Here is a 56374-nt window from a genome sequence, read left to right as displayed (position 1 = left end):
GTCTCGGCCAAACGGTTCGCACTGCGTGGGCGAGAGCGATTCAAGGCTGTTAAAACCATTGACCGGCATACGGCTTAAGCTGTCTGCCCCGCCTACAAGGGCGACGTCCACCAGTCCGGCCTCAATCAGACGCTGTCCGCTGATGATCGCCCGGGCGCTGGAGGAGCAGGCGGTCGAAATGGTATACGCCGGGCCATCCAGCTGCAGCCAGTTGGCGAGGAAGCGGGAGGGGTCGCCCAGCTCCTGCTGCGGGTACTGCCATTGCGGGCTGCGTTCGCCGTTCAGGGAGAGGCGCACGTACTCATCGCCTTCATCCAGCCCTGAGGTGCTGGTGCCCAGCACCACCGCCACGCGGTCGCGGCCCACGCGGGCGATGGCTGCCTCAACGGCAGGCTGAATCTGTGCCAGCGCCGCCAGCAACAGCTGATTGTTACGGCTGCGGTGTGCTGCCAGGCTATCCGGTATCGGCGGCAGTTCACCCTCAACGCCGCCCAGCATGGCATCAGGTAATCCTTGCAGCCATCCGGCGCGATGACGCATACCCGGCGCAATCCCGGCGTTCAGGTTGGCCGCGATCTCATCGGCCGAGTTGCCCAGCGCGTTGACCATGCCAACAGCGGAAATGTAAATCATCTCAGTCACCCAGATATTGAATGGTGATGTGGTATTTAAAGACGTGCTGCGCAATGCTGATCGGCTCGCGCTTACCGTTGCGTTGCAGGTAGACAATCTCGGTGACCAGCTTGCCGTCAGGGTTACGCAGTTCGCGTCGGGTGCCAGTATCCTTTAGCGTCCATCCCTTCGGCAACTGCGGCTGCCAGGCGCTGAGCGGCCAGTGGCTGAGCATCACATCCGCCAGCACCTGGCTGGCGGGCGGTAGCTGGGGCATAACGACCGACTGCTCGGTATGGATCCCGGTGTTGTCATAGGTCGCGAGAAACAGGCGGATCCCCACCGACGAGAGCCCGGCAAGCGTCACTTTTTGCCCGTCAGCGTTCAGCAGAACCAGCAGCGACTGGGTCTGACCGTTAAACCGGCCGGTCAGCAGTTGCTGAGAACGGATGGCTGGCGTAATGCCCGGCGGTGGCAGCGTCACCTGCGTGCCCGGCTGAAGCCAGGCCAGCGGGCGAGTTTCTTCAGTATCGGTCGAATGGCTGCAGCCTGCCAGCAGCAGCGTCGCAGCCAGCGCGGCGGCGCGGTAAAAAGCGTTCATCATGGTTTTCTCTCGTTCCTGGCCGGCATCGCCAGCGGGGCCAGCAGGAAGGCGGTGAAAATACCGCTTACCAGCACAATTCCAAAGCTGCTGATGGCCTGCGTCGCGCTGAACACCAGCATGCCCAGCGTCAGCAGCGTGGTCATCATCGCCAGGGTGATAGCCAGCATCGACGTCAGCGGCGTGCCGCGCGGGTTGCTGAAAAACAGCGTGTAGTTGATGCCAATGCCGAGCACCAGCACCAGCGCCAGCAGTGAAAACAGATTGACGGAATGCCCGGCGACGGCCAGCGCCGCCAGCCCGCAGCTGAGCGACAGTACCGACGGCACCAGGCTGATAAGCCCCTGACGCCAGCCAAGTCGGATTATGGCGCCGCAGGCAATCGCCGCCAGCGCTACGCACAGTAGCCCCGTCAGCAGGGTGCGGTAGAGGGCAAACAGGCTGTCAAAACTGGCCTTACGATCGATCCAGACGACCCCTTCATGCTGTGCCGCCCGTTCACTTAGCGCCGTACTGTTTTTGACGCCGTCCACCGGGACGAGCACGCCGCTTTCGCCGCCCGGCAGGGTCAGCCAGAGCAGACGCCAGCCTTCGCTGGCCGGGCTGGCAAGCCAGGCGTCCACGCTGACAGGCATTGGCGTCAGATCCGGTGAGACGGTGTTCAGTCCGGCGCTGTGCAGCACATTCATTACCGCAGGCGCAGCGTGGTGCAGCAGCGCCAGATCGCTTTTTTGACGCTTCATGGAGTTCAGCGGCAGGGTTCGCCAGCTTGCCAGCTCACCCGCTTTTTGCGCCTGCGCCAGCGCAGGGGTAAAGGCCTCCAGCCGCTCCAGCGTCTGCTGGGCTGACGTGCCGTAAACCACAAACCATTTCTGATCGACGCGCTGGCCGGTCAGGGCGGTAATGGTCTTCTCCTGCGCCAGAATCGTTTTCGGCAGCGCCTGCAACTGGGCGATATCGTCGTCCACCTTCAGGGTGGCAATACCTGCGGCGGAAAGGAGCGCCAGCGTGACGGGCAGGCCAACCGCGAGTGTTTTATTACGTCGCCAGGCGGTCAGCCAGCGCGACATCGCTCTGCTGGCCGGAACCGGGCGTACCGGCATTCCACGGCACAGCCAGGGGTGCCAGAAAATTACCGTCAGACAGGAGGCGCTCAGCCCCACGGCGGCAAATAGCGCCATCTGGCGGATCCCCGGGAAGGGGGCCAGCATCATAATCAGGTACGCCACGACGGTCGTCAGAAGCGCCAGCAGCAGGGCATGACGCACTTTGTCCAGACTTTGCCACGGTGAATTTTCGCCACCGTGCACCAGCCGTTCGGTCAGGTAATAGAGGGTGTAATCGGCCGAAATCCCGATGATGCTCATGCTCATCACCAGCGTCATCAGGTGCGGTTCGCCAAAGAACAGAAGGGTGGCGACCGTGCCCGCCAGCGCGCCGATGGCAATGGAGATCGCGCACAGCAGCAGCGGACGCAGGGAGCGGAATGTCGCCACAATCAGCAGGAGTACGCCCAGAAGGGTGGCGACACCCAGCGTGGAGATATCCCGTTTGGCCTGCTGGCTGGCGTAATCGCTGTAAAACACCGTGCCGCGAGACAGCAGTTGCGCCTGTGGGTAATGCGTTTTCAGCGTCGCCTGCAGCGCGTTCAGGGTGGTCACCAGCCGGTGGGTTTGCTGCATATCAAAAGAGGAACCGGCCAGCTCGCCGTGCAGCAGATACCAGTAGTTTCCGGCGTCATCCTGCGTCACCAGCCAGCCGTCCATCAGCCGCAGCTTCTGGCCGTTTTGCGCCAGCGCGAGCTGCGCGCCGCGCATCAGCATCAGCGGATCGTTTTGCAGCTCCTTGCCGCTCACGCCGGAAAAGGCCGAGTAAAGCTGAGATAAAACCCACTGCGCCTGCGCTTCACCGCCGTTTTGCAGGCGGGCGCGGGTGGCGGGGTCAATCATCCCGTTGCGGTGCTGCCAGAAAAACTCGCCCCAGGCTTGTTGCCCGGTGGCGTCCATGGGCCCTTTGACCTCGCTCAGCGCTCCGCTGCGTTGCAGCAGCGTCAGCCACTGCTGCGCCACGCGCGGATCGGGTTTTTTGCCGGGGCTGACCAGCCAGACCAGCTGACGGTCGAGCCGCTGCATAAAGCCGTCGTTGAGCGCCGGAGGGATCGTCCCCAGCGTCTGTGTCGGCAACATGGCCAGCACGCTGCTGTTCAGGCGCGCGCCGGGCAGCAGCGATACCAGCAGGCCCAGCATAATCAGACATCCCGCGGCCCACAGCAGCGCCGGGCGCAACGATTTACGGTGTGGCAAAGCGTTGGCGTTCGTCATCGGTCAGGCTGGCGGGTGTCAGTCGGTGACTGGAGAGGGTGATATCCGTACGGTCGCCCTGTTTGTCGTTAAGACGAATAGACTCCAGAAAGGCCGCACCGCCCAAATCGAGGGTGGCGAAAATGGTGTTCAGCGGCGTCGTGGTGGGCGTGAGCACCAGCGACCAGCGGCCTTCCCCCAGGTCTTGAAAATCGATGCGGAAATTCTCTTCCAGCACCTTGCGGTCGGCCTGGAACAACGCCCGCAGCAGGTGGTTGAACTGGAACATCTGCGGATTATTGTCGGCGGTAATGGTCTGCGGCGGCTGGCCGTTGATGGTCTGCACCATCCGTTTGTCATCCAGCAGCAGCGTCATGGGGAACGGGGCTTTTTGATCCCACAGCAGGCCGCTGTCACGGGCGATCACCATCTCGCCCTGCGAACGCAGCGGCTGCGGCATATCTTTAATCGTACGAACCTGCTCGAAGTGGGCGCGCACCACGGGCTGTTGCGTAAACCGCTGCTGCAGTTCATCCAGCGTCACGGCACTGACCAGCGGGCTAAACATCAGCGCCAGCAAAGGCAACCATTTCATGGCGTGACTCCCATACGTTCAAACAAGATCCCTGGGCTGACAAAGCACATTTCGCGGGTGGCTTCGTCGACCGCCACCTGGATGGTGTAACCGGTGGTGGTGCGTTTACCAGTCTGCGCGTCGAAGATTTGATAGGCAATGCGCAGACGGTTTTCATACTCTTCGATCTGCGCCCGGACCCGGATGCGTTGTTCAAAGGTCACCGCATCGCGGTATTTCACCCGCGTATCGACCACCGGCCAGACATAGCCGGAGGCTTTCATCTGGCGATAGCCGTAGTCGAACTGATTGAGCAGCGCTTCGCGGGCTATTTCAAAGTAGCGGAAATAGTTGCCGTGCCAGACCACGCCCATCATGTCGACGTCGTAGAACGGGACGGTGATTTCAACTTCCGTCGTAAAGCGGGGATCGGTCAGCACCCTTTACTCCTTCTCGCTGATTTCGGGCAACTGCCAGAAATCGAAAAAATTAAACCAGTCGAGCGGCGACAGTAAGGCGTAATGCTCCAGCCGCTGCGCGTAGCGATCGACGGTGTGTTGCAGCGCCTGCTGGCGTTCACCGCGTGGCAGCAGCAGCGGGTCGGCAAACGGTTCGCAGTGCAGGGTCAGCCTCCCCTGGTGGCTGAGGGCAAAAATCAGCACCACCGGACAGCGCAGAATGGAGGCCAGGATAAACGGCCCCTGCGGGAATGGCGCGGGCTGGCCCATAAACGCGCTCCAGATCACGCGCCAGCTGCCGCCGCGCTGTGGCGTGACGGCGATACGATCGCCCACGATGGCCACCCATTCGCCGCGATCCAGCTTTTCTTTGATCAGGATAGCGGTCTCCGGGCCGATGTCAGTGACGGGCATCAGGTGAATGCCCGCCTGCGGCGCCATCTCTTCCATGATCTGCTTAAAGCGTTGGGCGTTATCGCTAAAGACCAGGGCGTTGATGGTTTTCCCCCCTTCACGCTGCGCCAGCGCCCGGCAGGCTTCCACGTCGCCAAGATGCGAGGCCAGCAGCAGTTTACCCTGTGGATCGTCCAGCCCCAGCGCCTCGCGGGCACCCGGTGCAAATACCAGATCGCGATGCAGCTTCATCTCGCCGCGCCAGCTGGCCACCTTGTTCAGCATGGCATGACCAAAACGCAGGAAGTGAAAAAAGCTGTGCAGGCGGGGAGGCTGAGGGATCTGTCGCTGTGCCATGACCTCTTTAACCCGCCTCAGCCATTGCCGCGACGCCTGACGCGCCGAACGGGCGGTAAGCCAGTAAACGGCGGTGACCGGCCACAGCAGGAGGGTGAAGGCCTTGCGCCCAAGCAGTTGCCAGACGCGTAACATCAGGCGCATTCCCCATAGTCCTTTGACCTCCTGCTGTTGCGCCCAGTGCTGCGGCCGACGGCGCATCAGCAGGGAAGGGATGCGCGGCAGCATCCCCAGAAACAGACGGGTATGCATCAGCGAGATGCGCACGTTGTCTTTTAGCGCATCGAAGTGGGATACACCGTCTGCCGGGTAGGTGACGCGGGTGGGCAGAAAATAGCTGGGCGTGCCCTGCCAGTAGAGGCGGACCATCACTTCAGTATCAAAGTCCATACGCTTGCCGAGCGGGGTACGTGCGGCAAGCTGCATCACCGGCGTGATCGGATAGACCCGAAAGCCGCACATGCTGTCTTTAAGCTGCAGGGACAACGTTTCAATCCAGACCCAGACGTGCGTTATCCAGCGTCCGTAAAGGCGCGAACGGGGTATGGAGTCATCGTAAACGGGTTGACCGGAAATCAGCGCCTCGGGGTGACGTTGCGCCAGCGCCAGAAAGCGGGGGAGATCTTCAATGGCGTGCTGGCCGTCGGCGTCCACCTGGATTGCATGAGTGAAGCCGCGCTCTGCGCAGGCTTTCAGCCCCGCCATCACTGCCGCGCCTTTGCCGCTGTTTTTCGCCAGACGCAGCAGTGTAACCTGCGGATGCTGCTCTGCTAAGTGCGCCAGGGTGTGGCGCGTGCTCTCTTCGCTGCCATCGTCAACCACCAGGCACGGGAGGTCAAACGGTGCCAGACGTACGAGCACCGCGGCCATCATCGCACCGTGGTTGTAGCAGGGGATCAACACGCAGGGGCGGAACGTTACTGACATAGGCGAATCTTCCCGCTGCTGGCGGTATGGCGTTCACTGCCCGCATGGCGCTGGTAGCTGAAGCTGAGCATCTGACGGGCAGGGTGCCAGTCAAGGATCAGCGTCACCGTGTTGTCCGGCAACAGCGGGGCCGCAAACTTCACATTCTGAATGCTGTGAAAACGGTAGCCCGGTGCCATCAGGGTGGTGGCGTAATGCATCACCCAGTCGAGTTGTGCAACGCCAGGGAGCAGGGGCTGGACAGCAAAATGCCCCTTAAACCAGAGCAGGACAGGGTCAAGGTAAAGCGTGATCTCAAGATGCTCCGGATGAGTCTGGTGGCGTTCGATTTCATGAATCTTCATGAAATAACTCCTGTAGCTGTGCAGTCACACGCTTGTTCATGCTGTTGACCGGGATTTCATCGACAATGCGCCAGTAGCGGGGCACGGCAACCGGTTCAAGGCAGGGGCGAAGGGCGCGACGCCACGCGGATTCCTGGGCATTTTTACCCCCGTTGTCTCTGTGCAAGCGCGCCGCGTCACTGAGTACCAGCAGCACGCCAATGGCCTGACGACCACGGCGAGTGACCGCCAGCGCGGCGGCGTCGCAGATGCCGTCCAGCGCCAGTAACCGCTGCTCAATCTCATCAAGCGAAATGCGTTTGTCTTCAATTTTGACCACCCGGCCACGGCGTCCGATGATGTTGAACTGCCCGTCAGCCGCGAAATGCAGGATATCATCCAGCACGACTCCTTCAGCCTCGCGGATCAGTGGCGACGTCACCCGATCGCCGTGGAACGTCACGCCGGGAAACGGCTGCCAAAGTGTTGTCTCATCCAGACGGTGACGCCAGGCCATAACGCCCGTTTCGGTGCTGCCGTAAATTTCATCAGGCCAGACGTTCAGCCAGTCATGACAAGGGATGATGTCGCGCCAGGGCAGTTCGCCCCCGGCTGAGAGCAGCAGGGCAACCGGAGGCGGCACAAGCGAGGTGTCGAGCCGCTTGAGGAATGCCGGGCTGCTGATAAAGAGGTACCGTTTGTCCTGCGGCAGCGCTGGCAGCTGTTCTGCGTACTGCAGCAGGGAGGCATGCAGCGGCAGGCCAAGCGCCATGGGTAAGACAACACGAAACGTCAGGCCATACAGATGATGCAACACCACGGAGGCCACGACGTGACAGCCTGTCAGCCGTTCGCCAAACCGATCGGCAAGCAGACGGGCTTCCCGATCCAGGCCGATCACCGGCTTAATCACCCGCTGCGGCGTGCCGGTGGAGCCAGAGGTAAAGAGCTCGATAACGCGCGTCTCGTCAATGGCAGGCAAGGGGGAAAAGGGGATGTTTGTCGGCGCAGTGGCGGTGACCAACCGCAGTCGCCCTGAAAACTCGAGCGTGGTGTCGCTCAGGACGCCGCTGAACATGGCCCGCTGTTCGTTAAGCTGCGCCCCCCGGCTGTGCCCGGGGAGCACGGGGGTTTTCCCCGCATGAAGCGCCGCCAGCAGGGCGACGATAAAAAGATAGCCGTTTTCAAAACAGAGCGCCCAGCGCTCGCCCTCTTCCTGACGCAGCGCGTCGACCAGTTGCGTAACATCGTGGCGCAGATCGCCCAGCGTCCAGATACGATCGTCAAGCCAGGCGACAGGCGTCTCATCAGGACGCGGGGCGTTTAGCCACTGGCTCAGAGGAAGCGGTTTATCCATCGTTTTTTATTACCCGTTGTCGCACCAGCCATTCACCCGCCATTAACGTTCCCATCAGGATGTAGGAAAGCATCCCGTTCCACAGCGTCCACAGGCGCAGGTCGGCGTACAGCACGGTAAACAGCGCGACTGCGCCGTTGCCGATAAAAAAGCCGCACCAGACTTTCGTCACTTTACGCGTGTAACGAACCCCGGCAGGAGACAACTGGGGCTCCCGTATCCGCGCCAGCCGTTCCACCATCGGCATGGATGTCCACAGCGAGCCCCCAAAGACCACCAGCATCACCAGATTAACGACCACCGGATAAAACAGCACCCACAGGTGAGCGTGAAAAAGGCTCGCCACGCACAGCACTGCCCCGGCCAGCGTCACGCTCAGGAAAACGTAGCGCAAGGGGCCGCGCTGCTGGCGCGTCTGCCAGACACGCAGCAGCAACACCAGCGCCATCAGGGGCAATATCCATTGCAAATGGTGGCTTGCAAGGCCATAGCCAATCAAAAACGGCCAAGCCAGCAGCATCAGGCCCGTCAGTATCGGGATGAGCGGAATGGCAGGCACGTCAGGCGTCGCGCTGGAGTTGTTCCACAACGTCGACGATGTCCTGAACGGTACGCACCGCTTTGAAGGTTTCAGGCTTAATTTTATGCCCCGTCTTCTTCTGCAGGTTAACCACCATATCTACGGCATCAATGCTGTCGAGATCCAGGTCTTCGTAAAGCCGGGCCTGCGGCGTAATGAGCTCAGGGTCGAGTTCAAAAAGTTTAATAAGAAGCGCAGAGACTTCCTGATAAAGGGTTTCTTGTTCTGTCATAGCGGGTCATTCTCAGGCGCGTTGTTGATGAATAAAAGCGGCGAGCGTGGCAACGGAATAGAAGTGCTGACGCATCTCGTCGCTCTCGGCAGAAAGCACTACGCCGTACTGATTTTTCACAGCCAGCCCCAGCTCCAGGGCATCAATAGAGTCCAGACCCAGTCCGTCACCAAACAGCGGAGCGTCGGTGTCGATATCCTCTGGGGTAAGTTCTTCCAGATTCAGCGTAGAGATAATGAGATTCTTAATTTCAAGATAGAGCGCTTGCATCTTTCATTCCTGACAAAGATTGAAGACCGGATGTTAATTGCTGCTGCATATGCCGGTTTAACTGCCTTGCCGCCAGCGCAGGTTCGTGCTGGCTCGCATCGTAAAAATCATGAATGTTGATGCGTTCGCGAACATCCACGGTAAAAATGGGTTTTTTGGGCGGCACATTGTACCAGCGACTCTGTTTATCCAGCATGCGTTCGCTACAGTGGATCACCACCACGCGCAGAGAGCTGTTGCACCGCACGGCAATATTCGCCGCTCCCCGCTGCAGGGTAATGGCTTCGCCCACGCGGGTGCGGGTGCCTTCCGGGAAAATCAGCAGGGTGTCGCCCTGCGCCAGACGCTGCTGGCTGGCACGAAGCAGCGTTTCTGCTTCGCTGTTGATCAGGTAATCGGCTGCACGGATCACGCCGCTGACAAAGGGGTTACGCAGCAACGCGCTTTTCACCAGACAGTCGGTTTCGTTCATCACCGAGGCGAGGATCACATAGTCCAGCAGCGAAGGATGGTTGGCTATCACCAGGCAGCCGCGCTCGGCGCGCAGAACGTCCAGATTGTTAAAGCGGTAATCCAGCACGCCGGTTCCGCGAACGACCGCCAGGAACAGCCGAAAACTGGCGGAGATGCTGCGTCGCGCCAGTCGGCGGCGTGCCGTGCGATCGCGCTGAAAAATCAGCAGCAGGTTAAACCAGACCAGCGACAGCAGCAGCCCGCCAAGGCCAAACAGGGCGAAGCAAAACCCGGTCATCAGCATGCGCCATAACCGATCGAGGCGGGAGAGGATCCGGCTCATTGGCGCGCCCACTGCCACTGCAAACGCTCGCCTGCCAGGGCAAATTGCCGCGCGTCGCTCAGGTAATGTCGCAGGAACTGAAGGCTTTGCGGCAGCGCGGGCTCTTCCCCTGTGCTTTCGCGATGGGTTTCACAGCAGAGCGCGTCCCCGGCTTCAATCACCAGCGCAAGGGCGTAAGGCCAGACGGGCATCTGCGGCGGGAGCCCGGCGTGATAAAACGCGGGCAGGACGCCGTCAAAATCCACCAGCAAAACGCGGGAGTAGCCCGCGTGAAGCAGACTCAACACTTCGCACAAACTTTGCTGGAAGGTGTCCATCCCGGCGGAGACCGAGGATGAGACAATCGGCTGACCTGCGGTGATGGTAAGATTGCCGACCGCGGCGTTATGAACAGACATTGCAAAATCGGTGGGGGAGACGGGTTGCTCCGTCGCCAGCGCTTGCAGAATACGGTAGTTGCGTTCCAGCTCGCCATGGCGGCTGCTGTAGACCACGGCATCGATACGATGTTTGCGCAGCATCGCAAGACCAATATCCACGGCCAGCTTACTGCCCGAATTGAGGCGGCGGGCGGTCATCATCGGCAGATCGGTCAGTTTTGCAAGCGGCGCGGCGGGATCGATGGCGTCAGACTGGCGCGACCATGCCTGCCATGCGCCGGCATCGCTGAGTCCTGGCGCTCTGGCCTGCCAGTCGATAATGGTGAGGGTAAATTTCATCTACGCGCGTCCGCGATAAACCTGTTTCTGTGATTTTTACTTCGCAAGCGCGATGTTACAGCGTACATCGTACAGTGTTGTCGCAGGCTTGCGAATAACGTTTCTCCTAAAAATTTCCCGTAGCGTCATGTTCCGTCTCACCCCAGACGATTAACCGGGAAGCCGACTCTTGGGTCGGCCCGGCCCCAGCAGTATCGCCAGTTTGCTGCCGCCTTTGGTGGTCTCCATCCAGATTTTACAGACGCTGGTGAGCGGTACCGACAGCAGCATCCCAACCGGGCCCAGCAGCCATCCCCAAATCAGTAAGGATAAGAACACCACCAGCGTCGACATGCCCAGCCGGTGGCCCATCATCCGTGGTTCAAGAATATTCCCCAGCACCATATGCACCACGAGGAACAGCGCCCCCACCAGCATGCACTCATAGAAGCCATTAAACAGAAACGCCTGAATCATGGGCGGCACGGCGGAGAGTACCGCGCCAATGTTGGGCACGTAGTTCAGCAAAAACGCCAGCACTCCCCACATCAGCGCGAACTGCACGCCCATCAGCATCAGCCCCAGCCAGACAATCACGCCGGTCCAGACGCTTAACAGGGTTTTTAAGGCCAGATATTTGGAGACGCCCTTTAACGCGCGGTGTAAACCGGCGATGTGAATTTGCGGATTATTCAGCGCGAAACGCAGCTTATAGGGCACGTGGCGCACTTCGAACAGCATAAACACCACCGTCATGACCAACAGCAAAATGCTGGCCATAGCGCCGGACAGGCCGGTCATCAGCGTGGTGGCGTAGGTCATGATTTTTTCGGAATCCATCCGGCGCAACATCCGTTCCGGCGAAATATGCAGGTTCAGAAACGGCATCATCTCCTGAAGCGCCACGATCTTGCGCGTCAGCTCTTTGTTGTATTGCGGCAGCATCGTGGAGAATTCGCTCAGCGAGGCGGCCAGCACGCCGAAAAGGGCGGTGAGTGCAATCAGCATCACGATAACCACAATGGTTATGGCCACCGGGCGGCTGATACCCCGGCGCAAAAACCAGGTCACCAGCGGGTTAAGCACAATGGCAAAAAAGAGCGCCAGCAGAAGCTGGACAATAATATCGGCGGCAGCATGGATACCGGCGAGGATCACCACCAGAGAGGCGAGTTTTAACAGGATGTGGAGTCCTGCTTTGTCGGGCGGGTTAGGGGTCATTCGTGTTCCTTAATGTGATTGCCCGTTAAGTGTAGTGCGCGGGTTTCGCTTCGTCTGGCACCGTTAATCTGAAAGTCGCTGCTGATTTTCTGCTGGCGTCGTGGTAATAGTGAAACACTGTTGCAAAAATCCAGGTAAAACCTCATGCCCGAACCCGCCGCCGAACCGGCATTAAGCGGATTACGCCTTAATCTGCGCATTGTCTCCGTTGTGATTTTTAACTTTGCCAGTTATCTGACGATTGGCCTGCCGCTGGCGGTGTTGCCGGGCTACGTTCATGACGTGATGGGGTTTAGCGCATTCTGGGCGGGGCTGGTGATTAGCCTGCAGTACTTCGCCACGCTGTTGAGCCGCCCGCATGCGGGTCGCTACGCGGATCTGTTCGGGCCGAAGAGCATTGTGATCACAGGATTATGCGGCTGTTTTCTCAGTGGCCTGAGTTACCTGCTGGCGGCAACGACCAGCCACTGGCCGTTGGTCAGCCTGGTGCTGCTGTGCCTGGGCCGGGTGATCCTCGGTATTGGGCAAAGCCTGGCAGGAACCGGCTCGACGCTGTGGGGCGTAGGCGTGGTCGGGGCACCGCACATTGGCCGGGTCATCTCCTGGAACGGCATTGTCACCTACGGGGCAATGGCGCTTGGCGCCCCGCTTGGGGTGATGTGCTATGCGTATGGCGGACTGTACGGCCTGGCGGGCACCATTATGGTGGTCGCGCTGGTGGCGATCCTGTTTGCCCTGCCGCGTCCGAAAGTGAAGGCCAGCAAAGGCAAACCGCTGCCGTTCCGGGCAGTGCTGGGGCGCGTCTGGCCGTATGGTATGGCACTGGCGCTGGCAACCACCGGCTTTGGGGTGATCGCCACCTTTATCACCCTGTTTTATGACGCCAAAGGCTGGGACGGGGCGGCCTTTGCGTTAACCCTGTTCAGCTGTGCGTTTGTGGGTGCCCGTTTGCTCTTCCCGAACGGTATTAACCGCCTGGGCGGGCTGAATGTAGCGATGATCTGCTTTGCGGTTGAGATTGTCGGGCTGCTGCTGACCGGTATAGCGACCGCGCCGTGGATGGCAAAAATTGGCGTGTTCTTCGCCGGAGCCGGTTTTTCGCTGGTCTTCCCGGCGCTGGGCGTGGTGGCGGTGAAAGCCGTGCCGCCGCAGAATCAGGGGGCGGCGCTGGCAACCTACACGGTGTTTATGGATATGTCGTTGGGCATTACCGGGCCGCTGGCAGGGCTGGTCATGGCCTGGGCAGGCGTGCCGGTAATCTATCTTGCGGCTGCGGGTCTGGTGGTGATGGCCCTGATGCTCACGTGGCGGCTAAAAAAATGGCCCCCGGTGCAGGCACCGGAGGCCACGTCATCATCCTGACGCGTTACTGAATCACGATGGTGTTGATGATGTTTTCAGCGGCAGTCTGCGCTTTCTGCTGATCTTCCGCTGGCAGGGTGATCTGCAGGGTCAGCAGTTTGTTATCCACCTTACCCAGCACCACGGAAGAGTAGGCCGTCTGACCTTTTGCAGAGATAATGCTGTCCAGCTGCTGCAGCGTGTGGCCTTTCAGTTCGATGGACTTGTTGGTCACCACCTGCAGCTGCGGGTCGCGGCTGCGCTGCTGATCTTCCAGACGTTTGGACAGCACGGCCAGGTCTTCGCTGGTATCGTCGCCCACAATCACAATCACCGCTTTCTGCCCGGTTGCATCGGAATAGACGTGCATGTTGTTCGCCTGGGTACCCAGCTTGCCGCTCTGGTCAGTCATATCCGCTGGCAGAGAGAAGCTGAGTTTACCGTCCAGCAGGTTCACCGGCTGACCGGTTGCGTTGCTCTCTGCAGACGCGCCCTGAGCAGGCGTTTTCGTGTCGCTGTTATCACAGGCTGCAAGGCCGACAACCAGCAGGCCAATCCCGACATATTTAACCAGATTGCGCATTGACTTCTTCCTTTCGATAAACGGCCATAACGGCTCATTTGTCCATCTTATCACAACTGATAAATCGAACCCTTAACCAGCCTGCAATGCTGTGATTTCAGATTTATCTGCCAGTCTTTTCAGCAGCATATTCAGCAGCACGCCGTACATCGGCAGGAAGAAGACAATGCTGATAAGCACCTTGAAGCAGTAGTCCACCAGCGCAATTTCCATCCAGTGTTCGGCCATAAACGCATCCGGGCTGTGCCAGAAGGCAATGAAGAAGAAGGCCAGCGTATCGCTGACGTTGCCGAACAGCGTCGAGGCGGTGGGGGCCATCCACCAGCGGTGATTCTGACGCAGGCGGTTAAATACGTGCACGTCGAGGATCTGCCCCAGCGCATAGGCCATAAAGCTTGCAGTAGCGATTCGGGCAACAAACAGGTTGAAGTGGGTTAACGCCTCAAAGCCCTGCCAGCTCCCCATGTAAAACAGGGAGGAAATAACGTACGACACGAACAGCGCCGGCAGCATGACCGCAAAAATAATGCGGCGAGCCAGCGGTGCGCCAAAAATACGCACGGTCAGATCGGTGGCGAGAAAAATAAACGGGAAGCTGAACGCGCCCCAGGTGGTATGGAAACCAAAGATGGCTATCGGCAGCTGCACCAGATAGTTACTGGAGGTGATCACCAGCAGATGAAAAAGCGAAAGCCAGAACAACGCTTTTACGCGCTGCGATTCAGAAAACGGCGTCATATTGTGACCTTTTTATACGTTGGGGTGAGGGAACCCAATAAAAACCGCAGCATGATACTGCTTTGACGGGACTTTGCAATGGTTAGTTTTTACGCAACCGTTAACCTGGTTTGCATTGCTGGCTACGGGGCGTAAACTACAGCCGTTTTTATCTGACCGAGAACACCATGACCGATCTGTTTTCCACTCCAGACCACACCCTTGATGCGCAGGGCCTCCGCTGCCCTGAGCCGGTAATGATGGTGCGCAAAACCGTGCGCAATATGCAAACCGGCGAAACGCTGCTGATCATCGCTGACGATCCGGCAACCACCCGCGATATCCCCGGTTTTTGTACCTTTATGGAGCATGAACTGGTGGCACAGCAGACCGAAGCGCTGCCGTACCGGTATTTGATCCGCAAGGGGTAACCCCCTTACTGCATGCCTAACAATCCCGGCAGCCACAGCGAAATCGCCGGGATGTACGTTATCATTCCCAGCACCAGCAGCAGCATGCCGTAAAACGGTAGCATCGCGCGCACCACATGCTCGATTTTCTGCTTGCTTACCGCACTGGCCACAAACAGCACCGAACCCACTGGCGGCGTGATAAGCCCGATCCCCAGATTCACCATCATGATCATCCCGAAATGGACCGGGTCGATCCCAAGCGACTGGGTCACCGGCAACAGCACCGGCGTCAGGATCAGAATGATCGGCGCCATATCCATCAGGGTGCCAATCAGCAGCAGCATGATGTTGAGGTACATCAGGATCACGTACTTGTTATCCGAGAGCGAGGTGAAGAACGCCGTGATGCGCACAGGTAACTGCATGTAGGTCATCACCGCGCCAAACGCCGCCGCAAAGCCAATCAAGATCATCACGATAGTGACCGTTTTCACCGTCCGGCACATCAGCTTCGGCAGTTCGCTCCACGTATAGTCCCGATAGATAAACATGGTGACAAAGAATGCCCACAGACAGGCGACCGCCGCGGATTCGGTGGCGGTGAATATCCCGGACATGATCCCGCCGAGGATAATTACCACCGTCATCAGCCCCCACAGAGCGTCCAGCAAAATCTTCAGTGCCTGTTTGAAGGGGATTTTTTCGCCTTTTGGATAGCCGCGCTTATGGGCAAAGCACAGACACAGCGTCATCAGGCACAGTCCCAGCAGCAGCCCCGGCAGCACGCCTGCGATAAACAGCGTGGCAATGGAGACCGTACCGCCTGCGGCCAGCGAGTAGATCACCGAGTTGTGGCTGGGCGGGATTAAAATCGCCTGCACCGACCCGCTGGCGGTGACCGCCGCCGCATACTCGCGGGGATACCCCTTTCTCTCCATCTCAGGGATCATCACGCTGCCGATGGAGGCCGTATCCGCCACCGATGAACCGGAAATCGCGCCGAAAAAGGTGGAGGCCACGATATTCACCAGCGACAGTCCGCCGCGAATAAAACCAACAAAGACATACGCGAAATTCACCAGCCGTCGGGCGATGCCGCCTTCCGCCATGATCGCCCCCGCCAGGATGAAAAACGGGATCGCCAGCAGGGTAAATTTGTTAACCCCGCTGGTGATCTGGATCATCAGCGCTTCGAGCGGTAACTCGATCCACAACGCGCCCGCGACGGCGCTTAAGCCGACGGCAAACGCCACCGGCATACCCAGCGCCAGCAAAATGGCGAGGGTGAATAACAAAACGAATGCATCCATTGTTCACCCCTTAACTGTGGTTGCCGATCAGCACCACAGGACGGTTTTCCTGTGAGCCAAACAGCAGACGTTCAATGACAAACAGGATCAGCACCGCAGAACCAATCGGCAGCGGCAGATAACTCTCCCCTGACGTCAGGATCGGAAACTCGGCGACCGGCTGCTCCCAGAGCTCGACACACAGCCAGTAGCTGTACCAGAACATAATCAGCGAGGTCAGCAGCATCAGCAGATCCACCACGCGCGCACACGCTGTTTTCAGCATGTCTGGCAGTCGGTCGGTCAGCATGTTCACCGCGATGTGTGACCCGGCACGGTAGCTCACCGCCGCGCCGATAAACGTAAAGGTCACCATGCAGATGATGGCAATCGGCTCCGGCCAGGATTCACCGCGATTCAGCACATAGCGCGAGAAGATGCCAATCGGGATCACCACCGTCATGACCAGCAGCGCGCATCCCGCTACGCCCATGGCGAGCAGATACAGCCGGTCCATCCACTTCAGGTAGAGTTCGGACATACGTTCTCCGTTTACTGAACGTCAGCAATGGCTTTCATCAGGTCCTGATGCTTTTCGCCATACTGCGCGCGCACCGGCTCTGTGGCTTTGATAAATACCGATTTGTCGATCTCGTGGAACTGCACGCCACCGGCTTTCATCTTCGCCAGCGCCTCGGCGTTATAGGCCTGCCACAGCTTGCGCTGTTCGAACTGCGCTTCGCGCGCCAGGGTCAGGATTTTCTGCTGTTCGTCTGCGCTGAGCTTGTCCCATTTCACTTTTGAGTAGAGCAGCATTTCCGGGGTAATGAAGTGGCCGCTGAGGGTATAGTTTTTGGCGATCGGCATATAGTTATGGGCGATGAAGGTCGGCGGATTATTCTCAGCGCCGTCGATTACGCCGGTCTGCATGCCGCTGTAAACCTCACTGACCCCCATCGCCACCGAGTTAGCCCCCATGTCTTTCAGTGTCGCCAGCGCCACCGGGCTTCCCTGAACGCGGATTTTTTTGCCTTTCAGATCCTCCGGTTTGACGATCGGCGTTTTGGTGATCAGGTTACGGGTGCCGGAATCCATCCAGCCGAGAAACACCAGCCGCGATTTGGGGCTGGCGGTCAGTTTTTCGCCAATCTGCTTGCCGATATCGCCGTCGATGACGTTGTGCATGTGGTCTTCATCGCGGAACACATAGGGCAGGGTAAAGACTTCAATATCGGGCAGGATCGCCGCCACCGGAGCCATGGAGACACGGATCATGTCGATCGCCCCCATCTGCGCCTGTTCAATCATCTGCTTTTCATCCCCGAGCACGCCGCCGGGAAAGACCTTGATCTCCAGCTTGCCGTCGGTTTGTTGTTTGAGTTTCTCCCCCATGTGCTGTACGGCTACCACGTTCGGGTAGCCTTCAGGATGCACATCGGCGGCTTTAATGGTTTGCGCAGAAACGGAGCAGGCAAAAGCAGACAGACACAGAGCGGCCAGTAACGGCTTGAGGGTCGTTTTCATCAAGTCAACTCCAGGGTAGTGAGGTAAGTGTTAAAACGGTGTTTTAGTTTTGTACGTTTAAAAATTACACTATGGCCTGGAAAACGGAGGTGAAGCGCCTCACAAAAGCGTGAATTTCTGAAACGCTGGTTTAGATTTTTGAGAAGGGAAGGCCGGGTTGCCGTTACGCTTTACCCGGCCAGGCGTGCATTGCGTGTTATTTGCGTCGCAGTAAGCGGAGCGCGTTGGCCGTCACCAGCACCGTCGCGCCGGTATCCGCCAGCACCGCCAGCCACAGCCCGGTGATGCCGAGCAGGGTGGTGACGAGGAAAATCCCTTTCAGCCCCAGGGCGATGCTGATGTTCTGGCGAATATTGGCGCGCGTGGCGCGTGCCAGGGAAATCATCTGCGCCAGCCCGGTCAGGCGGTTATGGGTGAGCGCGGCATCGGCGGTTTCCAGCGCCACGTCGGTACCACTGCCCATGGCAATCCCGATGGTGGATGCTTTCATCGCTGGCGCATCGTTGATTCCGTCGCCGATCATCGCCAGCGGAGCATGGCTGTTCAGCTCCGTCACGGCACTGACCTTGTCCGCAGGGAGTAATCCGGCCTTAAAGTCCAGCCCCAGCTCTCCGGCAATCGCGGCGGCGGCACGCGGGTTATCGCCGGTGAGGATCACACCCTGTACGCCCAGCTGATGGAGCGCCGCGACGGCCTCTTTCGCATCATCACGCAGGGTATCGCGCAGTGCCAGCATGCCTTTGGCGACGCCGTCCTGCATGACGGTTACGACAGTTTGTCCGGTCTGTTCTAACGCCTCAACCTCTGGGTTAGAAGACTTACCCGCCGCGACAATCAGCATCTTTTTACCGTCGATGTCGGCCTCAATCCCGGACCCAACCAGCGCCCGCTGTGCCGTTGCCGTCGGAATTGCCAGCCCGCGCGACTGTGCTTCACGCACAATCGCCTGCGCCAGCGGGTGAGTGGAACCCTGCTCTACGGCGGCGGCCAGCGTAAGCAGTTCATCTTCACCGATATCCTGCGGATACACGCCGGTGACCTGCGGTTTCCCCACGGTCAGCGTGCCGGTTTTATCGAACGCCACCTGCTGCACCTGGCTTAACTGTTCCAGCGCCGCGCCGCCTTTTATCAGGGCACCGCGACGTGCCGCTGCCGCCAGACCGGAGGTAATGGCCGCCGGGGTGGAGATCACCAGCGCACACGGACAGCCAATCAGCAGCAGGGTCAGACCTTTGTAAATCCAGCCTTCCCACGGCGCACCAAAGAACAGCGGCGGAACGATAGTGACCAGCAGGGCAACCAGCATGATGGCGGGGGTGTAAATCCGGCTGAAGCGGTCAATAAATCGCTCGACGGGGGCGCGACGCTCCTCGGCCTCTTCGATCAGCTTCAGGATACGGTCGATGGCGCTGTCACCGGGTTCGGAAAGTACCGTGAACTGGACCAGACGGTCGACACTGGTGGCGCCCGCAGGTACTTTTTCACCGGCAGTGCGTTCAACCGGAATCGACTCCCCGGTGAGGGCGCTTTCGTCGAAGCTCGCGGTGGCGGTGAGCAGGGTACCGTCCGCAGGCAGGCGCCCTCCGGCAGCGACTTCAATCACATCGCCCGGACGCAGTGCGTTAATGGCCACCGTCTGGCGTTCGTTTCCGGCTACTCGTGTGGCGGTTTCGGGCTTAAGCGCCATCAGGGCGCTGACCCCTTTACGCGCCCGGCTTGCCGCCCAGCCTTCAAGACGTTCGCCAATTAAGAACAGCAGCAGCACCATGGCCGCTTCCGCTGTGGCACCAATGAACAGCGCGCCGATAGCCGCCACGCTCATCAGCGTTTCGATAGCGAACCAGCTGCCGCTTTTCATCAGCCGCAGCGCCTGGCGGGCAATGGGATACAGCCCGACAAGCGTGGTGGCGATAAACGCCAGATTGCCAAACGGGTGGTTGATCTGCTCCAGACCCCAGCTCAGGGCCATCATAATCACGAGCGCGATAAGGGGCAGATTTTCACGCAGCGGAGCGGTTTTTTCGGCGGGGGCCGTTTCGCTACGCAGGGAGTAACCGGCCTTGCTGACGGCGGACACCACCTGCTGGCTGACGTCATTATCGGCGCTGACCAGCAGTTTTTCGGTGGCAAAGAGCACCTGAACGTGGCTGACGCCCGGGATCTGTTTTACCGCGTTTTCGACTTTGCGGGCGCAGGCCGCGCAGTCCATGCCGTTAACCACCCAGCTGTAGCGGTTTCCACTTTCAGGCAGCGGCTGTGCGTTTTGTGTTTCGCACGTCCCTTCACAGCAGCAGTCGTCCTTCGCCGGAACCGGACTGAGCTTAAGTGCGGAAAATTGAGGGGCTTTTTTAGGTGTTTCTGGAGTCGACATGGCACTCTCCGGTAATGATAATTTTCTCATTAACCGCAGCATACACTCTGGAGTCGACTCCAGAGTCAAGGCTTATTTAGATATACAGCGAACGCACAATCAGGAAGTGCCCGGCAAAGTAGCAGGCGGCGGCAATCGCGTTATCAGCCCGGAAACGACGGCGATAGTGGCTGCCCAGCCAGACGATATTCCCGATTAACAGCAGGGCCGCGCCGAAGAAGGCGGACATCGCCGGGGCCGTTGGACGGAAGAACCACAGTTCACCGGCCAGCCACACCATCACCAGCGTCATGGCGATAAACGTGCAGACAGGCAGACGCATCTCTTCCAGCCGCGACCAGATCACCGCAATCAGCAGGGCGCCAATCACCAGCAGCACCAGCGGGAGCGGCCAGAAGAAGGATAGCGTCATCTGGCTGGCGAAGTAGATGGTGTAGAGCAGATGCGACAGGAAGAACGCCCCCACGGCATACAGCAGACGCTGACGCGGCAGCAGGGTTAAGGCATCGCCAATCAGGGAAGCACACAGCCCGGCGAGGACCAGATAGCTGACGGCGTTAAACATCGGCGCTTGCCAGGCAAGCAGCAGGAGCAGCAACAGCGTGACGGGTTTAAACAACCAGCGCTGCCAGGCCGGACCGCGGTACGACGCATCGACATAAAGCCATGCGGAAAAACAGACAGCGATAAATGACCAAAGCATATTAACTCCCTGTATCTGTTAAGGCTGAATAATCAGTTTCATCTTCAGTGTAGTGATGCGGGCAGGCGTTTGGCAATGCCGGGGGAGTCAGGGTATCCTGAATTCCGCATAATCTTATGGGATTGTTGAATGAGCAAGATGCCGCTGTTTTTCATTATCGTGGTGGCGATTATCGTCATTGCCGCCTCGTTCCGTTTTGTGCAGCAGCGCCGCGAGAAGGCGGATAATGACGCCGCGCCGCTGATGCAAAAGCGCGTGGTGGTGAGCAATAAACGCGAAAAACCCCTTAATGACCGGCGCTCGCGCCAGCAACAGGTTACCCCTGCGGGAACGACCATGCGCTATGAAGCGAGCTTTAAGCCGGAAACGGGCGGCCTGGAGATGACCTTCCGCCTGGAGGCGCAGCAGTACCATCAGCTGACGGTGGGTGAGAAAGGGATGCTGAGTTACAAAGGGTCGCGGTTTGAGGGGTTCAGGGCTGAATAATACGATCCCCTCTCCCAGTGGGAGAGGGTTAGGGTGAGGGCATCAGACCGCACCTTACTTCTTCACCTGCGCCTTAAACTTCTTCATCCACACCAGCAGTTCAAACACGCCGAAAATAAACACGCGCAGCTGCTGCCAGCCGGTCATCTGCGGGCCGTCTTTTGGCAGGCCATTTTTCAGCATCACCATCTGCAGGGCGTGCATGAAGGTGGTAAAGATAAACGCCACGTTCACGAAGATATTCATCGGGCGCGGGAACGGATGCACCAGATTGAGCAGCAAAAACGCCCAGACGCACAGCATCAGTAAACGTCCCAGATTAATCAGTACTGGCATTGGATTCTCCTTGTGCCTGACGATGATACAGACGATAAGCGACCTGACCCGCCACTTTTTCGCGGTGTAAATCCCAGTGAACCGGCACTGGCGGTAGCCCATTTTCCACTTCGCTTTCAACGTAAATCAGCGCGTCATCCGCCAGCCAGCCGTTGCTTTCCAGCAGGGATAACGTCTCTTCCAGCAGCCCCTTACGGAACGGCGGATCGACAAACACCACGTTGTGCGGCGTGCCTGGCTGCGCGAGGAAACTGAGCGTATTGGTGTTCACCACTTTGGCGTTGGTGGCTTTCAGCGTCGCCAGATTTTGCTGCAGCGTCTGCGCGACGCCGCGCTCCATCTCCAGCAGCGTGGCGCTGGCGGCGTAGCGCGAGAGGGCTTCCAGCCCTAATGCGCCGCTGCCAGCAAAGCAGTCGAGGCAGTGGGCGTCTACCATTGACGGGGCCAGCCAGTTAAACAGCGTTTCACGCACGCGGTCGGTGGTTGGGCGTAAACCGGGGCTGTCCGGCACCGGGAGTTTCCGGCCTCGCCACTGGCCACCGATAATACGAATTTGACCGGCTGGGGCGCGGTTGGGTTTCTTCATCTCAGGAAAGCTCTGTTAACAATTGGCCTGCGATTGCGGGCGGTGATGTCAATTAAGTAAAGTGTTAGACTATTTCATCATTTTTTTAGCTTCCATGTATATAGCGCCGCGAGGAGTGTAGTCGCAGATGGCAAAACAAAAAAAACGTGGCTTCTTTTCCTGGCTGGGTTTCGGTGAAAAAGAGCAAGAAACAGAACAGAAAACCGAAGAACAACAAGCCGTTGAAGAACAGTCTCAGCCTGAAACGCCTGTAGAAACCGCCGCGGTTGTCGAAGCGGAAGAGCATGCGCACAGCAAAGAAGAGACTGAAGCCTTTGCTGAAGAGGTGGTTGAGGTCACCGAACAGGTTCAGGAGAGCGAAAAGCCAGAACCTGTTGTTGAAGCGGTTACTGAAGCGCCGCAGGCCGTTATCGAACATGAAGAGTTGCCGCTGCCGGAAGAGGTAAAAGCGGAGGACGTTTCCCCTGAAGAGTGGCAGGCCGAAGCGGAAACCGTGGAAATTGTCGACGCGGTGGAACAAGAAGCGGCACATCAGCCGGAGCTGACCGACGAAGAGCTGGAAGCCCAGGCGCTGGCCGCTCAGGCGGCTGAAGAAGCGGTTATCGTCGTGCCCGTGGAAGAGCAGGCCGAAGAGGAGATCGTTCAGGAGCAGGAAAAACCGACCAAAGAAGGTTTCTTTGCCCGCCTGAAACGCAGCCTGTTAAAAACCAAAGAAAATTTAGGTTCCGGATTTATCAGTCTGTTCCGCGGCAAAAAGATCGACGACGATCTGTTTGAAGAGCTGGAAGAGCAGTTGCTGATTGCGGACGTTGGGGTGGAAACCACCCGTAAGATCATCGCCAACCTGACCGAAGGGGCGAGCCGCAAACAGCTGCGCGACGCCGAAGCGCTGTACGGCCTGCTGAAAGACGAGATGGGTGAAATTCTCGCAAAAGTTGACGAACCGCTTAATATTGAAGGCAAAACGCCATTTGTTATTCTGATGGTTGGCGTTAACGGTGTCGGGAAAACCACCACCATCGGCAAACTGGCGCGTCAGTTCGAGCAGCAGGGTAAATCGGTGATGCTGGCGGCGGGTGATACCTTCCGCGCGGCGGCGGTTGAACAGCTGCAGGTGTGGGGCCAGCGCAACAACATTCCGGTGATTGCGCAGCACACCGGTGCGGATTCCGCGTCCGTGATCTTTGACGCCATCCAGGCGGCGAAGTCGCGAAATGTGGATGTCCTGATTGCCGATACCGCAGGGCGTTTGCAGAACAAATCGCACCTGATGGAAGAGTTGAAGAAAATCGTCCGCGTCATGAAGAAGCTGGACGAAGACGCACCGCATGAAATTATGCTGACCATCGATGCCAGCACCGGACAGAACGCCGTCAGCCAGGCGAAGCTGTTCCATGAAGCGGTAGGACTGACCGGGATCACGCTGACCAAACTGGACGGCACCGCGAAAGGCGGGGTGATCTTCTCCGTGGCCGATCAGTTCGGCATTCCTATTCGTTACATCGGTGTGGGCGAGCGTATTGAGGATTTGCGTCCGTTTAAGGCGGACGACTTTATTGAGGCATTATTTGCCCGAGAGGACTAACAATGATTCGCTTTGAACACGTCAGCAAGGCCTATCTCGGTGGGAGACAAGCGCTGCAGGGGGTGACCTTCCACCTGCAGCCAGGCGAGATGGCATTCCTGACCGGCCATTCCGGCGCGGGGAAAAGTACCCTGCTCAAGCTTATCTGTGGGATTGAACGGCCAAGCGCCGGGAAAATCTGGTTCAGCGGCCATGAAATTAGCCGTCTTAAGAACCGCGAAGTGCCGTTCCTGCGTCGCCAGATCGGGATGATTTTCCAGGATCACCACCTGCTGATGGATCGCACCGTTTTCGATAACGTGGCGATCCCGCTGATTATTGCCGGTGCCAGCTATGATGATATCCGCCGTCGCGTCTCTGCGGCGCTGGATAAGGTCGGGCTGCTGGACAAAGCGAAGAACTTTCCGATCCAGCTCTCCGGCGGTGAACAGCAGCGTGTGGGCATTGCCCGTGCGGTGGTGAACAAGCCTGCGGTACTGCTGGCGGATGAACCGACCGGTAACCTGGACGACGCCCTTTCTGAAGGGATTTTGCGTCTGTTTGAGGAATTCAACCGCGTTGGGGTGACGGTATTGATGGCGACGCACGACATTGGGCTCATTTCCCGCCGTTCGTACCGCATGCTGACCCTGAGCGACGGGCATTTGCACGGAGGCCACGGTGAACAAGCGTGATGCAATGAACCAGATTCGGCAGTTCGGGAACCGGTTTGACCGTTTCCGTAAGCCGCAGGGTGGCGGTGACGGTAACCGTAATGCGCCGAAGCGGGCGAAAGCCGCGCCGAAGCCAAACTCCCGCAAAACCAACGTGTTCAATGAACAGGTACGCTACGCCTTCCACGGCGCGTTGCAGGATCTGAAAAGTAAACCGCTGGCGACGTTCCTGACGGTGATGGTTATCGCCATTTCGCTGACGCTGCCAAGCGTCTGCTATATGGTCTATAAGAACGTGAATCAGGCGGCGTCGCAGTATTATCCGTCTCCGCAGATCACGGTCTATCTGGACAAAGCGCTCGACGATAACGCCGCGGCGCAGGTGGTGGGGCAAATCCAGGCCGAGAAGGGCGTGGAGAAGGTGAACTACCTTTCCCGCGAAGAAGCGCTGGGTGAGTTCCGTAACTGGTCAGGCTTTGGCGGCGCGCTGGATATGCTCGAAGAGAACCCGCTGCCGGCCGTGGCGGTGGTGATCCCGAAGCTCGACTTCCAGGGAACGGATTCACTTAATACGCTGCGCGACCGCATCTCTACCATTAAAGGCATTGATGAAGTGCGCATGGACGACAGCTGGTTTGCGCGTCTTGCCGCACTGACCGGGCTGGTGGGGCGCGTGTCGGCGATGATTGGCGTGCTGATGGTGGCGGCGGTATTCCTCGTCATCGGTAACAGCGTGCGCCTGAGCATTTTCGCCCGCCGCGATACCATCAACGTGCAAAAGCTGATTGGTGCGACGGATGGCTTCATCCTGCGTCCGTTCCTTTACGGCGGCGCATTGCTCGGTTTTTCCGGCGCATTTCTTTCACTGATATTGTCAGAAATTTTGGTGATGCGGCTCTCCTCCGCCGTGACTGAGGTGGCGCAGGTCTTCGGAACTAAGTTTGATATCAGTGGCTTAGGGTTCGATGAGTGCCTTCTTCTGCTGCTGGTTTGCTCCATGATTGGCTGGGTGGCAGCATGGCTGGCGACGGTTCAACATTTACGCCACTTTACTCCCGACTAAGAAAAGCGTGATATAATCTTTCCCTGCACCGAGATGTTCGCTCTGCAGGGAAAGCGTCCCTGTTGTCTCTTCCCCTGTTATCATCTCCATGTCACATTTTGTGCGTAATTTATTCACCGTTGCACCTGGAACTTGTGGATAAAATCACTGTCTGATAAAAGAGTGAATGCTAATCTCGTTGCTCAAACGCTTTGGCATGGTTGTTGCCTGATGGGGACAACCTGGACCAGAAGAAACATTGAGAGGAATGAATGACCAAAGAAATGCAAACTTTAGCTTTAGCCCCTGTTGGTAACCTGGAATCGTATATCCGGGCTGCGAACACCTGGCCGATGTTAACGGCCGAGGAAGAAAAGGAGCTTGCTGAAAAGCTGCATTACCAGGGCGATCTGGAAGCAGCGAAAAAGCTGATCCTGTCTCACCTGCGCTTTGTTGTTCACATTGCTCGTAATTATGCGGGCTATGGCCTGCCGCAGGCGGACTTGATTCAGGAAGGTAACATCGGCCTGATGAAGGCTGTACGTCGCTTTAACCCGGAAGTGGGTGTACGACTGGTCTCCTTCGCTGTGCACTGGATCAAAGCAGAGATTCACGAATACGTGCTGCGCAACTGGCGTATCGTGAAAGTCGCCACGACAAAAGCGCAACGCAAACTCTTCTTCAACCTGCGTAAAACCAAGCAGCGTCTGGGCTGGTTCAATCAGGATGAAGTAGAAATGGTGGCGCGCGAGCTGGGTGTTTCCAGCAAAGATGTGCGTGAGATGGAATCCCGTATGGCCGCGCAGGACATGACTTTTGACATGTCTTCCGATGACGATGCGTCCGACAGCCAGCCAATGGCGCCGGTACTGTATCTGCAGGATAAGACCTCTAACTTTGCTGACGGCATTGAAGAGGACAACTGGGAAGATCAGGCCGCGAACAAGCTGAGCTATGCGATGGAAGGCCTTGACGAGCGTAGCCAGGATATTATCCGTGCCCGCTGGCTGGACGAAGACAACAAGTCCACGCTGCAGGAGCTGGCCGACCGCTACGGCGTGTCCGCTGAACGTGTGCGTCAGCTTGAAAAGAACGCCATGAAAAAACTTCGCGCCGCGATTGAAGCGTAATTCCCGCGAAGTATGACGAGAGCCCCTGGATGCGAATCCGGGGGTTTTGTTTTTTTAGCGCCCGCTCTGGCGAATTTCTCCCCCCTGGCAAACACTTACTGATGCGCTAAGCAGGCGACTTTCTCAGGGGGACAGGGTGAAAAATAACGAACTGAACGACCGGCGTTTACAGGCGACGCCGCGCGGCATCGGCGTGATGTGTAACTTCTATGCCGAAAAAGCTGAAAACGCCACGGTGTGGGACGTCGAGGGCAACGAGTATATCGACTTCGCCGCCGGAATAGCGGTGCTGAACACCGGGCATCGCCATCCAAAAATCATTTCCGCCATTGAAAAACAACTTCATGCCTTCACCCACACGGCGTACCAGATTGTGCCATACGAAGGCTATGTGTCGCTTGCCGAGCGAATCAACGCGCGTGTGCCGATTGACGGCCCGGCCAAAACCGCCTTCTTCTCAACGGGGGCAGAAGCCGTCGAAAACGCGGTAAAAATTGCCCGCGCATACACCAGACGCCCTGGCCTGATCGCCTTTGGCGGTGCTTTTCATGGACGCACCTCGATGACCATGGCGCTGACGGGGAAAGTTGCCCCTTACAAGCTGGGTTTCGGGCCGTTTCCTGGCTCTGTATATCACGCCCAATACCCCAATGAACTGCACGGTGTCAGTACGGCGGAGGCATTAAAAAGCCTGGAGCGTATCTTCAAAGCGGACATTGCCCCGGACCAGGTCGCGGCCATTATTCTTGAACCGGTTCAGGGTGAGGGCGGTTTCAACATTGCACCGGCGGATTTTATGCAGGCCTTGCGCGCCCTGTGCGATACCCACGGTATTTTGCTGATCGCCGATGAGGTGCAAAGCGGTTTTGCGCGTACCGGAAAACTGTTCTCGATGGAACACCACTGCGTGAAGCCGGATCTGATCACCATGGCGAAAAGCCTGGCGGGTGGCATGCCGCTCTCGGCGGTGTCGGGCCGCGCCGAGGTGATGGACGCGCCTGCGCCTGGCGGACTGGGCGGTACCTATGCCGGTAACCCACTGGCGATCGCCGCCGCACATGCCGTGCTGGACGTGATTGATGAAGACGATCTTTGTACGCGCTCGGCGCACCTGGGTCATCATCTGGTGGAAGTACTGAACAAAGCGAAGGAACATTGTCCGTATATCGCGGATATCCGCGCACAAGGCTCAATGGTGGCGGTGGAGTTTAACGATCCGCAATCCGGGCTGCCGTCACCGGAATTCACCCGTCAGGTTCAGGAGCGAGCCCTGCAGGAAGGCCTTCTGCTTCTGAGCTGCGGCGTGTACGGTAACGTCATCCGTTTCCTCTATCCGCTCACAATCCCTGAAGTGCAGTTCCGTAAAGCGCTGGACATTATTTCTGCGTCGCTGACTCGTTAAAGCCAGAAGCCCGGTGAAATTCCTGCCGGGCTTATCATATATTCATTTCAAATTTGCTATTCCAAAATCATAAAAATGGGGTATGTTTTAGCAGAGTATGCTGAAAAAGCGCGACTGGCATACCTATAACTGAAATAAAGCGCTACACAACAACATCACAACAATCGTAATAACCATAATAATGGGGAATCTCAGGATGAACATGAAGGGTAAAGCGTTACTGGCAGGATGTATCGCGTTGGCATTCAGCACCATGGCGCAGGCCGATATTAAAGTGGCCGTGGTGGGCGCGATGTCCGGTCCGGTAGCACAGTATGGCGACCAGGAATTTACGGGCGCAGAACAGGCGGTTGCCGACATTAATGCGAAGGGCGGTATCAAAGGCGAAAAACTGCAGATCGTAAAATATGATGATGCCTGTGACCCGAAACAAGCGGTTGCCGTGGCGAACAAAGTGGTGAACGACGGCATCAAATACGTTATCGGTCACCTGTGCTCCTCTTCCACCCAGCCTGCGTCTGATATCTACGAAGACGAAGGCATCCTGATGATCACCCCGGCGGCAACGGCACCGGAGCTGACGTCGCGCGGCTATAAGCTGATCCTGCGCACCACCGGTCTGGACTCCGATCAGGGCCCAACGGCCGCCAAATACATTGTCGAAAAAGTGAAGCCGAAGCGTATCGCGATCGTTCATGACAAACAGCAGTACGGTGAAGGTCTGGCGCGCTCCGTGCAGGACAACCTGAAGAAAGCGAATGCTGACGTCGTCTTCTTTGATGGTATCACCGCCGGTGAGAAAGACTTCTCTACCCTGGTGGCGCGTCTGAAGAAAGAGAATATCGACTTCGTTTACTACGGTGGCTACCACCCGGAAATGGGGCAGATCCTGCGTCAGGCTCGTGCAGCGGGTCTGAAAACCCAGTTCATGGGGCCGGAAGGGGTGGCGAACGTTTCCCTGTCTAACATTGCCGGTGAGTCTGCGGAAGGCCTGCTGGTGACCAAGCCGAAGAACTACGACCAGGTCCCTGCGAACAAACCGATTGTAGATGCCATTAAGGCGAAGAAACAGGATCCAAGCGGCGCGTTCGTCTGGACAACCTACGCAGCACTGCAGTCTCTGCAGGCGGGTCTGAACCAGTCAGCCGATCCGGCTGAGATTGCCACCTGGCTGAAAGCGAACTCTGTTGATACCGTGATGGGGCCGCTCTCCTGGGATGAGAAGGGCGATCTGAAGGGCTTCGAGTTCGGCGTGTTTGACTGGCATGCCAACGGTACTGCTACTGACGCCAAATAAAAGCAAAAAGGCAACGTAAGTTGCCTTTTTTAATGTTTGCCCCCTCTCCCCGTGGGAGAGGGCTGGGGTGAGGGCATCAGGCCGCACAAATCTAGCGCTTCTCCCACCCATTTTTCTGCGCCGTAAACCCTAACGCCTGCATAAACGCCGCCATCACGCTACGGTCCTCCACGCCTACGTCGGCCATCCACCAGGAGGTAATGCTCGGGTTTTCACGGATCAATTCTTCGATCAGGTACTGCCCTACGCCGCGACGACGGGTGACGTCACGCACGCGCAGAGAGTCCAGCGCCCCTTCCGTGCCGCTCAGCGTCACGCGCACAGCAGCCAGCAGACGCTCGTTGAAGCGCGCGGCATAAATACGGTGGGTTTCGTCAACGCTCAGCGACGAAGGGGAATATTCCGGCCAGATCTTGCCCAGGTCGATATGATCCTGGTCGCTAAAGGTCACCAGACGAACGATAGTCAGTTTCATTAGCTGCTTGTCCAAATCAAATTGAGTAGAGGCAGTGTACTCAATTTATTCGCTCAGCGGCTTCCTCTTTTTATTCCCCGTTACCAGGTGATTAGTTTTTTGCCAGGACGAAGTGCAGTTTGAAAACACATGGATCGAAAAATAAGCAGAATTTTAACCTGAATGGCAGTGATTTATTCGGCGCTTTGTACCGTTATTTTATGCTACAAACTGCACTTTTATTTGTTTATCTCTGCCTGATTTCAGAATATTATCTTTGCTTAATCGCCTGAAAAATAGAGATTTTAGTCTGGTTTTTGATAAAAACCTGCGCTAAACCATTAAAGGCACTGGTAAAAATAGCGTTGTGCATTAAAAGTACAGAATGTTTTTTAACCATAATAAAACAAAATATATACACGACATCACGAATGGGGATTCAGAGATGAAAAGGAACGCGAAGACGTTAATCGCGGGCATGGTTGCATTGTCTCTCTCGCATGCAGCCATGGCGGAAGAGATTAAAGTTGCGGTGGTCGGTGCCATGTCCGGGCCTGTTGCCCAGTGGGGTGACATGGAGTTCAACGGCGCACGTCAGGCAATTAAAGACATCAACGCCAAAGGTGGCATCAAAGGCGACAAGCTGGTGGGCGTGGAATACGACGACGCCTGCGATCCAAAACAGGCCGTCGCGGTGGCGAACAAAATCGTGAACGATGGCATCCAGTATGTGATCGGCCATCTGTGCTCATCGTCCACTCAGCCTGCGTCTGATATCTACGAAGACGAAGGTATTCTGATGATTACCCCTGGTGCCACCAACCCGGAGCTGACCCAGCGCGGCTACCAGCACATTATGCGTACCGCCGGTCTGGACTCCTCCCAGGGGCCGACCGCGGCGAAATACATCCTCGAGACGGTTAAACCGCAGCGCATTGCCATTATTCATGACAAACAGCAGTACGGCGAAGGCCTGGCGCGTTCCGTTCAGGACGGGCTGAAAAAAGGCGGCGCAAACATCGTCTTCTTCGACGGGATTACCGCGGGTGAGAAAGATTTCTCTGCGCTGATCGCCCGTCTGCAAAAAGAGAATATCGACTTCGTTTACTACGGTGGTTATTACCCGGAAATGGGCCAGATGCTGCGCCAGGCGCGCTCGGTCGGTCTGAAAACCCAGTTCATGGGGCCAGAAGGCGTGGGTAACGCCTCCCTGTCTAACATCGCCGGGGATGCCGCTGAAGGCATGCTGGTGACGATGCCAAAACGCTATGACCAGGATCCGGCGAACAAGGCTATCGTGGATGCGCTCAAGGCGCAGAAGAAAGATCCAAGTGGTCCATACGTCTGGATCACCTACGCCGCCGTGCAGTCACTGGCCACCGCGCTGGACCGTACTGGCAGCAAAGAACCGCTGGATCTGGTGAAAGATTTAAAAGCACACGGGGCGAACACCGTGATTGGGCCGCTGAACTGGGATGAGAAAGGCGATCTGAAGGGATTTGAATTTGGTGTCTTTAAGTGGCACGCCGACGGTTCGTCTTCGGCCGCCAAATAATTATCCCGCCGCCCGGACCGCCGGGCGGGTATAAAAAGGTTTGCATATGTCCGAGCAGTTTCTCTATTTCCTGCAGCAGATGTTTAACGGCGTCACGCTGGGAAGCACCTACGCGCTGATTGCCATCGGCTATACGATGGTGTACGGCATTATCGGCATGATCAACTTCGCCCACGGCGAGGTGTACATGATCGGTAGCTACGTCTCCTTTATGATTATCGCCGCCCTGATGATGATGGGTATCGACAGCAGCTGGCTGCTGGTCGCCGCCGGGTTTGTCGGCGCGATTGTGATTGCCAGCGCCTACGGCTGGAGCATCGAGCGGGTGGCCTACCGGCCGGTACGCAGCTCCAAGCGCCTGATTGCCCTGATCTCCGCGATTGGGATGTCTATCTTCCTGCAAAACTACGTCAGCCTGACCGAAGGCTCGCGCGATGTGGCGCTGCCAAGCCTGTTCAACGGCCAGTGGATTGTCGGCGCCAGCGAAAACTTCTCTGCCTCTATCACCACCATGCAACTGGTGATCTGGGTGGTGACCTTTATTGCGATGCTCGCCCTGACGCTCTTCATCCGCTACTCCCGCATGGGACGCGCCTGCCGTGCCTGCGCGGAAGACCTGAAGATGGCGAGCCTGCTCGGGATCAACACTGACCGCGTGATTGCGCTCACTTTTGTGATCGGCGCGGCGATGGCGGCGGTGGCGGGTGTCCTGCTCGGCCAGTTCTACGGCGTAATTAATCCGTACATCGGCTTTATGGCCGGGATGAAAGCCTTTACCGCGGCGGTACTGGGCGGTATCGGCAGTATTCCTGGCGCGATGATTGGCGGCCTGATTCTGGGCGTGGCAGAAGCGCTCTCCTCAGCGTATTTGAGTACCGAGTATAAAGACGTGGTGTCGTTTGCCCTGCTGATTCTGGTTCTGCTGGTGATGCCTACCGGTATTCTGGGTCGTCCGGAGGTAGAGAAAGTATGAAACCGATGCATTTTGCAATGGCGCTGCTCTCTGCCGCCATGTTCTTCGTGCTGGCGGGCGTCTTTATGGGCGTTCAGTTAGAGCTGAACGGCACAAAGCTTGTGGTAGACACCGCCGCTGACATTCGCTGGCAGTGGGTCTTTATCGGCACCGCCGTGGTGTTCCTGTTCCAGCTGCTGCGTCCGCTGTTCCAGAAAACGCTGAAAGGCGTCTCAGGACCGAAGTTTGTCCTGCCGGCTATCGATGGCTCCACCGTTAAGCAGAAGCTGTTCCTCGTGGCGCTGCTGGTGGCTGCGGTGGCGTGGCCGTTCGTGGTCTCGCGCGGCACGGTAGATATCGCCACCCTGACCATGATCTACGTTATTCTGGGTCTGGGCCTGAACGTGGTGGTGGGGCTCTCTGGCCTGCTGGTACTGGGCTACGGCGGTTTCTACGCCATTGGCGCGTATACCTTTGCGCTACTGAACCACTATTACGGTCTCGGCTTCTGGACGTGCCTGCCGCTGGCGGGGCTGGTCTCTGCCGCGGCAGGTTTCCTGCTTGGCTTCCCGGTGCTGCGCCTGCGCGGTGACTACCTGGCGATTGTGACCTTAGGCTTCGGCGAAATCGTCCGTATCCTGCTGCTCAACAATACCGAGGTGACCGGCGGCCCGAACGGCATCAGCCAGATCCCGAAACCAACCTTCTTTGGTCTGGAGTTCAGCCGTACCGCCCGTGAAGGCGGCTGGGATACCTTCAGCAACTTCTTTGGCGTGAAATACGATCCGTCCGATCGCGTGATTTGGCTCTATCTGGTGGCGCTGCTGCTGGTGGTCATCACGCTGTTCGTGATTAACCGCCTGCTGCGTATGCCGCTGGGCCGCGCGTGGGAAGCGCTGCGTGAAGATGAAATCGCCTGCCGCTCCCTGGGCCTCAATCCGACCCGCATTAAGCTGACTGCGTTCACCATCAGCGCCGCGTTCGCCGGTTTTGCCGGCACGCTGTTTGCCGCGCGTCAGGGCTTTGTCAGCCCGGAATCGTTCACCTTTGCCGAATCCGCCTTTGTGCTGGCGATTGTGGTGCTCGGCGGGATGGGTTCGCAGTTTGCCGTTATCCTCGCCGCCATTCTGCTGGTGGTTTCACGCGAGCTGATGCGTGACTTTAACGAATACAGCATGCTAATGCTGGGTGGTTTGATGGTGCTGATGATGATCTGGCGTCCGCAGGGTCTGCTGCCGATGACCCGTCCACAGCTGAAGCTGAAGAACGGGCAAGCAAAAGGAGAGCAGGCATGAGTCAGCCATTATTATCCGTTAACGGTCTGATGATGCGTTTTGGCGGCCTGCTGGCGGTCAACAATGTGAATCTGGATCTGCACAAGAAAGAGATCGTCTCCCTGATTGGCCCGAACGGTGCGGGAAAAACCACAGTCTTTAACTGCCTGACCGGTTTCTACAAGCCGACGGGCGGCACCATCATGCTGCGCGACCAGCATCTGGAAGGGCTGCCGGGCCAGCAGATTGCCCGCATGGGCGTGGTGCGTACTTTCCAGCACGTGCGTCTGTTCCGCGAGATGACGGTGATTGAGAACCTGCTGGTGGCACAGCATCAGCAGTTGAAAACCGGTCTGTTCTCCGGCCTGCTGAAGACGCCAGCCTTCCGCCGGGCGCAGAGCGAAGCGCTGGATCGTGCGGCAACCTGGCTCGACCGTATCGGTCTGCTGCCGCATGCCAACCGCCAGGCAAGTAACCTTGCGTACGGTGACCAGCGTCGCCTTGAGATTGTGCGCTGCATGGTAACGCAGCCGGAAATCCTGATGCTTGATGAACCCGCAGCGGGTCTGAACCCGAAAGAGACCAAAGAGCTGGACGAGCTGATTGCTGAACTTCGCGATCATCACGACACCACTATCCTGCTGATTGAGCACGATATGAAGCTGGTAATGGGGATCTCTGACCGTATCTACGTGGTGAACCAGGGAACGCCGCTGGCAAACGGTACGCCGGATGAGATCCGCAACAACCCGGACGTGATCCGCGCATACCTGGGTGAGGCATAAGATGGAAAAAGCGATGTTAACGTTTGACAAGGTAAGTGCCCACTACGGCAAGATCCAGGCGCTGCACGACGTCAGCCTGCATATCAATCAGGGCGAAATCGTCACCCTGATTGGGGCTAACGGCGCGGGCAAAACCACGCTGCTCGGTACCCTGTGCGGCGACCCGCGCGCCACCAGCGGTCGGATTGTGTTTGATGGCAAAGACATCACCGACTGGCAGACCGCCAGAATCATGCGTGAAGCGGTGGCGATAGTCCCTGAAGGGCGTCGTGTCTTCTCGCGCATGACGGTGGAAGAGAACCTGGCGATGGGCGGCTTCTTCGCTGACCGCGACCAGTATCAGTCCCGTATCAAGTGGGTGTACGAACTCTTCCCGCGCCTGTGGGAGCGTCGTATTCAGCGTGCGGGGACCATGTCCGGCGGTGAGCAGCAGATGCTGGCGATCGGCCGCGCCCTGATGAGCCAGCCGCGCCTGCTGCTGCTGGATGAACCGTCGCTGGGTCTTGCGCCAATTATCATTCAGCAGATCTTCGACACCATTGAACAGCTGCGTAAAGAGGGGATGACCATCTTCCTCGTCGAGCAGAACGCCAACCAGGCGCTGAAGCTCGCCGATCGCGGTTACGTGCTGGAGAACGGCCACGTGGTGCTTGAGGATACCGGCGATGCGCTGCTGGCCAATGAAGCGGTGCGGAGTGCGTATTTAGGCGGCTGAGCCGTCTGTATTGCCCGGTGGCGCTTACGCTTACCGGGCCTACGGGATCGAGTAGGCCGGGGAAGGCGAAGCCGCCACCCGGCTTTTTCACATAAACCCCTTCACACAACCATCATCCCGCTGACCTTTTGTTGTCACTTATCTGTAAACAAACAGTTATTTTTCTGTCATTCGAGCATGTCATGTTACCTCGCGAGCATAAAACGCGTGATATCGCGCATCCGGCACAATAAGAGAGATGACAATGACATCGTTACGACACACAGCTTTGGGTCTGGCACTGGGTCTGGCTTTTGCGACGAACGCAATGGCTGTGACGACCATTCCGTTCTGGCATTCCATGGAAGGGGAGTTGGGTAAAGAGGTTGACTCCCTGGCGCAGCGTTTCAACGACACCCATCCGGATTACAAAATTGTGCCGGTGTACAAAGGTAACTACGAGCAGAGCCTGAGCGCGGGCATTGCCGCCTTCCGTACCGGTAATGCGCCTGCCATTTTGCAGGTGTACGAAGTAGGCACCGCGACCATGATGGCCTCCAAAGCCATCAAACCGGTCTACGAAGTGTTCAAAGAGGCGGGGATCAACTTCGACGAATCCCAGTTTGTGCCGACCGTAGCGGGTTACTACACCGATTCTAAAACCGGCCATCTGCTGTCTCAGCCGTTTAACAGCTCGACGCCGGTGCTGTACTACAACAAAGACGCCTTTAAGAAAGCCGGTTTAGACCCGGAGCAGCCGCCAAAAACCTGGCAGGATCTGGCGGAGTACACCGCGAAGCTGAAAGCGGCGGGGATGAAGTGCGGCTACGCCAGCGGCTGGCAGGGTTGGATCCAGATTGAAAACTTCAGCGCCTGGCACGGCCTGCCGGTAGCCACCAAAAACAACGGTTTCGATGGCACCGACGCGGTACTGGAGTTCAACAAGCCAGAGCAGGTGAAGCACATCGCGCTGCTGGAAGAGTTGAACAAGAAGGGGGATTTCAGCTACTTCGGACGTAAAGACGAATCCACCGAGAAGTTCTACAACGGTGACTGCGCCATTACCACCGCCTCGTCCGGCTCGCTGGCGGATATCCGTCACTATGCCAAATTCAACTACGGCGTGGGCATGATGCCGTACGACGCAGACGTGAAAGGCGCGCCGCAGAACGCCATCATCGGCGGAGCAAGCCTGTGGGTGATGCAGGGTAAAGACGCCGGCACCTACAAAGGGGTGGCCGAGTTCCTCGACTTCCTGGCGAAACCTGAAAACGCGGCCGAATGGCACCAGAAAACCGGCTACCTGCCGATCACCAAAGCTGCCTATGACCTGACCCGCGAGCAGGGCTTCTACAGCAAGAATCCGGGTGCGGATATCGCGACGCGTCAGATGCTGAACAAGCCGCCGTTGCCGTTCACCAAAGGCCTGCGTCTGGGCAACATGCCGCAGATCCGCACCATTGTCGACGAAGAGCTGGAAAGCGTCTGGACCGGCAAGAAAACGCCACAGCAGGCGCTGGATTCAGCGGTAGAGCGCGGGAATCAGCTGCTGCGCCGCTTTGAGCAGTCCACCAAATCGTAAAAAAATGCCCGGTGGCGCTGCGCTTACCGGGCCTACGACGTGCCATATGTAGGCCGGGTAAGGCGTAGCCGCCACCAGGCACTGTTCAGGAACCAAATCTCAATGTCATCATCCCGTCCGGTGTTTCGTTCCCGCTGGCTGCCGTATCTGCTGGTCGCGCCTCAGCTGGTCATCACCGTTATCTTCTTTATCTGGCCCGCGGGCGAAGCGCTCTGGTACTCGGTGCAAAGCGTTGATCCTTTTGGACTCTCCAGCCAGTTTGTAGGCCTGGACAACTTCACCGCGCTGTTCCACGACAGCTACTACCTGGATTCTTTCTGGACGACGATCAAATTCAGCGCGCTGGTCACCGTGAGCGGCCTTGTTGCCTCGCTGTTCTTCGCCGCGCTGGTGGATTACGTGGTGCGTGGCAGCCGTCTGTATCAGACCCTGATACTGCTGCCCTACGCCGTGGCACCAGCGGTCGCCGCCGTGCTGTGGATCTTCCTGTTTAACCCCGGACGCGGGTTAATTACCCATTTTCTGGCGGAATTCGGATACGACTGGAACCACGCCCAGAACAGCGGCCAGGCGATGTTCCTGGTGGTGTTCGCCTCGGTGTGGAAGCAGATTAGCTACAACTTCCTGTTCTTCTTTGCCGCGCTACAGTCCATTCCGCGTTCGCTGGTGGAAGCCGCCGCCATTGACGGCGCAGGCCCGATCCGCCGCTTCTTCAGGCTGTCGCTGCCGCTGATTGCCCCGGTGAGTTTCTTCCTGCTGGTGGTGAACCTGGTGTATGCCTTTTTCGACACCTTCCCGGTCATCGACGCGGCCACCGCCGGTGGCCCGGTGCAGGCCACGACGACGCTGATTTATAAAATCTACCGCGAAGGGTTTGCCGGGTTGGATCTCTCGGCCTCCGCCGCGCAGTCCGTCGTGCTGATGTTCCTTGTCATCATCCTCACGGTGGTGCAGTTCCGCTATGTCGAAAGTAAGGTGCGCTACCAATGATTGAGAACCGTCGCGGGCTGACGATTTTCAGCCATACCATGCTGATTCTGGGGATTATCGTCATCCTCTTTCCGCTGTACGTGGCGTTTGTCGCCGCCACGCTGGACACCAAAGCGGTGTTCGACACGCCGATGACGCTGATCCCAGGCACGCATCTTTTTGAGAACATGAAAACCATCTGGACCCAGGGCGTGGGGGCCAACAGCGCGCCGTTCTGGCTGATGATGCTCAACAGCTTCATCATGGCGTTCGGCATTACGGTGGGCAAAATCACGGTGTCGATGCTCTCGGCTTTCGCCATCGTCTGGTTCCGCTTTCCGCTGCGTAACCTCTTCTTCTGGATGATTTTTATCACCCTGATGCTGCCGGTGGAGGTGCGTATCTTCCCGACGGTGGAAGTGATCGCCAACCTGAAGATGCTCGACAGCTACGCGGGCTTAACCCTGCCGCTGATGGCGTCTGCGACCGCCACCTTCCTGTTCCGCCAGTTCTTTATGACGCTGCCGGACGAGCTGATTGAAGCCGCGCGCATTGACGGCGCCTCACCGATGCGCTTTTTCCGCGACATCGTGCTGCCGCTGTCGAAAACCAACCTCGCGGCGCTGTTTGTGATCACCTTTATCTACGGCTGGAACCAGTACCTGTGGCCGCTGCTGATTATTCAGGACGTCAACCTCGGCACCGCCGTGGCGGGCATCAAGGGCATGATCGCCACCGGCGAAGGCACCACCCTCTGGAACCAGGTGATGGCGGCGATGCTGCTCACCCTTATCCCCCCGGTCGTTATCGTTTTAGCCATGCAGCGTGCGTTTGTGCGTGGTTTAGTGGACAGTGAGAAATAAGATGGCAGGTTTAAAACTTCAGGCAGTGACCAAAAGCTGGGATGGCAAAACCCAGGTGATTCAGCCGCTCACCCTCGACGTGGCGGACGGGGAGTTCATCGTGATGGTCGGCCCGTCCGGTTGCGGCAAATCCACGCTGCTGCGCATGGTGGCCGGGCTTGAGCGCGTCACCTCCGGCGATATCTGGATTGACCGCCAGCGCGTGACCGAGATGGAGCCCAAAGACCGCGGCATCGCGATGGTGTTCCAGAACTACGCCCTCTATCCGCACATGAGCGTGGAAGAGAACATGGCCTGGGGGCTGAAAATCCGCGGCATGGGCAAGGGGCATATCGAGGAGCGGGTGAAAGAGGCGGCACGCATTCTGGAGTTGGATGGCCTGCTTAAGCGTCGTCCGCGTGAGCTCTCCGGCGGCCAGCGCCAGCGCGTGGCGATGGGGCGTGCCATTGTGCGCGATCCGGCGGTGTTCCTGTTCGATGAACCGCTCTCTAACCTCGACGCCAAGCTGCGCGTGCAGATGCGTCTGGAGCTGCAGCAACTGCATCGCCGTCTGAAAACCACCTCCCTGTACGTGACCCACGATCAGGTCGAAGCCATGACCCTCGCCCAACGGGTGATGGTGATGAACAAAGGCATCGCCGAGCAGATTGGCACGCCGGTGGAAGTCTATGAGAAACCGGCCACCCGCTTTGTGGCGAGCTTTATCGGCAGCCCGGCAATGAACCTGCTGGAAGGGCGGATCAGCAGCGCGGGCACCCACTTTGAGCTGGAAAGCGGGATGGCATTACCCATCAACTGGTACTATCGTGGCTACGCCGGGCGTAAGATGACGCTCGGTATTCGCCCGGAGCATATTGGTTTAACCTCTCAGGCGGACGGCGGCGTGCCGCTGGTGATGGACACGCTGGAGATGTTGGGTGCAGATAACCTGGCGCATGGACGCTGGGGCGAGCAAAAAATGGTGGTGCGTCTGCCGCATCAGGAACGCCCGAAAGCAGGCAGCACGCTGTGGCTGCACCTGCCGGAAAATCACCTGCACTTATTTGACGGTGAAACAGGACAACGAGTATGAGCAACTGGCCTTATCCCCACATCGTCGCCCACCGTGGCGGCGGTAAACTGGCGCCGGAAAATACCCTGGCGGCAATTGATGTTGGCGCACGCTACGGCCACACGATGATTGAATTCGACGCCAAGCTGTCGAAAGACGGCGAAATTTTCCTGCTGCATGATGACAATCTCGAACGCACCAGCAACGGCTGGGGCGTGGCGGGGGAACTGCCGTGGCGCGATCTGCTGAAGGTGGATGCCGGAAGCTGGTTCAGCGGCGAGTACAAAGGCGAACCGTTGCCGCTGCTGGCGGAAGTGGCCGACCGTTGTCGTCAACACGGGATGATGGCCAACATCGAAATCAAACCGACGACCGGTACCGGGCCGCTCACGGGCAACGTGATTGCGCTGGCCGCACGCGAGCTGTGGGAAGGCATGACGCCACCGCTGCTGTCGTCATTTGAAATTGATGCCCTTGAAGCGGCACAGGCTGCGGTGCCGGAGCTGCCGCGCGGGCTGCTGCTGGACGAGTGGCGCGAGGACTGGCGTGAGCTGACCACCCGCTTAGCGTGCGTGTCGATCCATCTCAATCATAAGCTGCTGGATGAGGCGAGGGTTAAGATGCTGAAAGCGGCAGGGCTGCATATTCTGGTGTATACCGTCAACAAACCCCAGCGTGCGGCTGAGCTGCTGCGCTGGGGTGTGGACAGTATCTGTACCGATGCGATTGACCTGATCGGTCCGGACTTTAGTTCTGCGGATTAAGCATACTGCCATTCGACTGCGACGGCAGCATATGCTGCTGTCCGCTGCCTGACGAACTCATCCCTCCCAGCATCCCGCCGTTTTTATTCGGCAGCGGTTGCTCGCGCATCTGCCCCTGCTGCACGCGCTGGGTGTTAGTGTTCATCTGATTTTGCAGGCTCTGCTGCTGCATTCGGGTCTGCGTGTTCAACTGCTGGTTCAGCATCCCTTTTTGCTGTTGCTGCTGACTCATCATCTCCGTCTGCATACGCTGCTGGCTCGGAATGACATAGCCCGGCTGGTTAGGGTTATTCATCGTATTGAGTGGCTGTGCAAGTGCGGCAAACGGGAGCAACGCCGTAAGGATCAGGAAGCGTTTCATGATCTTCTCCTTCTTTGAGGTTTCTCTTAAGTTTACCCCGAATTCACCATGACGATGATTTTTTAGGAGTTGTGAACCAGGCTTAAGCGGGGAATATGGCTCCCTTCACCTGGAGAACAATAATGATGAAACCAACCCTTTTGCGCTGGGTCGCCATCGCTGCGCTGATGGCAGGCGGTACATTTAGCGTGGCGGCTAACCCGCCTGCGGCTCCTCCGGTCTCTTATGGCTTGGAGGAAGATGTGTTTCATCCCGTGCGGGCCACGCACGGGATGGTGGCCTCGGTGGATGCGCTGGCAACGAAAGTGGGCGTCGATATTCTCAAACAGGGCGGTAATGCGGTGGATGCCGCGGTGGCGGTCGGCTATGCGCTGGCGGTAACACACCCGCAGGCGGGGAATCTGGGCGGCGGCGGCTTTATGATGCTGCGCACCAAAGACGGAAAGACGACGGCCATCGACTTCCGCGAAATGGCGCCTGCTCAGGCCTCCCGCGATATGTTCCTTGACGATCAGGGCAACCCGGACAGTAAAAAATCGCTGACCTCGCACCTTGCGTCCGGCACGCCGGGCACCGTCGCAGGCTTCTCGCTGGCGCTGGAAAAATACGGCACGATGCCGCTGAACAAAGTGGTCCAGCCTGCCATTAAGCTGGCGCGCGACGGCTTTGTGGTGAACGACGCCCTGGCCGATGACCTTAAAACCTACGGCAGCGAAGTCATTCCGAACCATGAAAACAGCAAGGCGATCTTCTGGAAAGACGGAGAGCCGCTGAAGAAGGGCGATAAGCTGGTGCAGAAGAACCTTGCCAAAAGCCTGGAGCTGATTGCGGAGCATGGCCCGGACGCCTTCTACAAAGGGGCGATTGCCGACCAGATTGCCGAAGAGATGCAAAAGAACGGCGGGCTCATCACCAAAGCGGATCTGGCGGAGTATAAGGCGGTGGAGCGCGAGCCAATTAGCGGCACCTACCGTGGCTATGAGGTCTTCTCCATGCCGCCGCCGTCCTCCGGCGGGATCCACATCGTGCAGATCCTCAATATTCTGGAAAACTTCGATATGCACAAGTTTGGCTTCGGCAGTGCCGATGCCATGCAGGTGATGGCCGAGGCGGAAAAACGCGCCTATGCCGACCGCTCGGAATACCTTGGCGACCCGGACTTTGTGAAGGTGCCGTGGCAGGCGCTGACCAACAAAGCGTATGCCAAATCCATTGCCGATCAGATCGACATCAATAAGGCTAAGCCGTCGAGCGAGATCCGCCCCGGCAAGCTGGCACCGTATGAAAGTAACCAGACCACCCACTTCTCGGTGGTGGATAAAGACGGTAACGCGGTGGCGGTGACCTATACGCTCAATACCACCTTTGGAACCGGGATTGTGGCGGGCAACAGCGGCATTCTGCTGAACAACGAGATGGATGACTTCTCTGCCAAACCGGGCGTACCGAACGTCTACGGGCTGGTCGGTGGGGATGCCAACGCGGTGGGGCCGAAGAAACGTCCGCTGTCGTCGATGTCACCGACCATTGTGGTGAAAGACGGCAAAACCTGGCTGGTAACCGGCAGCCCGGGTGGCAGCCGGATTATCACCACCGTGCTGCAGATGGTGGTGAACAGTATCGACTTTGGTATGAACGTGGCGGAGGCGACCAACGCCCCACGCTTCCATCACCAGTGGCTGCCGGATGAACTGCGCGTCGAGAAGGGCTTTAGCCCGGACACCCTCAAACTGCTGGAGCAGCGCGGACAGAAGGTAGCGGTGAAAGAGGCGATGGGCAGCACCCAGAGCATTATGGTGGGGCCGGACGGGGCGCTGTTTGGCGCGTCAGACCCGCGGTCGGTGGATGATTTAACGGCGGGGTATTAATCTGTTGTCTAATTCCCTCTCCCGGTGGGAGAGGGTTAGGGTGAGGGCAACAAACTACTTCATTCGCGCCATATAATACGCATCCACATACTCGCCGTTGCGCAGGGCATAACGCTTGCCTGTGCCTTCAATCTCAAATCCGTGTTTTTTGTACACCGCAATCGCCGGCTCGTTATCGACAAACACCGTCAGCTCAATGCGGTCAACGCGCAGCCAGTTATCGCACATATCAATCATGGTGCGCATCAGTGCGCTGGCAACGCCCCGGTTTTGCCACTGCGCGCCTACACAAATCCCAAAATCAGCCACATGGCTGCGGCGCGGGCGTTGCGCAACGGCGATGCTCAGGTGTCCGGCAACGGTGCCGTCGATACATGCGACCAGCTGTTTAATGCCCGGCTGGTCGGATAGCCGCTCTTGCCACATCTGCTCAGAGGGATGAGGAACCTGTAGCGTGTTGTGGTACACCTCCGGCTGGGCGTGGATCTGACGAATGGCGTCATAATCTTTCGGTTCCGCATGGCGTATCACTATCTCACTCATTCCTTATTCCTCAGTCAGTTAAACATCCCTTCCAACATCAGTGACTTTGAAATTTGAGTCAACCGCTATTTTTTGCAAAAAGTATTGGACAAGTGCGAATGAGAATGATTATTATTGCTCTGCATTCAGGAAGACCACTACGGGAACCTGAAAGCACGACATTGCTCACATTGCTTCCAGTATTACTTTAGCCAGCTTTTAGCTGGCTTTTTTTTGTCCTTTTTCGCCCTCTCCCCGTGGGAGAGGGCTGGGGTGAGGGCAAAACATGCGCTATGGTAAAACCCAGTAACCTTCCAAAAGGACTGAGCTATGACCTTACATTGCGCATTTATTGGATTTGGTAAAAGTACGACCCGCTATCATCTTCCGTATGTTCTCAACCGTAAAGACAGCTGGCATGTGGCGCATATCTACCGCCGCAGCGCGAAGCCGGAAGAGCAGTCTCCGCAGTATTCCCATATTCATTTCACCAGCGATCTCAATGAAGTACTGGGCGACCCGCAGGTTAAACTGGTCATCGTCTGTACCCATGCTGACAGCCATTTCGACTATGCGAAACGCGCGCTCGAGGCGGGTAAAAACGTGCTGGTAGAAAAACCCTTCACCCCGACCATCGCTGAAGCGAAAACCCTCTTCGCACTGGCGAAAGGCAAAGGGCTGACCGTCACGCCGTATCAGAACCGTCGCTTCGACAGCTGCTTCCTCACGGCGAAAAAGGCGATTGAGAGCGGCAAGCTTGGCGACATCGTCGAAATGGAAAGCCATTTTGACTATTACCGCCCGGTGGCGGAGACCAAACCCGGCCTGCCGCAGGACGGTTCCTTCTACGGTCTTGGCGTCCATACCATGGACCAAATCATCTCCCTGTTTGGCCGCCCGGACCACGTGGCGTATGACATTCGCAGCCTGCGTAATAAAGCCAACCCGGACGATACTTTTGAAGCGCAGCTGTTCTACGGCGACCTGAAAGCCATCGTTAAAACCAGCCATCTGGTGAAAATCGACTACCCGAAATTTATCGTTCACGGCACGAAAGGTTCGTTTATCAAGTACGGTATCGATCAGCAGGAGACCAGCCTGAAGGCCAATATCATGCCGGGTGAACCGGGCTTTGCGGCGGATGATTCGGTTGGCGTACTGGAGTATGTGAACGCAGAAGGTGTGACGGTCAGAGAAGAGCTGACGCCTGAAACCGGCGACTATGGTCGCGTCTACGACGCGCTGCATGCAACCCTGACCCGCGGCGTGGCGAATTACGTCAAGGAATCTGACGTTATGACCAACCTCGAAATCCTCGAACGGGCCTTCGAACAGGCTTCTCCTGCCACGGTAACCCTTGCGAAATAAGCAAAAATGGCTCCTCTGCACTTGTTCATAATTTTTGAACAGAGGAGTCAATTTTCACCCTCTATGATCCCAGGCGGTTTGCGTCCACACTTACTTCATCGAAACGAACTGAGGGTGAAAACAATGATCTACTTACGCAAAGCAAACGAACGTGGTCACGCGAATCATGGCTGGCTGGACTCATGGCATTCATTCTCGTTTGCCGACTACTACGACCCGAACTTCATGGGCTTCTCTGCACTGCGCGTGATTAACGATGACGTGATTGATGCAGGCCAGGGCTTCGGTACCCACCCGCATAAAGACATGGAAATCCTGACCTATGTGCTGGAAGGGGCGGTTGAGCACCAGGACAGCATGGGCAACAAAGAGCAGGTTCCGGCGGGCGAGTTCCAGATCATGAGCGCGGGTACCGGTGTTCGTCACTCGGAGTACAACCCGAGCAAAACGGAAAAACTGCACCTGTATCAAATCTGGATCATTCCAGAAGAAACCGGCATCACGCCGCGCTACGAGCAGCGCCGCTTCGACGCCAAACAGGGCAAACAGCTGGTGCTCTCCCCGGATGCGCGTGAAGGTTCGCTGAAAGTGCATCAGGATATGGAACTGTACCGCTGGGCGCTGGCGAAAGACGAACAGTCTGTACACCAGATCGCCGCGAACCGCCGCGTCTGGATCCAGGTGGTGAAAGGTGAAGTGTCCATCAACGGCACCAAAGCGACAACGGCAGATGGTCTGGCCATCTGGGATGAGCAAGCGCTCTCCGTGCATGCCGACAGCGAAAGTGAAATTCTGCTGTTTGATCTGCCACCGGTGTAATAAATCATAAATAAATGCCCATCCTTCCCTTTGACAGGGGAAGGATGGGCTTTGTCCGTGATAAACTGAGCAAATCTCTCTCTTCAAGATTTCTCAGGACGATGAAAAAGAAACGCCCCGTACTTCAGGATGTCGCCGATCGTGTTGGTGTGACCAAAATGACGGTCAGCCGTTTTTTACGTAACCCGGAACAGGTTTCCGTAGCGTTGCGTGGCAAGATTGCCGCTGCTCTCGATGAACTGGGTTATATCCCCAACCGCGCACCCGATATTCTTTCTAATGCCACCAGTCGTGCGGTGGGCGTCCTCCTGCCTTCTTTAACTAACCAGGTCTTTGCCGAAGTGTTGCGCGGTATTGAAAGCGTCACGGATGCGTTTGGTTACCAGACCATGCTGGCACACTACGGCTACAAACCGGAACTGGAAGAAGAACGTCTTGAATCGATGCTTTCCTGGAACATCGATGGCCTGATTTTAACTGAACGTACTCACACCCCCCGTACGCTGAAGATGATCGAAGTGGCCGGGATCCCGGTGGTGGAACTGATGGACAGCCAGTCGCCGTGCCTTGATATTGCCGTGGGTTTTGACAACTTCGAAGCGGCGCGGCAGATGACGGCGGCGATCATCGCGCGTGGTCATCGTCATATCGCCTACCTGGGTGCGCGTCTTGATGAACGTACTATCATCAAACAGAAGGGATACGAGCAGGCGATGCTTGACGCAAATTTAACCCCGTACAGCGTGATGGTGGAGCAGTCCTCTTCCTATACGTCGGGTATTGAGCTGATGCGGCAGGCACGGCGCGAGTATCCACAACTGGACGGTATTTTCTGTACCAACGATGACCTTGCGGTCGGTGCAGCGTTCGAATGCCAGCGTCTGGGGCTGAAGATCCCCGATGATATGGCGATAGCCGGTTTCCACGGCCATGACATCGGCCAGGTGATGGAGCCGCGTCTGGCGAGCGTCCTGACACCGCGTGAACGCATGGGTCGCATTGGCGCAGAACGCCTGCTGGCGCGCATTCGCGGTGAAGCGGTTACGCCAAAAATGTTAGATTTAGGTTTCACCTTGTCACCGGGTGGATCTATTTAATCCGACAAATTTGAAGTAGCTCACACTTATTCACATCGCGCACGTTTGGATATTGCTTCTCTTTTGCCCCGGCAGGACAATGTTACCGATAACTGTTACCCGTAACAATTGACTGAGGGACACCCTTTGAGCACGACTAATCATGATCACCACGTTTACGTCCTGATGGGCGTTTCCGGTAGCGGTAAATCTGCCGTGGCAAGCGAAGTGGCGCATCAACTTAATGCGGCGTTTCTTGATGGCGACTTCCTCCATCCGCGCAGCAACATCATGAAGATGGCCTCCGGCGAGCCGCTGAACGACGACGACCGTAAACCATGGTTACAGGCGCTGAACGATGCCGCGTTTGCCATGCAGCGCACCAATAAAGTTTCCCTGATCGTCTGCTCTGCGCTGAAAAAAACCTACCGCGATCTGCTGCGTGACGGCAACCCGAACCTCTCTTTCATCTACCTGAAAGGCGATTTCGACGTCATCGAAAGCCGTCTCAAGGCGCGCAAAGGCCACTTCTTCAAAACCCAGATGCTGGTCACACAGTTCGAAGCGCTGCAGGAGCCAGGTGAAGATGAAAAAGACGTCTTAGTGGTTGATATCGATCAGTCACTGGAGGGTGTTGTTGCCAGCACCATCGAGGTCATTAATAAAAGGCAGTAAGTTTTGAGTACATTAACGCTAGTTTTGACAGCAGTGGGTTCGGTATTGCTGCTGCTGTTTTTAGTGATGAAAGCGCGTATGCATGCTTTTGTTGCTTTGATGGTGGTTTCTATTGGTGCAGGTCTCTTTTCCGGTATGCCGCTCGATAAGATCGCTGCGACGATGGAAAAAGGGATGGGGGGCACACTGGGCTTCCTGGCTATTGTGGTCGCGCTGGGCGCGATGTTTGGCAAGATCCTGCATGAGACGGGCGCGGTCGACCAGATTGCCGTCAAGATGCTGAAATCGTTTGGTCACAGTCGTGCACACTATGCGATTGGCCTGGCCGGTCTGATCTGCGCGCTGCCGTTGTTCTTTGAAGTGGCCGTGGTGCTGCTGATTAGCGTGGCGTTCTCCATGGCGCGCCATACCGGTACTAACCTTGTGAAGCTGGTTATTCCGCTGTTTGCGGGTGTGGCCGCGGCGGCGGCGTTTCTGCTGCCGGGGCCTGCGCCGATGCTGCTGGCTTCCCAGATGCACGCCGACTTTGGCTGGATGATCCTGATTGGCCTGTGCGCGGCAATCCCGGGAATGATTATCGCCGGTCCGCTGTGGGGCAACTTCATCAGCCGCTACGTTGAACTGCATATTCCTGATGATATTACCGAGCCGCACCTGGGCGAAGGTAAAATGCCGTCCTTCGGCTTCAGCCTGTCTCTGATCCTGCTGCCGCTGGTGCTGGTGGGTTTGAAAACCATTGCCGCGCGCTTTGTACCGGTGGGATCTACCGCGTACGAATGGTTCGAATTTATCGGTCACCCGTTCACGGCAATTCTGGTGGCGTGTCTGGTGGCGATTTATGGCCTGGCGATGCGTCAGGGGATGCCGAAAGACCGCGTGATGGAAATCTGCGGTGCTGCGCTGCAGCCAGCGGGCATTATCCTGCTGGTGATCGGTGCGGGTGGCGTGTTCAAACAGGTGCTGGTGGATTCAGGCGTCGGTCCGGCGCTGGGTGAAGCGCTGACCGGAATGGGACTGCCCATCGCGGTCACCTGCTTTGTGCTGGCGGCGGCGGTGCGTATCATTCAGGGCTCCGCGACCGTGGCCTGTTTAACGGCTGTTGGCCTGGTGATGCCGGTGATTGAACAGCTGAACTACTCCGGTGCGCAGATGGCGGCGCTGTCTATCTGTATCGCAGGTGGTTCGATTGTGGTGTCGCACGTGAACGATGCGGGCTTCTGGCTGTTCGGTAAATTTACCGGTGCAACCGAAGCGCAAACCCTGAAAACCTGGACGCTGATGGAAACTATCCTCGGCACCACGGGTGCGATTGTCGGGATGATTGCGTTTACGCTGCTGAGCTAACCCCGGTTTTCGCCCTCTCCCTGTGGGAGAGGGTTGGGGTGAGGGCATCAGGCCGCAGAGATCTTATTTTGTCGGGTGGCGGCTTCGCCTTACCCGACCTACAAGTCACTCCGTTTTGCATTTACCTTGCTATCCCTTCATCCACGCACGTATCCCGTCCAGGAACATCTGCGTCGCCATCATCACCAGAATCAGCCCCATCAAACGTTCCAGCGCATTGACCCCTTTCTCGCCCAACAGGCGCAGGAATAGCGACGACTGCAGCAGAATAATGAACGTTCCGCCCCAGGCAATCAGCAAAGCAATCACCAGATGGCTCATCTGGTTGGGATACTGATGCGACAGTAGCATCAATGTGGCCAGAATGGTCGGCCCGGCGACCAGCGGGATCGCCAGCGGTACGATAAACGGCTCTTCACCCGCAGGCAGGCCGCTGCTGCTGCCTTCCGCGCTCGGGAAAATCATCTTGATGGCAATCAGGAACAGAATAATTCCGCCGGAAATGGAGACCGTTTCGGCACGCAGATTCAGGAAGGCGAGAATTTTTTCCCCGGCAAACAGGAAGATAAACATCACCAGCAGGGCGATAAGCAGCTCGCGGATCATGATTGCCCGGCGGCGCTTGGGTTCGGTGTGCTTCAGCACCGACATGAAGATCGGCAGGTTTCCCAGTGGATCCATTATCAGGATCAATAAAACCGCCGCAGAAATGATTTCACTCATGTAAATTAGCCCTGAATTTCTCTATGGTTATTAGGATGATTAGCTCTTTTTCTGATTGCCGGGCAATCATCGATTAATTTCGCTTGCGACTTTGGCAGCATTTTGTAATGTGAAGCATATCCCAGTTCAATACTGGCTTGCACAAACAGCACACACCCTCTGCAGGAAACAAATGCTATGAAAAACGTTGGTTTTATCGGCTGGCGCGGTATGGTCGGCTCTGTACTCATGCAACGCATGGTTGAAGAGCGCGATTTCGACGCTATCCGCCCGGTCTTCTTCTCCACTTCCCAGCTCGGCCAGGCTGCACCGTCCTTTGGTGGTACCACAGGCACGTTGCAGGATGCTTACGATCTGGAAGCGCTGAAGGCACTCGACATTATTGTGACCTGCCAGGGCGGCGATTATACCAACGAAATCTATCCAAAGCTGCGTGAAAGCGGCTGGCAGGGCTACTGGATTGACGCGGCCTCTTCGCTGCGTATGAAAGACGATGCCATCATCATCCTCGACCCGGTGAACCAGGGCGTGATCACCGACGGCCTGAACAACGGCGTGAAAACCTTTGTCGGCGGTAACTGCACCGTCAGCCTGATGCTGATGTCCCTCGGTGGCCTGTTCGCGCAGGACCTGGTGGAGTGGGTCTCCGTGGCGACCTACCAGGCCGCATCCGGCGGCGGTGCGCGTCACATGCGTGAACTGCTGACCCAGATGGGCCAGCTGCACCAGAGCGTTGCGACCGAGCTGGCAAATCCGGCGTCAGCGATCCTCGATATCGAGCGTAAAGTCACCGAGCTGACCCGCAGCGGCGAACTGCCTGTCGATAACTTTGGCGTACCGCTGGCCGGTGGCCTGATCCCGTGGATCGACAAACAGCTGGATAACGGCCAGACCCGTGAAGAGTGGAAGGGTCAGGCGGAGACCAACAAAATCCTCGCTACCGCGAACACCATTCCGGTTGACGGTCTGTGCGTGCGTATCGGCGCGCTGCGCTGCCACAGCCAGGCCTTCACCATTAAACTGAAAAAAGATGTGTCTATTCCGACCGTGGAAGAGCTGCTTGCCGCACACAACCCGTGGGCGAAAGTGGTGCCAAACGATCGCGATATCACCATGCGCGAATTGACGCCTGCGGCCGTCACCGGCACGCTGACCACGCCGGTTGGCCGTCTGCGTAAGCTGAACATGGGGCCAGAGTACCTCTCCGCGTTCACCGTGGGTGACCAGCTGCTGTGGGGTGCCGCAGAGCCGCTGCGCCGCATGCTGCGCCAGCTGGCGTAATAATTTGTTAAACACGGGGGGTGATTATCGCCCCCCTTTTTGTGCGTACTACATGGAGTAAAACGCAGATGTCTTATTTTTTATCAGGAGGAACCTCGTCGTTGGCTATGCTTTAAGGAAGATTTATTTCTCACCTGAGGGTAGGACGGAGCAGAGAGGATGAGCTGCACCGTTTAGGTCACATTAAAAGTCGTCCCGGAGCGAATAAAAAGGGCGACATAAAAAAACAGGATGAATACCATGTCCGATCGTATTTCGAGAGACGTGATTAATGCGCTTATTGCGGGTCATTTTGCCGACCCCTTTTCTGTGCTAGGGATGCACCGTACAGAGGCCGGGCTGGAAGTTCGCGCGCTGTTACCGGATGCCACAGAAGTGTGGGTCATCGAACCCAAAACCGGCCGCAAGGTGGGTAATCTGGAATGCCTCGACTCACGTGGCTTCTTCTCGGGCGTCATGCCCCGTCGTAAAAACCCCTTTCGTTATCAGCTTGCCGTCATCTGGCACGGTCAGCAAAACCTGATTGACGATCCCTATAGCTTTGGCCCGCTCTTAAAAGAGATGGATGCCTGGCTGCTGTCCGAAGGCACCCATCTGCGGCCTTATGAAACGCTGGGTGCCCATGCGGATACCATGGATGGTATTACCGGCACGCGGTTTGCCGTGTGGGCGCCAAACGCCCAGCGCGTCTCCGTCGTCGGGCAGTTCAACTACTGGGACGGTCGTCGTCACCCCATGCGCCTGCGTCGGGAAACCGGCATCTGGGAGCTGTTCATCCCCGGCGCGCATAACGGTCAGCTCTATAAATTTGAGATGATCGATGCCAACGGCAAGCTGCGCATTAAGGCTGACCCGTACGCCTTTGAAGCGGAGCTGCGCCCGAATACTGCCTCGCTTATTTGCGGCCTGCCGGAGAAGGTGGTCCAGACGGAAGAGCGCAAGCAGGCTAACCGCTTCGACGCGCCAATCTCCGTTTATGAGGTGCATCTCGGCTCCTGGCGTCGCCACACCGATGACAATTTCTGGCTGAGCTATCGTGAGCTGGCTGACCAGCTGGTACCGTACGCCAAATGGATGGGCTTTACCCATCTGGAGCTGCTGCCGGTTAACGAGCACCCGTTCGACGGAAGCTGGGGCTATCAGCCCACCGGGTTATACGCACCGACGCGCCGCTTTGGCACGCGCGACGACTTCCGCTATTTCGTTGATGCCGCACACGCCGCCGGGCTGAACGTCATTCTTGACTGGGTGCCGGGTCACTTCCCGTCGGATGATTTTGCGCTGGCCGAGTTCGACGGCACAAAACTGTACGAGCACAGCGACCCGCGCGAAGGCTATCACCAGGACTGGAATACGCTGATCTACAACTACGGTCGTCGTGAAGTCGCGAACTATCTGGTCGGGAACGCGCTTTACTGGATCGAGCGTTTCGGCATTGATGCCCTGCGCGTGGATGCGGTGGCGTCGATGATCTATCGCGACTATAGCCGCAAAGAGGGCGAGTGGATCCCGAACGAGTATGGCGGTCGCGAGAACCTGGAAGCGATTGAGTTTCTGCGCAACACCAACCGCATTATTGGCGAGCAGGTCGAGGGCGCGGTGACGATGGCGGAAGAGTCCACCGACTTCCCGGGCGTTTCCCGTCCGCCGTCAATGGGTGGCCTGGGCTTCTGGTACAAGTGGAACCTGGGCTGGATGCACGACACGCTCGATTACATGAAGCTCGACCCGGTTTATCGTCAGTATCATCACGATAAGCTTACCTTCGGGCTGCTCTACAACTACACCGAAAACTTCATGCTGCCGCTGTCGCACGATGAAGTGGTGCACGGTAAAAAATCCATTCTCGACCGCATGCCGGGCGACGCGTGGCAGAAGTTTGCCAACCTGCGCGCCTACTACGGCTGGATGTTCGCCTTCCCGGGCAAAAAACTGCTGTTTATGGGCAACGAGTTCGCCCAGGGGCGCGAGTGGAACCACGATACCAGCCTCGACTGGCATCTGCTGGAGGGCGCTGACAACTGGCACCACGGCGTGCAGCGGTTGGTCCGCGATCTGAACCTGACCTACCGCCACCATAAAGCACTGCACGAGCTGGACTTCGATCCGTACGGTTTTGAGTGGCTGGTGGTGGACGACAACGAACGCTCGGTGTTTGTCTTTGTGCGCCGGGATAAAGCGGGCAACGAGATTATCGTTGCCAGCAACTTTACGCCGGTTCCACGTCATCATTACCGCTTTGGCATTAATCAGGCCGGTAAATGGCGCGAAATCCTCAACACCGATTCCATGCATTACCACGGCAGTAACGCCGGTAACGGCGGACTGGTCCAGAGTGATGCCATCGAAAGCCACGGGCGCCCCAACTCCCTGAGCCTGACGCTGCCGCCGCTCGGTACCATCTGGCTGGTGCGGGAGGGCGAATGACGCAGCTTACGGCAGGTAAACCCGAACCGCTCGGGGCGAGCTTTGACGGAAAGGGTGTGAATTTCACCCTCTTTTCTGCTCACGCGGAGCGGGTCGAACTCTGTGTGTTTGATGGGGAAGGTAACGAACATCGTTACGATTTACCGGCGCGCACCGGGGATACCTGGCACGGCTACCTGGCCGGTGGGCGGCCAGGGATGCATTACGGTTTTCGCGTTCACGGCCCCTGGGCGCCTGCTCAGGGGCACTGGTTTAACCCGGCAAAGCTGCTGATTGACCCCTGCGCCCACCGCGTGGAAGGCGAGTTTAAAGACGACCCAATTTTCCACGTCGGCTACGGGGAACCCGACCACCGCGACAGCGCCCACGTAGCCCCAAAAAGCGTGGTGGTGGGCGATCGCTACGACTGGGAAGACGATGCCCCGCCGGGCACGCCGTGGGGCAACACCGTGATTTACGAGGCCCATGTAAAAGGGCTGACCTATCTCCATCCGTCTATTCCCAAAGAGATGCGCGGCACCTATAAGGCGCTCGGCCATCCGACCATGATCGCCTATCTGAAACATCTCGGGATCACCGCGCTGGAGTTGTTGCCCATCGCCCATTTCGCCAGCGAGCCTCGCCTGCAGCGACTGGGGCTGAGCAACTACTGGGGCTATAACCCGCTGGCGATGTTTGCGCTCGACCCCCGCTACGCCGCCCACCCGGACAAGGCGCGGGACGAGTTTCGTGATGCGGTGAAAGCGCTTCATGCGGCCGGTATCGAAGTGATTCTGGACGTGGTGCTGAACCACAGCGCGGAAAGCGATCTTGACGGTCCGACGCTCTCCATGCGCGGAATTGATAACCGTAGCTATTATTGGATCAGAGAGGATGGTGATTACCACAACTGGACCGGTTGCGGTAACACGCTCAACCTCAGCCATCCGGCGGTGACGCATTTTGCGTATGAATGCCTGAAATATTGGGTGGAAACATTCCACGTCGACGGTTTTCGTTTTGACCTGGCGCCGGTAATGGGCCGCACACCGGGGTTCAGCCAGCAGGCGCCGCTGTTTGAGGCGATCAAAAACTGCCCGGTGCTCTCGCGGGTGAAGCTGATTGCCGAGCCGTGGGACATTGGTGAAGGCGGCTACCAGGTGGGGAACTTCCCGCCGCTGTTTGCCGAATGGAACGACCACTATCGCGATGCCGTACGCCGCTTCTGGCTGGAGAGAAGCCTGTCGCTGGGGGAGTTCGCCGGACGCTTTGCCGCTTCCAGCGATCTGTTTAAACGTGATGGCAAACGACCGTCTGCCACCGTCAACCTGGTGACCGCGCATGATGGTTTTACGCTCCGGGACTGCGTTTGTTTCAATCAGAAACACAATGAGGCAAATGGCGAGGAGAATCGCGATGGCACTAACAATAACCATAGCTTTAATCATGGTATAGAAGGGTTAGGCGGAAGTCTGGATGTTATTGAGCGGCGACGCGCCAGCGTGCATGCGCTGCTGACGACGCTTTTGTTGTCGCAGGGCACGCCGATGCTGCTGGCAGGGGATGAACATGGCCACAGCCAGCACGGTAACAACAACGCCTATTGCCAGGACAACACCTTAACCTGGCTCGACTGGGGAGAAGCGAACAGCGGCCTGATCCACTTTACCGCGGCGCTAATCTACCTTCGTCAGCAGATCCCCGCGCTCACCGCCAACCGCTGGTGGGAGGAGGGCGACGGCAACGTTCGCTGGCTGAATAAAGACGCGCAACCGTTAAGCGCGCAAGAGTGGCAACACGGCGTACCGCGCCTGCAGATCCTGCTTTCGGATCGCTGGCTGGTTACGCTGAACGCGACGGATGACGTCGCTGAGATTGTTTTACCTGACGGGGAATGGCGCGCCGTTCCCCCCTTTGCCGGAGCGGATAATCCGGTAGTAATGGCTGTCTGGCACGGGCCTGCGCACGGAGTGTGCGTATTCCAAGATGATAAAAAAGGAGTTAGTCATGGTTAGATTAGAGAAGAACGATCCCTTAATGTTGGCACGCCAGCTCCCCTTAAAAACGGTTGCCCTGATCCTCGCTGGCGGGCGCGGAACCCGTCTTAAAGATTTGACCATCAAGCGCGCCAAGCCGGCTGTTCACTTTGGTGGTAAGTTCCGAATTATCGATTTTGCACTGTCCAACTGCCTGAACTCAGGTATTCGCCGCATTGGCGTCATTACGCAGTATCAGTCGCACACCCTGGTGCAGCATATTCAGCGCGGCTGGTCGTTCTTCAGCGAAGAGATGAATGAGTTTGTCGATCTCCTGCCTGCCCAGCAGCGTGTTCACGGTGAAAACTGGTACCGCGGCACCGCTGATGCGGTGACCCAGAACCTCGATATCATTCGCCGCTACAACGCGGAGTACATCGTGATCCTCGCCGGGGACCACATCTACAAGCAAGACTACTCCCACATGCTCATCGACCACGTCGAGAAAGGGGCGCGCTGCACCGTGGCGTGTCTGCCGGTGCCCGTTGCCGAGGCGACGGCGTTTGGCGTGATGCACGTGGACGCGGACGATAAAATTATCGACTTCGTTGAAAAACCGGCCAACCCACCAACCATGCCGGGAGATGACACCAAATCGCTCGCCAGCATGGGGATCTATGTCTTTGATGCAGATTACCTTTATGAGCTGCTGGAAGAAGACGACAAAGACGAACACTCCAGCCACGACTTCGGTAAAGACATCATTCCGAAAATTACCAAAGCTGGCATGGCCTATGCACATCCTTTCCCGCTGTCCTGCGTGCAGTCAGATCCGAATGCGGAACCTTACTGGCGCGATGTGGGAACCCTGGAAGCGTACTGGAAAGCCAACCTCGATCTGGCCTCCGTCACGCCTGAGCTGGATATGTACGACCAGAACTGGCCGATCCGTACCCATATGGAATCCCTGCCGCCAGCGAAATTCGTTCAGGACCGCTCCGGCAGCCACGGCATGACGCTGAACTCGCTGGTCTCTGGCGGGTGCATTATCTCCGGCTCGGTGGTGGTGCAGTCGGTGCTGTTCCCGCGCGTGCGTATAAACTCATTCTGTAATATCGATTCGGCGGTGCTGCTGCCGGATGTCTGGGTCGGGCGTTCGTGTCGTCTGCGTCGCTGCGTGATCGACCGTGCCTGCGTCATTCCTGAAGGAATGGTGATTGGTGAAAACGCGGAAGAAGATGCACGTCGCTTCTACCGTTCTGAAGAGGGGATCGTGTTAGTCACACGGGAAATGTTGCGGAAGCTGCAGATCAAACAGGAGCGATGATGCAGGTTTTACACGTATGTTCTGAGATGTTCCCGTTGTTAAAAACGGGCGGCCTGGCGGATGTTCTTGGTGCATTACCCGCGGCGCAAATCGCTGGCGGAGTCGATACCCGAGTCCTGCTGCCTGCCTTCCCGGATATCCGGCGCGGCATTCCCGATGCAAAGGTGGTGACGCGTCGTGACACCTTCGCCGGACGCATTACCCTGTTGTATGGACATTACAATGGCGTGGGCATCTACCTGATCGACGCGCCGCACCTATATGACCGACCAGGTAGCCCGTATCACGATACGAACCTGTTTGCCTATACCGACAACGTGCTGCGTTTTGCGCTGCTCGGCTGGGTTGGGGCTGAAATGGCGGTAGGGCTGGATCCGTTCTGGCGCCCGGACATTGTCCACGCACACGACTGGCACGCGGGGCTCGCTCCGGCATATCTGGCGGCGCGCGGCCATCCGGCGAAATCGGTCTTTACGGTGCATAACCTGGCGTATCAGGGCATGTACTACGCCCATCACATGAATGACA

56 protein-coding genes and 1 pseudogene (2 of these 57 only partly in view) are annotated in these 56374 nt (G+C 57.6%); 30 read left to right on the top strand and 27 right to left on the bottom strand.

Features of this window, described 5'->3' with window-relative positions; all coding sequences use genetic code 11:
• The 14 genes from AC2FAK_RS18460 to AC2FAK_RS18395 form a co-directional block, all read right to left on the bottom strand.
• Positions 1–633 carry the 5' portion of a beta-ketoacyl-[acyl-carrier-protein] synthase family protein gene (locus AC2FAK_RS18460; RefSeq protein WP_020687728.1) on the bottom strand. 537 nt of this gene lie to the left of the window's left edge, so only the first 633 of its 1170 coding nucleotides appear in the window; it begins with the start codon at positions 631–633; the stop codon falls past the left edge of the window.
• A 1-nt stretch (position 634) separates the two neighbouring features.
• Positions 635–1213, bottom strand: a complete 579-nt coding sequence (locus AC2FAK_RS18455) for a DUF3261 domain-containing protein (protein ID WP_028027933.1) — start codon at positions 1211–1213, stop codon at positions 635–637.
• The gene (locus tag AC2FAK_RS18450; RefSeq protein WP_095455448.1) at positions 1213–3534 is read right to left on the bottom strand and encodes an MMPL family transporter; all 2322 of its coding nucleotides are present in this window, start codon (positions 3532–3534) and stop codon (positions 1213–1215) included. The genes AC2FAK_RS18455 and AC2FAK_RS18450 overlap by 1 nt, the downstream gene beginning before the upstream one ends.
• Positions 3503–4108 (bottom strand): LolA family protein, encoded by a 606-nt coding sequence (locus tag AC2FAK_RS18445; RefSeq protein ID WP_095455449.1) that lies wholly within the window; start codon positions 4106–4108, stop codon positions 3503–3505. The genes AC2FAK_RS18450 and AC2FAK_RS18445 overlap by 32 nt, the downstream gene beginning before the upstream one ends.
• Positions 4105–4527, bottom strand: coding sequence for an acyl-CoA thioesterase (locus AC2FAK_RS18440; protein WP_095455450.1), 423 nt, complete (start codon positions 4525–4527; stop codon positions 4105–4107). The genes AC2FAK_RS18445 and AC2FAK_RS18440 overlap by 4 nt, the downstream gene beginning before the upstream one ends.
• Before the next feature lie 3 nt (positions 4528–4530).
• Positions 4531–6222 (bottom strand): glycosyltransferase family 2 protein, encoded by a 1692-nt coding sequence (locus tag AC2FAK_RS18435; RefSeq protein WP_095455451.1) that lies wholly within the window; start codon positions 6220–6222, stop codon positions 4531–4533.
• Entirely contained in the window at positions 6213–6566 is a 354-nt protein-coding gene (locus AC2FAK_RS18430; RefSeq protein ID WP_095455452.1) for an ApeI family dehydratase, read from the bottom strand. The genes AC2FAK_RS18435 and AC2FAK_RS18430 overlap by 10 nt, the downstream gene beginning before the upstream one ends.
• Positions 6553–7902 carry a class I adenylate-forming enzyme family protein gene (locus AC2FAK_RS18425; RefSeq protein ID WP_095455453.1) on the bottom strand — a complete coding sequence of 450 codons (1350 nt, stop codon included), beginning with the start codon at positions 7900–7902 and terminating at the stop codon, positions 6553–6555. The genes AC2FAK_RS18430 and AC2FAK_RS18425 overlap by 14 nt, the downstream gene beginning before the upstream one ends.
• On the bottom strand, positions 7895–8491 hold the full coding sequence (locus tag AC2FAK_RS18420) for a COG4648 family protein (protein ID WP_032618692.1): 597 nt from the start codon (positions 8489–8491) through the stop codon (positions 7895–7897). The genes AC2FAK_RS18425 and AC2FAK_RS18420 overlap by 8 nt, the downstream gene beginning before the upstream one ends.
• On the bottom strand, positions 8463–8714 hold the full coding sequence (locus AC2FAK_RS18415; protein WP_020687737.1) for an acyl carrier protein: 252 nt from the start codon (positions 8712–8714) through the stop codon (positions 8463–8465). The genes AC2FAK_RS18420 and AC2FAK_RS18415 overlap by 29 nt, the downstream gene beginning before the upstream one ends.
• 12 nt (positions 8715–8726) lie before the next feature.
• Positions 8727–8984 carry a phosphopantetheine-binding protein gene (locus AC2FAK_RS18410; protein ID WP_010436544.1) on the bottom strand — a complete coding sequence of 86 codons (258 nt, stop codon included), beginning with the start codon at positions 8982–8984 and terminating at the stop codon, positions 8727–8729.
• Entirely contained in the window at positions 8965–9780 is an 816-nt protein-coding gene (locus AC2FAK_RS18405) for a lysophospholipid acyltransferase family protein (RefSeq protein ID WP_029883611.1), read from the bottom strand. The genes AC2FAK_RS18410 and AC2FAK_RS18405 overlap by 20 nt, the downstream gene beginning before the upstream one ends.
• A complete protein-coding gene (locus AC2FAK_RS18400; RefSeq protein ID WP_095455454.1) occupies positions 9777–10499 on the bottom strand; it encodes a beta-ketoacyl synthase chain length factor in 723 nt (240 codons plus the stop codon). The genes AC2FAK_RS18405 and AC2FAK_RS18400 overlap by 4 nt, the downstream gene beginning before the upstream one ends.
• Positions 10500–10649: 150 nt before the next feature.
• Positions 10650–11699, bottom strand: coding sequence for an AI-2E family transporter (locus AC2FAK_RS18395; protein ID WP_013099154.1), 1050 nt, complete (start codon positions 11697–11699; stop codon positions 10650–10652).
• A 109-nt stretch (positions 11700–11808) separates the two neighbouring features.
• On the opposite strand from AC2FAK_RS18395, the pseudogene AC2FAK_RS18390 reads away from it, so the two are divergent.
• Positions 11809–13061 (top strand): annotated as a pseudogene (locus AC2FAK_RS18390) (MFS transporter).
• Positions 13062–13065: 4 nt separating this feature from the next.
• Here the strand turns inward: AC2FAK_RS18390 and AC2FAK_RS18385 are convergent.
• A complete protein-coding gene (locus AC2FAK_RS18385; protein ID WP_013099152.1) occupies positions 13066–13623 on the bottom strand; it encodes a DcrB family lipoprotein in 558 nt (185 codons plus the stop codon).
• Between the two features lie 72 nt (positions 13624–13695).
• Positions 13696–14361 carry a 7-cyano-7-deazaguanine/7-aminomethyl-7-deazaguanine transporter gene (locus AC2FAK_RS18380; protein WP_013099151.1) on the bottom strand — a complete coding sequence of 222 codons (666 nt, stop codon included), beginning with the start codon at positions 14359–14361 and terminating at the stop codon, positions 13696–13698.
• A gap of 167 nt (positions 14362–14528) precedes the next feature.
• Between AC2FAK_RS18380 and tusA the strand changes: the two genes are divergently transcribed.
• Positions 14529–14771 (top strand): sulfurtransferase TusA, encoded by a 243-nt coding sequence (gene tusA, locus AC2FAK_RS18375; protein WP_014833603.1) that lies wholly within the window; start codon positions 14529–14531, stop codon positions 14769–14771.
• A 5-nt stretch (positions 14772–14776) separates the two neighbouring features.
• Here tusA and AC2FAK_RS18370 read toward each other — a convergent pair whose 3' ends face one another.
• The 5 genes from AC2FAK_RS18370 to AC2FAK_RS18350 all read right to left on the bottom strand — a co-directional run bounded on the left by AC2FAK_RS18370 (position 14777) and on the right by AC2FAK_RS18350 (position 20640).
• Positions 14777–16063 carry a TRAP transporter large permease gene (locus AC2FAK_RS18370; RefSeq protein WP_023621483.1) on the bottom strand — a complete coding sequence of 429 codons (1287 nt, stop codon included), beginning with the start codon at positions 16061–16063 and terminating at the stop codon, positions 14777–14779.
• A 10-nt stretch (positions 16064–16073) separates the two neighbouring features.
• Positions 16074–16583, bottom strand: coding sequence for a TRAP transporter small permease (locus AC2FAK_RS18365; protein ID WP_023621484.1), 510 nt, complete (start codon positions 16581–16583; stop codon positions 16074–16076).
• 11 nt (positions 16584–16594) lie between these two features.
• Complete coding sequence (locus AC2FAK_RS18360) at positions 16595–17566, bottom strand: TRAP transporter substrate-binding protein (RefSeq protein ID WP_047023339.1); 972 nt, start codon at positions 17564–17566, stop codon at positions 16595–16597.
• A 196-nt stretch (positions 17567–17762) separates the two neighbouring features.
• On the bottom strand, positions 17763–19937 hold the full coding sequence (gene zntA / locus AC2FAK_RS18355) for a Zn(II)/Cd(II)/Pb(II) translocating P-type ATPase ZntA (protein WP_047023338.1): 2175 nt from the start codon (positions 19935–19937) through the stop codon (positions 17763–17765).
• Positions 19938–20013: 76 nt separating this feature from the next.
• On the bottom strand, positions 20014–20640 hold the full coding sequence (locus AC2FAK_RS18350) for a lysoplasmalogenase (protein ID WP_014833599.1): 627 nt from the start codon (positions 20638–20640) through the stop codon (positions 20014–20016).
• A gap of 129 nt (positions 20641–20769) precedes the next feature.
• On the opposite strand from AC2FAK_RS18350, the gene AC2FAK_RS18345 reads away from it, so the two are divergent.
• Entirely contained in the window at positions 20770–21126 is a 357-nt protein-coding gene (locus tag AC2FAK_RS18345; protein WP_029883607.1) for a DUF2500 domain-containing protein, read from the top strand.
• A 54-nt stretch (positions 21127–21180) separates the two neighbouring features.
• Here AC2FAK_RS18345 and AC2FAK_RS18340 read toward each other — a convergent pair whose 3' ends face one another.
• Together AC2FAK_RS18340 and rsmD are read right to left on the bottom strand one after the other, a co-directional pair.
• Positions 21181–21462 (bottom strand): DUF1145 family protein, encoded by a 282-nt coding sequence (locus AC2FAK_RS18340; protein ID WP_013099143.1) that lies wholly within the window; start codon positions 21460–21462, stop codon positions 21181–21183.
• Positions 21446–22048: a 16S rRNA (guanine(966)-N(2))-methyltransferase gene (gene rsmD, locus AC2FAK_RS18335; protein ID WP_029883606.1), complete on the bottom strand. Its 603-nt coding sequence runs from the start codon at positions 22046–22048 to the stop codon at positions 21446–21448. Before rsmD ends, AC2FAK_RS18340 begins: the two co-directional genes overlap by 17 nt.
• Before the next feature lie 127 nt (positions 22049–22175).
• Here rsmD and ftsY point away from each other — a divergent pair, with 127 nt between their 5' ends.
• From ftsY to livJ, 6 genes are all read left to right on the top strand, one after another.
• On the top strand, positions 22176–23633 hold the full coding sequence (gene ftsY / locus AC2FAK_RS18330) for a signal recognition particle-docking protein FtsY (RefSeq protein WP_095455455.1): 1458 nt from the start codon (positions 22176–22178) through the stop codon (positions 23631–23633).
• A 2-nt stretch (positions 23634–23635) separates the two neighbouring features.
• The gene (ftsE, locus tag AC2FAK_RS18325) at positions 23636–24307 is read left to right on the top strand and encodes a cell division ATP-binding protein FtsE (RefSeq protein ID WP_013099140.1); all 672 of its coding nucleotides are present in this window, start codon (positions 23636–23638) and stop codon (positions 24305–24307) included.
• Positions 24294–25349, top strand: a complete 1056-nt coding sequence (ftsX, locus tag AC2FAK_RS18320) for a permease-like cell division protein FtsX (RefSeq protein ID WP_013099139.1) — start codon at positions 24294–24296, stop codon at positions 25347–25349. The genes ftsE and ftsX overlap by 14 nt, the downstream gene beginning before the upstream one ends.
• A gap of 251 nt (positions 25350–25600) precedes the next feature.
• Positions 25601–26458: an RNA polymerase sigma factor RpoH gene (gene rpoH, locus AC2FAK_RS18315; RefSeq protein WP_008500093.1), complete on the top strand. Its 858-nt coding sequence runs from the start codon at positions 25601–25603 to the stop codon at positions 26456–26458.
• 136 nt (positions 26459–26594) lie between these two features.
• Positions 26595–27860, top strand: a complete 1266-nt coding sequence (locus tag AC2FAK_RS18310) for a 4-aminobutyrate--2-oxoglutarate transaminase (RefSeq protein WP_013099137.1) — start codon at positions 26595–26597, stop codon at positions 27858–27860.
• 196 nt (positions 27861–28056) lie between these two features.
• Positions 28057–29157, top strand: coding sequence for a branched chain amino acid ABC transporter substrate-binding protein LivJ (livJ, locus tag AC2FAK_RS18305; protein ID WP_014833593.1), 1101 nt, complete (start codon positions 28057–28059; stop codon positions 29155–29157).
• A 91-nt stretch (positions 29158–29248) separates the two neighbouring features.
• Here livJ and panM read toward each other — a convergent pair whose 3' ends face one another.
• Positions 29249–29632: an aspartate 1-decarboxylase autocleavage activator PanM gene (gene panM / locus AC2FAK_RS18300; protein WP_095455456.1), complete on the bottom strand. Its 384-nt coding sequence runs from the start codon at positions 29630–29632 to the stop codon at positions 29249–29251.
• Between the two features lie 424 nt (positions 29633–30056).
• On the opposite strand from panM, the gene livK reads away from it, so the two are divergent.
• The 10 genes from livK (at position 30057) to ugpQ (ending at position 40100) form a co-directional block, all read left to right on the top strand.
• Complete coding sequence (livK, locus tag AC2FAK_RS18295; RefSeq protein ID WP_028028112.1) at positions 30057–31166, top strand: high-affinity branched-chain amino acid ABC transporter substrate-binding protein LivK; 1110 nt, start codon at positions 30057–30059, stop codon at positions 31164–31166.
• Positions 31167–31212: 46 nt separating this feature from the next.
• Positions 31213–32139, top strand: a complete 927-nt coding sequence (livH, locus tag AC2FAK_RS18290; RefSeq protein WP_013099131.1) for a high-affinity branched-chain amino acid ABC transporter permease LivH — start codon at positions 31213–31215, stop codon at positions 32137–32139.
• Positions 32136–33413, top strand: coding sequence for a branched chain amino acid ABC transporter permease LivM (gene livM / locus AC2FAK_RS18285; protein WP_013099130.1), 1278 nt, complete (start codon positions 32136–32138; stop codon positions 33411–33413). The genes livH and livM overlap by 4 nt, the downstream gene beginning before the upstream one ends.
• Complete coding sequence (gene livG, locus AC2FAK_RS18280) at positions 33410–34177, top strand: high-affinity branched-chain amino acid ABC transporter ATP-binding protein LivG (protein ID WP_013099129.1); 768 nt, start codon at positions 33410–33412, stop codon at positions 34175–34177. Before livM ends, livG begins: the two co-directional genes overlap by 4 nt.
• Before the next feature lies 1 nt (position 34178).
• Positions 34179–34892 carry a high-affinity branched-chain amino acid ABC transporter ATP-binding protein LivF gene (gene livF, locus AC2FAK_RS18275; protein ID WP_013099128.1) on the top strand — a complete coding sequence of 238 codons (714 nt, stop codon included), beginning with the start codon at positions 34179–34181 and terminating at the stop codon, positions 34890–34892.
• Positions 34893–35136: 244 nt separating this feature from the next.
• Positions 35137–36453: a sn-glycerol-3-phosphate ABC transporter substrate-binding protein UgpB gene (ugpB, locus tag AC2FAK_RS18270; RefSeq protein WP_028028113.1), complete on the top strand. Its 1317-nt coding sequence runs from the start codon at positions 35137–35139 to the stop codon at positions 36451–36453.
• A gap of 102 nt (positions 36454–36555) precedes the next feature.
• The gene (gene ugpA, locus AC2FAK_RS18265) at positions 36556–37443 is read left to right on the top strand and encodes a sn-glycerol-3-phosphate ABC transporter permease UgpA (protein ID WP_095455457.1); all 888 of its coding nucleotides are present in this window, start codon (positions 36556–36558) and stop codon (positions 37441–37443) included.
• Positions 37440–38285 (top strand): sn-glycerol-3-phosphate ABC transporter permease UgpE, encoded by an 846-nt coding sequence (gene ugpE / locus AC2FAK_RS18260; protein WP_013099125.1) that lies wholly within the window; start codon positions 37440–37442, stop codon positions 38283–38285. Before ugpA ends, ugpE begins: the two co-directional genes overlap by 4 nt.
• Position 38286: 1 nt before the next feature.
• Positions 38287–39357: a sn-glycerol-3-phosphate import ATP-binding protein UgpC gene (locus tag AC2FAK_RS18255; protein WP_095455458.1), complete on the top strand. Its 1071-nt coding sequence runs from the start codon at positions 38287–38289 to the stop codon at positions 39355–39357.
• Entirely contained in the window at positions 39354–40100 is a 747-nt protein-coding gene (gene ugpQ / locus AC2FAK_RS18250; protein WP_013099123.1) for a glycerophosphodiester phosphodiesterase, read from the top strand. The genes AC2FAK_RS18255 and ugpQ overlap by 4 nt, the downstream gene beginning before the upstream one ends.
• Here ugpQ and AC2FAK_RS18245 read toward each other — a convergent pair.
• The gene (locus AC2FAK_RS18245) at positions 40084–40461 is read right to left on the bottom strand and encodes a DUF2756 family protein (protein ID WP_013099122.1); all 378 of its coding nucleotides are present in this window, start codon (positions 40459–40461) and stop codon (positions 40084–40086) included. The genes ugpQ and AC2FAK_RS18245 overlap by 17 nt on opposite strands.
• A 122-nt stretch (positions 40462–40583) precedes the next feature.
• Between AC2FAK_RS18245 and ggt the strand changes: the two genes are divergently transcribed.
• Positions 40584–42329 carry a gamma-glutamyltransferase gene (ggt, locus tag AC2FAK_RS18240; protein ID WP_205742473.1) on the top strand — a complete coding sequence of 582 codons (1746 nt, stop codon included), beginning with the start codon at positions 40584–40586 and terminating at the stop codon, positions 42327–42329.
• A gap of 54 nt (positions 42330–42383) precedes the next feature.
• Here the strand turns inward: ggt and yhhY are convergent, their stop codons facing one another.
• Complete coding sequence (gene yhhY / locus AC2FAK_RS18235) at positions 42384–42872, bottom strand: N-acetyltransferase (RefSeq protein WP_095455459.1); 489 nt, start codon at positions 42870–42872, stop codon at positions 42384–42386.
• 309 nt (positions 42873–43181) lie between these two features.
• On the opposite strand from yhhY, the gene AC2FAK_RS18230 reads away from it, so the two are divergent.
• From AC2FAK_RS18230 to gntU, 5 genes are all read left to right on the top strand, one after another.
• Positions 43182–44219: an oxidoreductase gene (locus AC2FAK_RS18230; protein WP_095455460.1), complete on the top strand. Its 1038-nt coding sequence runs from the start codon at positions 43182–43184 to the stop codon at positions 44217–44219.
• Positions 44220–44342: 123 nt separating this feature from the next.
• A complete protein-coding gene (locus tag AC2FAK_RS18225; RefSeq protein ID WP_000639796.1) occupies positions 44343–45038 on the top strand; it encodes a pirin family protein in 696 nt (231 codons plus the stop codon).
• 101 nt (positions 45039–45139) lie between these two features.
• The gene (gene gntR / locus AC2FAK_RS18220) at positions 45140–46135 is read left to right on the top strand and encodes a gluconate operon transcriptional repressor GntR (protein WP_014833579.1); all 996 of its coding nucleotides are present in this window, start codon (positions 45140–45142) and stop codon (positions 46133–46135) included.
• A gap of 126 nt (positions 46136–46261) precedes the next feature.
• Complete coding sequence (gntK, locus tag AC2FAK_RS18215) at positions 46262–46789, top strand: gluconokinase (RefSeq protein ID WP_038420757.1); 528 nt, start codon at positions 46262–46264, stop codon at positions 46787–46789.
• Between the two features lie 3 nt (positions 46790–46792).
• On the top strand, positions 46793–48133 hold the full coding sequence (gntU, locus tag AC2FAK_RS18210; RefSeq protein WP_014833577.1) for a gluconate transporter: 1341 nt from the start codon (positions 46793–46795) through the stop codon (positions 48131–48133).
• Between the two features lie 129 nt (positions 48134–48262).
• Here the strand turns inward: gntU and yhgN are convergent, their stop codons facing one another.
• Positions 48263–48856, bottom strand: coding sequence for an NAAT family transporter YhgN (yhgN, locus tag AC2FAK_RS18205; protein WP_003861574.1), 594 nt, complete (start codon positions 48854–48856; stop codon positions 48263–48265).
• A 177-nt stretch (positions 48857–49033) separates the two neighbouring features.
• On the opposite strand from yhgN, the gene asd reads away from it, so the two are divergent.
• The 5 genes from asd to glgA form a co-directional block, all read left to right on the top strand.
• A complete protein-coding gene (gene asd / locus AC2FAK_RS18200; RefSeq protein WP_029883894.1) occupies positions 49034–50137 on the top strand; it encodes an aspartate-semialdehyde dehydrogenase in 1104 nt (367 codons plus the stop codon).
• A gap of 240 nt (positions 50138–50377) precedes the next feature.
• Positions 50378–52564: a 1,4-alpha-glucan branching enzyme gene (gene glgB, locus AC2FAK_RS18195; protein WP_095455461.1), complete on the top strand. Its 2187-nt coding sequence runs from the start codon at positions 50378–50380 to the stop codon at positions 52562–52564.
• Positions 52561–54558, top strand: a complete 1998-nt coding sequence (gene glgX / locus AC2FAK_RS18190) for a glycogen debranching protein GlgX (RefSeq protein WP_095455462.1) — start codon at positions 52561–52563, stop codon at positions 54556–54558. The genes glgB and glgX overlap by 4 nt, the downstream gene beginning before the upstream one ends.
• The gene (gene glgC, locus AC2FAK_RS18185) at positions 54551–55846 is read left to right on the top strand and encodes a glucose-1-phosphate adenylyltransferase (protein WP_013099110.1); all 1296 of its coding nucleotides are present in this window, start codon (positions 54551–54553) and stop codon (positions 55844–55846) included. The genes glgX and glgC overlap by 8 nt, the downstream gene beginning before the upstream one ends.
• Positions 55846–56374 carry the 5' end (the start) of a glycogen synthase GlgA gene (glgA, locus tag AC2FAK_RS18180; RefSeq protein WP_013099109.1) on the top strand. Its footprint extends 905 nt past the window's final position, so the window shows 529 of its 1434 coding nt (coding positions 1–529); the start codon lies at positions 55846–55848; the stop codon falls past the right edge of the window. Before glgC ends, glgA begins: the two co-directional genes overlap by 1 nt.

This window comes from Enterobacter cloacae complex sp. 394F7 (genome assembly GCF_057320385.1).
This window is presented reverse-complemented; position numbering and strand designations above follow the sequence as displayed.

What these genes read in the sequence shown, in the direction of transcription:
- AC2FAK_RS18455 (WP_028027933.1), bottom strand. Translation starts at nt 1,213, where the DNA reads ATGAACGCTTTTTACCGCGCCGCCGCGCTGGCTGCGACGCTGCTGCTG.
- AC2FAK_RS18450 (WP_095455448.1), bottom strand. Translation starts at nt 3,534, where the DNA reads ATGACGAACGCCAACGCTTTGCCACACCGTAAATCGTTGCGCCCGGCG.
- AC2FAK_RS18445 (WP_095455449.1), bottom strand. Translation starts at nt 4,108, where the DNA reads ATGAAATGGTTGCCTTTGCTGGCGCTGATGTTTAGCCCGCTGGTCAGT.
- AC2FAK_RS18435 (WP_095455451.1), bottom strand. Translation starts at nt 6,222, where the DNA reads ATGTCAGTAACGTTCCGCCCCTGCGTGTTGATCCCCTGCTACAACCAC.
- AC2FAK_RS18430 (WP_095455452.1), bottom strand. Translation starts at nt 6,566, where the DNA reads ATGAAGATTCATGAAATCGAACGCCACCAGACTCATCCGGAGCATCTT.
- AC2FAK_RS18425 (WP_095455453.1), bottom strand. Translation starts at nt 7,902, where the DNA reads ATGGATAAACCGCTTCCTCTGAGCCAGTGGCTAAACGCCCCGCGTCCT.
- AC2FAK_RS18415 (WP_020687737.1), bottom strand. Translation starts at nt 8,714, where the DNA reads ATGACAGAACAAGAAACCCTTTATCAGGAAGTCTCTGCGCTTCTTATT.
- AC2FAK_RS18410 (WP_010436544.1), bottom strand. Translation starts at nt 8,984, where the DNA reads ATGCAAGCGCTCTATCTTGAAATTAAGAATCTCATTATCTCTACGCTG.
- AC2FAK_RS18405 (WP_029883611.1), bottom strand. Translation starts at nt 9,780, where the DNA reads ATGAGCCGGATCCTCTCCCGCCTCGATCGGTTATGGCGCATGCTGATG.
- AC2FAK_RS18400 (WP_095455454.1), bottom strand. Translation starts at nt 10,499, where the DNA reads ATGAAATTTACCCTCACCATTATCGACTGGCAGGCCAGAGCGCCAGGA.
- AC2FAK_RS18395 (WP_013099154.1), bottom strand. Translation starts at nt 11,699, where the DNA reads ATGACCCCTAACCCGCCCGACAAAGCAGGACTCCACATCCTGTTAAAA.
- AC2FAK_RS18385 (WP_013099152.1), bottom strand. Translation starts at nt 13,623, where the DNA reads ATGCGCAATCTGGTTAAATATGTCGGGATTGGCCTGCTGGTTGTCGGC.
- AC2FAK_RS18380 (WP_013099151.1), bottom strand. Translation starts at nt 14,361, where the DNA reads ATGACGCCGTTTTCTGAATCGCAGCGCGTAAAAGCGTTGTTCTGGCTT.
- tusA (WP_014833603.1), top strand. Translation starts at nt 14,529, where the DNA reads ATGACCGATCTGTTTTCCACTCCAGACCACACCCTTGATGCGCAGGGC.
- AC2FAK_RS18370 (WP_023621483.1), bottom strand. Translation starts at nt 16,063, where the DNA reads ATGGATGCATTCGTTTTGTTATTCACCCTCGCCATTTTGCTGGCGCTG.
- AC2FAK_RS18365 (WP_023621484.1), bottom strand. Translation starts at nt 16,583, where the DNA reads ATGTCCGAACTCTACCTGAAGTGGATGGACCGGCTGTATCTGCTCGCC.
- AC2FAK_RS18360 (WP_047023339.1), bottom strand. Translation starts at nt 17,566, where the DNA reads ATGAAAACGACCCTCAAGCCGTTACTGGCCGCTCTGTGTCTGTCTGCT.
- zntA (WP_047023338.1), bottom strand. Translation starts at nt 19,937, where the DNA reads ATGTCGACTCCAGAAACACCTAAAAAAGCCCCTCAATTTTCCGCACTT.
- AC2FAK_RS18350 (WP_014833599.1), bottom strand. Translation starts at nt 20,640, where the DNA reads ATGCTTTGGTCATTTATCGCTGTCTGTTTTTCCGCATGGCTTTATGTC.
- AC2FAK_RS18345 (WP_029883607.1), top strand. Translation starts at nt 20,770, where the DNA reads ATGAGCAAGATGCCGCTGTTTTTCATTATCGTGGTGGCGATTATCGTC.
- AC2FAK_RS18340 (WP_013099143.1), bottom strand. Translation starts at nt 21,462, where the DNA reads ATGCCAGTACTGATTAATCTGGGACGTTTACTGATGCTGTGCGTCTGG.
- rsmD (WP_029883606.1), bottom strand. Translation starts at nt 22,048, where the DNA reads ATGAAGAAACCCAACCGCGCCCCAGCCGGTCAAATTCGTATTATCGGT.
- ftsY (WP_095455455.1), top strand. Translation starts at nt 22,176, where the DNA reads ATGGCAAAACAAAAAAAACGTGGCTTCTTTTCCTGGCTGGGTTTCGGT.
- ftsE (WP_013099140.1), top strand. Translation starts at nt 23,636, where the DNA reads ATGATTCGCTTTGAACACGTCAGCAAGGCCTATCTCGGTGGGAGACAA.
- rpoH (WP_008500093.1), top strand. Translation starts at nt 25,601, where the DNA reads ATGACCAAAGAAATGCAAACTTTAGCTTTAGCCCCTGTTGGTAACCTG.
- livJ (WP_014833593.1), top strand. Translation starts at nt 28,057, where the DNA reads ATGAACATGAAGGGTAAAGCGTTACTGGCAGGATGTATCGCGTTGGCA.
- panM (WP_095455456.1), bottom strand. Translation starts at nt 29,632, where the DNA reads ATGAAACTGACTATCGTTCGTCTGGTGACCTTTAGCGACCAGGATCAT.
- livK (WP_028028112.1), top strand. Translation starts at nt 30,057, where the DNA reads ATGAAAAGGAACGCGAAGACGTTAATCGCGGGCATGGTTGCATTGTCT.
- livH (WP_013099131.1), top strand. Translation starts at nt 31,213, where the DNA reads ATGTCCGAGCAGTTTCTCTATTTCCTGCAGCAGATGTTTAACGGCGTC.
- livM (WP_013099130.1), top strand. Translation starts at nt 32,136, where the DNA reads ATGAAACCGATGCATTTTGCAATGGCGCTGCTCTCTGCCGCCATGTTC.
- livG (WP_013099129.1), top strand. Translation starts at nt 33,410, where the DNA reads ATGAGTCAGCCATTATTATCCGTTAACGGTCTGATGATGCGTTTTGGC.
- livF (WP_013099128.1), top strand. Translation starts at nt 34,179, where the DNA reads ATGGAAAAAGCGATGTTAACGTTTGACAAGGTAAGTGCCCACTACGGC.
- ugpB (WP_028028113.1), top strand. Translation starts at nt 35,137, where the DNA reads ATGACATCGTTACGACACACAGCTTTGGGTCTGGCACTGGGTCTGGCT.
- ugpA (WP_095455457.1), top strand. Translation starts at nt 36,556, where the DNA reads ATGTCATCATCCCGTCCGGTGTTTCGTTCCCGCTGGCTGCCGTATCTG.
- ugpE (WP_013099125.1), top strand. Translation starts at nt 37,440, where the DNA reads ATGATTGAGAACCGTCGCGGGCTGACGATTTTCAGCCATACCATGCTG.
- AC2FAK_RS18255 (WP_095455458.1), top strand. Translation starts at nt 38,287, where the DNA reads ATGGCAGGTTTAAAACTTCAGGCAGTGACCAAAAGCTGGGATGGCAAA.
- ugpQ (WP_013099123.1), top strand. Translation starts at nt 39,354, where the DNA reads ATGAGCAACTGGCCTTATCCCCACATCGTCGCCCACCGTGGCGGCGGT.
- AC2FAK_RS18245 (WP_013099122.1), bottom strand. Translation starts at nt 40,461, where the DNA reads ATGAAACGCTTCCTGATCCTTACGGCGTTGCTCCCGTTTGCCGCACTT.
- ggt (WP_205742473.1), top strand. Translation starts at nt 40,584, where the DNA reads ATGATGAAACCAACCCTTTTGCGCTGGGTCGCCATCGCTGCGCTGATG.
- yhhY (WP_095455459.1), bottom strand. Translation starts at nt 42,872, where the DNA reads ATGAGTGAGATAGTGATACGCCATGCGGAACCGAAAGATTATGACGCC.
- AC2FAK_RS18230 (WP_095455460.1), top strand. Translation starts at nt 43,182, where the DNA reads ATGACCTTACATTGCGCATTTATTGGATTTGGTAAAAGTACGACCCGC.
- AC2FAK_RS18225 (WP_000639796.1), top strand. Translation starts at nt 44,343, where the DNA reads ATGATCTACTTACGCAAAGCAAACGAACGTGGTCACGCGAATCATGGC.
- gntR (WP_014833579.1), top strand. Translation starts at nt 45,140, where the DNA reads ATGAAAAAGAAACGCCCCGTACTTCAGGATGTCGCCGATCGTGTTGGT.
- yhgN (WP_003861574.1), bottom strand. Translation starts at nt 48,856, where the DNA reads ATGAGTGAAATCATTTCTGCGGCGGTTTTATTGATCCTGATAATGGAT.
- asd (WP_029883894.1), top strand. Translation starts at nt 49,034, where the DNA reads ATGAAAAACGTTGGTTTTATCGGCTGGCGCGGTATGGTCGGCTCTGTA.
- glgB (WP_095455461.1), top strand. Translation starts at nt 50,378, where the DNA reads ATGTCCGATCGTATTTCGAGAGACGTGATTAATGCGCTTATTGCGGGT.
- glgX (WP_095455462.1), top strand. Translation starts at nt 52,561, where the DNA reads ATGACGCAGCTTACGGCAGGTAAACCCGAACCGCTCGGGGCGAGCTTT.
- glgC (WP_013099110.1), top strand. Translation starts at nt 54,551, where the DNA reads ATGGTTAGATTAGAGAAGAACGATCCCTTAATGTTGGCACGCCAGCTC.